The 57,671-nt window shown below is 38.2% G+C and carries 40 protein-coding genes (1 of these 40 running past the window's edge); 36 read left to right on the top strand and 4 right to left on the bottom strand.

The window, feature by feature from the left end; genetic code table 11:
• The 10 genes from H1R81_RS25005 to H1R81_RS24960 form a co-directional block, all read left to right on the top strand.
• A protein-coding gene (locus H1R81_RS25005) for an efflux RND transporter permease subunit (protein WP_181843490.1) crosses the window boundary here: on the top strand, positions 1–996 show its 3' end. 2,220 nt of this gene lie to the left of the window's left edge; only the last 996 of its 3,216 coding nucleotides appear in the window; its start codon lies off the left edge, out of view; the stop codon is at positions 994–996.
• Positions 997–1,044: 48 nt separating this feature from the next.
• Positions 1,045–2,136, top strand: coding sequence for an efflux RND transporter periplasmic adaptor subunit (locus H1R81_RS25000; RefSeq protein ID WP_181843489.1), 1,092 nt, complete (start codon positions 1,045–1,047; stop codon positions 2,134–2,136).
• Complete coding sequence (locus tag H1R81_RS24995) at positions 2,136–3,479, top strand: TolC family protein (RefSeq protein ID WP_181843488.1); 1,344 nt, start codon at positions 2,136–2,138, stop codon at positions 3,477–3,479. Before H1R81_RS25000 ends, H1R81_RS24995 begins: the two co-directional genes overlap by 1 nt.
• A 305-nt stretch (positions 3,480–3,784) precedes the next feature.
• Positions 3,785–6,223, top strand: a complete 2,439-nt coding sequence (locus tag H1R81_RS24990) for a hypothetical protein (protein ID WP_181843487.1) — start codon at positions 3,785–3,787, stop codon at positions 6,221–6,223.
• 18 nt (positions 6,224–6,241) lie between these two features.
• Positions 6,242–7,816, top strand: coding sequence for a hypothetical protein (locus H1R81_RS24985; protein ID WP_181843486.1), 1,575 nt, complete (start codon positions 6,242–6,244; stop codon positions 7,814–7,816).
• A gap of 200 nt (positions 7,817–8,016) precedes the next feature.
• On the top strand, positions 8,017–9,543 hold the full coding sequence (locus tag H1R81_RS24980; protein WP_181843485.1) for a S9 family peptidase: 1,527 nt from the start codon (positions 8,017–8,019) through the stop codon (positions 9,541–9,543).
• A 238-nt stretch (positions 9,544–9,781) separates the two neighbouring features.
• Entirely contained in the window at positions 9,782–11,557 is a 1,776-nt protein-coding gene (locus tag H1R81_RS24975; protein WP_181843484.1) for a PD40 domain-containing protein, read from the top strand.
• Positions 11,558–11,705: 148 nt separating this feature from the next.
• On the top strand, positions 11,706–11,900 hold the full coding sequence (locus H1R81_RS24970) for a hypothetical protein (protein WP_181843483.1): 195 nt from the start codon (positions 11,706–11,708) through the stop codon (positions 11,898–11,900).
• Positions 11,901–12,146: 246 nt separating this feature from the next.
• Complete coding sequence (locus H1R81_RS24965; RefSeq protein ID WP_181843482.1) at positions 12,147–13,283, top strand: DUF2911 domain-containing protein; 1,137 nt, start codon at positions 12,147–12,149, stop codon at positions 13,281–13,283.
• Between the two features lie 239 nt (positions 13,284–13,522).
• On the top strand, positions 13,523–19,459 hold the full coding sequence (locus tag H1R81_RS24960) for an FG-GAP-like repeat-containing protein (RefSeq protein ID WP_181843481.1): 5,937 nt from the start codon (positions 13,523–13,525) through the stop codon (positions 19,457–19,459).
• 156 nt (positions 19,460–19,615) lie between these two features.
• Here H1R81_RS24960 and H1R81_RS24955 read toward each other — a convergent pair whose 3' ends face one another.
• The gene (locus tag H1R81_RS24955) at positions 19,616–20,320 is read right to left on the bottom strand and encodes a FadR/GntR family transcriptional regulator (protein WP_181843480.1); all 705 of its coding nucleotides are present in this window, start codon (positions 20,318–20,320) and stop codon (positions 19,616–19,618) included.
• Between the two features lie 390 nt (positions 20,321–20,710).
• On the opposite strand from H1R81_RS24955, the gene H1R81_RS24950 reads away from it, so the two are divergent.
• From H1R81_RS24950 to H1R81_RS24920, 7 genes are all read left to right on the top strand, one after another.
• On the top strand, positions 20,711–23,983 hold the full coding sequence (locus H1R81_RS24950) for a TonB-dependent receptor (RefSeq protein WP_181843479.1): 3,273 nt from the start codon (positions 20,711–20,713) through the stop codon (positions 23,981–23,983).
• A gap of 21 nt (positions 23,984–24,004) precedes the next feature.
• On the top strand, positions 24,005–25,540 hold the full coding sequence (nanU, locus tag H1R81_RS24945; RefSeq protein ID WP_181843478.1) for a SusD family outer membrane lipoprotein NanU: 1,536 nt from the start codon (positions 24,005–24,007) through the stop codon (positions 25,538–25,540).
• A 78-nt stretch (positions 25,541–25,618) separates the two neighbouring features.
• A complete protein-coding gene (locus H1R81_RS24940) occupies positions 25,619–26,557 on the top strand; it encodes a dihydrodipicolinate synthase family protein (RefSeq protein WP_181843477.1) in 939 nt (312 codons plus the stop codon).
• 29 nt (positions 26,558–26,586) lie between these two features.
• Entirely contained in the window at positions 26,587–29,229 is a 2,643-nt protein-coding gene (locus tag H1R81_RS24935) for a sodium:solute symporter family transporter (protein ID WP_220275308.1), read from the top strand.
• A 27-nt stretch (positions 29,230–29,256) separates the two neighbouring features.
• Entirely contained in the window at positions 29,257–30,444 is a 1,188-nt protein-coding gene (locus H1R81_RS24930) for an AGE family epimerase/isomerase (RefSeq protein WP_181843476.1), read from the top strand.
• Between the two features lie 60 nt (positions 30,445–30,504).
• Entirely contained in the window at positions 30,505–31,671 is a 1,167-nt protein-coding gene (locus H1R81_RS24925) for an exo-alpha-sialidase (RefSeq protein ID WP_181843475.1), read from the top strand.
• Positions 31,662–32,108 (top strand): hypothetical protein, encoded by a 447-nt coding sequence (locus H1R81_RS24920; protein WP_181843474.1) that lies wholly within the window; start codon positions 31,662–31,664, stop codon positions 32,106–32,108. Before H1R81_RS24925 ends, H1R81_RS24920 begins: the two co-directional genes overlap by 10 nt.
• A gap of 358 nt (positions 32,109–32,466) precedes the next feature.
• Here H1R81_RS24920 and H1R81_RS24915 read toward each other — a convergent pair whose 3' ends face one another.
• On the bottom strand, positions 32,467–32,898 hold the full coding sequence (locus H1R81_RS24915; RefSeq protein ID WP_181843473.1) for a lasso peptide biosynthesis B2 protein: 432 nt from the start codon (positions 32,896–32,898) through the stop codon (positions 32,467–32,469).
• A 58-nt stretch (positions 32,899–32,956) separates the two neighbouring features.
• On the bottom strand, positions 32,957–34,498 hold the full coding sequence (locus H1R81_RS24910) for a YifB family Mg chelatase-like AAA ATPase (protein WP_181843472.1): 1,542 nt from the start codon (positions 34,496–34,498) through the stop codon (positions 32,957–32,959).
• A 197-nt stretch (positions 34,499–34,695) separates the two neighbouring features.
• On the opposite strand from H1R81_RS24910, the gene H1R81_RS24905 reads away from it, so the two are divergent.
• Genes H1R81_RS24905 through H1R81_RS24890 form a run of 4 tightly spaced genes read left to right on the top strand, consistent with a single transcriptional unit; the run spans position 34,696 to position 37,502 of the window.
• Positions 34,696–35,583, top strand: a complete 888-nt coding sequence (locus H1R81_RS24905) for an ATP-binding cassette domain-containing protein (protein ID WP_229251219.1) — start codon at positions 34,696–34,698, stop codon at positions 35,581–35,583.
• Between the two features lie 11 nt (positions 35,584–35,594).
• Positions 35,595–36,410 (top strand): hypothetical protein, encoded by an 816-nt coding sequence (locus tag H1R81_RS24900; protein ID WP_181843471.1) that lies wholly within the window; start codon positions 35,595–35,597, stop codon positions 36,408–36,410.
• A gap of 4 nt (positions 36,411–36,414) precedes the next feature.
• The gene (locus H1R81_RS24895) at positions 36,415–36,810 is read left to right on the top strand and encodes a GntR family transcriptional regulator (RefSeq protein ID WP_181843470.1); all 396 of its coding nucleotides are present in this window, start codon (positions 36,415–36,417) and stop codon (positions 36,808–36,810) included.
• The gene (locus tag H1R81_RS24890; RefSeq protein ID WP_181843469.1) at positions 36,807–37,502 is read left to right on the top strand and encodes a GIN domain-containing protein; all 696 of its coding nucleotides are present in this window, start codon (positions 36,807–36,809) and stop codon (positions 37,500–37,502) included. Before H1R81_RS24895 ends, H1R81_RS24890 begins: the two co-directional genes overlap by 4 nt.
• 49 nt (positions 37,503–37,551) lie before the next feature.
• On the opposite strand, the gene H1R81_RS24885 is transcribed toward H1R81_RS24890, so the two are convergent.
• The gene (locus H1R81_RS24885; protein ID WP_181843468.1) at positions 37,552–39,033 is read right to left on the bottom strand and encodes a M28 family peptidase; all 1,482 of its coding nucleotides are present in this window, start codon (positions 39,031–39,033) and stop codon (positions 37,552–37,554) included.
• Positions 39,034–39,355: 322 nt separating this feature from the next.
• On the opposite strand from H1R81_RS24885, the gene H1R81_RS24880 reads away from it, so the two are divergent.
• The 15 genes from H1R81_RS24880 (at position 39,356) to H1R81_RS24810 (ending at position 57,524) form a co-directional block, all read left to right on the top strand.
• The gene (locus H1R81_RS24880; protein WP_229251218.1) at positions 39,356–41,437 is read left to right on the top strand and encodes a S9 family peptidase; all 2,082 of its coding nucleotides are present in this window, start codon (positions 39,356–39,358) and stop codon (positions 41,435–41,437) included.
• Between the two features lie 231 nt (positions 41,438–41,668).
• Positions 41,669–43,381 (top strand): DUF6089 family protein, encoded by a 1,713-nt coding sequence (locus H1R81_RS24875; protein WP_181843467.1) that lies wholly within the window; start codon positions 41,669–41,671, stop codon positions 43,379–43,381.
• Between the two features lie 696 nt (positions 43,382–44,077).
• Positions 44,078–45,055 (top strand): hypothetical protein, encoded by a 978-nt coding sequence (locus H1R81_RS24870; RefSeq protein WP_181843466.1) that lies wholly within the window; start codon positions 44,078–44,080, stop codon positions 45,053–45,055.
• 56 nt (positions 45,056–45,111) lie between these two features.
• Positions 45,112–46,071 (top strand): quinolinate synthase NadA, encoded by a 960-nt coding sequence (nadA, locus tag H1R81_RS24865; RefSeq protein WP_181843465.1) that lies wholly within the window; start codon positions 45,112–45,114, stop codon positions 46,069–46,071.
• A gap of 90 nt (positions 46,072–46,161) precedes the next feature.
• The gene (locus tag H1R81_RS24860; protein ID WP_310588117.1) at positions 46,162–46,623 is read left to right on the top strand and encodes a nucleoside deaminase; all 462 of its coding nucleotides are present in this window, start codon (positions 46,162–46,164) and stop codon (positions 46,621–46,623) included.
• A 78-nt stretch (positions 46,624–46,701) separates the two neighbouring features.
• On the top strand, positions 46,702–47,328 hold the full coding sequence (locus H1R81_RS24855) for a superoxide dismutase (protein ID WP_181843463.1): 627 nt from the start codon (positions 46,702–46,704) through the stop codon (positions 47,326–47,328).
• A gap of 191 nt (positions 47,329–47,519) precedes the next feature.
• Positions 47,520–48,539: a UDP-N-acetylglucosamine 4,6-dehydratase (inverting) gene (gene pseB / locus H1R81_RS24850; RefSeq protein WP_181843462.1), complete on the top strand. Its 1,020-nt coding sequence runs from the start codon at positions 47,520–47,522 to the stop codon at positions 48,537–48,539.
• 5 nt (positions 48,540–48,544) lie between these two features.
• On the top strand, positions 48,545–49,729 hold the full coding sequence (pseC, locus tag H1R81_RS24845) for a UDP-4-amino-4,6-dideoxy-N-acetyl-beta-L-altrosamine transaminase (protein ID WP_181843571.1): 1,185 nt from the start codon (positions 48,545–48,547) through the stop codon (positions 49,727–49,729).
• A gap of 2 nt (positions 49,730–49,731) precedes the next feature.
• Positions 49,732–50,364 carry a pseudaminic acid biosynthesis-associated methylase gene (locus H1R81_RS24840; protein ID WP_181843461.1) on the top strand — a complete coding sequence of 211 codons (633 nt, stop codon included), beginning with the start codon at positions 49,732–49,734 and terminating at the stop codon, positions 50,362–50,364.
• A 7-nt stretch (positions 50,365–50,371) separates the two neighbouring features.
• Positions 50,372–51,058 carry a pseudaminic acid cytidylyltransferase gene (pseF, locus tag H1R81_RS24835; protein ID WP_181843460.1) on the top strand — a complete coding sequence of 229 codons (687 nt, stop codon included), beginning with the start codon at positions 50,372–50,374 and terminating at the stop codon, positions 51,056–51,058.
• Complete coding sequence (locus tag H1R81_RS24830; RefSeq protein WP_181843459.1) at positions 51,055–52,074, top strand: GNAT family N-acetyltransferase; 1,020 nt, start codon at positions 51,055–51,057, stop codon at positions 52,072–52,074. Before pseF ends, H1R81_RS24830 begins: the two co-directional genes overlap by 4 nt.
• Positions 52,071–53,108 carry a pseudaminic acid synthase gene (gene pseI / locus H1R81_RS24825; protein ID WP_181843458.1) on the top strand — a complete coding sequence of 346 codons (1,038 nt, stop codon included), beginning with the start codon at positions 52,071–52,073 and terminating at the stop codon, positions 53,106–53,108. Before H1R81_RS24830 ends, pseI begins: the two co-directional genes overlap by 4 nt.
• A gap of 293 nt (positions 53,109–53,401) precedes the next feature.
• A complete protein-coding gene (rfbA, locus tag H1R81_RS24820; protein ID WP_181843457.1) occupies positions 53,402–54,259 on the top strand; it encodes a glucose-1-phosphate thymidylyltransferase RfbA in 858 nt (285 codons plus the stop codon).
• Positions 54,260–54,366: 107 nt separating this feature from the next.
• Positions 54,367–56,703: an SLBB domain-containing protein gene (locus H1R81_RS24815; RefSeq protein WP_181843456.1), complete on the top strand. Its 2,337-nt coding sequence runs from the start codon at positions 54,367–54,369 to the stop codon at positions 56,701–56,703.
• Between the two features lie 434 nt (positions 56,704–57,137).
• A complete protein-coding gene (locus tag H1R81_RS24810) occupies positions 57,138–57,524 on the top strand; it encodes a transposase (RefSeq protein ID WP_229251217.1) in 387 nt (128 codons plus the stop codon).
• Positions 57,525–57,671 lie beyond the last annotated feature (147 nt).

Below are 57,671 nucleotides of genomic sequence, written 5' to 3'. Positions count from 1 at the left end.
GTTGCCAGTAACTTATTGGTAAACTTATCTTCAAGTGGTTTGTTTGCCCCCTCTTACTTTCTTAATCCTGCCAATAACGTGAATTATGTAGTAGTAGTAAAATCTCCCATGACCAAGATACAGTCAGTAAGTGATTTAATGAATCTCCCGCTCACTACCGGTGCGGCAGCAAGTAATCTGAGTAGTAACTCAACCCCACAACCGCTTGATGTACCAAGGCAAATTGCCCAGACAGTGCGCAATGTATCTGATATAAAACCAAGCGTAATGCCAAGTCAGATTAATCATGAGAATATTCAGAGAGTATTAAATGTTTCGGCTAATGTAGAGGGCCGCGATTTAGGTTCGGTTTCAGCAGATATTGAACGTATCGTAAAAGGTTTGGGGCAACTACCCAAAGGCTTTGGCATTACAGTACGCGGACAAGGGAAAGTAATGAATGAATCCTTTACGAATATGGCTCAGGGGCTGGTCTTGGCTATTTTGTTGGTATATGTCCTTATGGTAGTATTATTCCAGTCATTAAAAGACCCCTTGATTGTTCTGGTAGCTATACCTGGAGCATTAACAGGCATCATTCTGTTTCTATACGCTACTGGCACTACCATCAATGTGGTATCACTCATGGGATCTATCATGGCAGTGGGTATTGCCGCTTCAAATGCCACGCTTCTCGTAAGCTATGCCAATGATCTGCGGCTGGAAGGATACCCAGTACTAAAGGCAGTTATTGAAGCCGGGAAAACCCGCCTTCGTCCTATCCTGATGACAGCCCTCGCAATGGTATTAGGTATGATTCCGATGGCAATTGGTTTAGGAGAAGGGTCCGAACAAAATGCCCCCTTGGCACGGGCTGTAATTGGTGGGCTTATTATTGCTACACTCTTTACCCTCTTTGTCGTTCCTGCTGTATATGCAGGTTTGTATAAAGGTAAAACAAAAGCAAAAGTAAGCTTATTAGAAGACCAGGAAGCAACTACCGATGTAGTAGTATAAACATTATAACCAAAGTAGTATAACAGACATTCAAAACAAATAAATATTATGAAAAATCAACAAAATCTTCGCCGAATCGGATTATTAGCCATAGTCCTGGTAATCGTAGGAGCCGGGATTTTTGTGATAAGCCGGGCCGATTCTGCCGAACCCCCCATTGCACCAAAGAATGATGCACCAACAGTAAGCACTACCACTATCAGCCAGCAGAAATCAGGCAGAACTCTCATGCTTTCTGCCGAAGCCCGCCCTTACCAGTCAGTAACCCTCTATGCCAAAATAAGTGGTTACCTGCAAAAACTATTTGTAGACAAAGGACAGGATGTAAAGGCAGGACAAACCATTGCTATCATTGAGTCGCCTGATCTGGAGCAGGAAAAATTAGCTTTAGAAGCCGACTTAAAACAAAAACAAAGCTATTTACAAAGAGTTGAGTCTTTATTGGCTAAAAAATATGTAACCGATCAGGAAGCAGATAAAGCCCGTGCTGATGTAGAAATGGCAAAAGCGAGAGTAGACGCTCAGAAAGAAAAACTGTCTTATACCACCATCAAAGCTCCGTTTGCCGGAAACGTATCAGCTCGTTATGCCGATGTAGGGGCTCTTTTGCAGGCAGCCACTTCCTCACAAAGCAGTGCCTTGCCTGTAGCTACCATTTCACAGGTAAATCGTTTAAGAATTACCATTTTTGTCGAGCAGGCAGATGCCGGAACCGTGCGCCCGGGTACACCTGTTGATATGCTTGTACCGGGTTCAGCAGATACACTTCATGCCAAAATAACACGCATGACTGGCGAATTAGACGCCCGCACCCGAATGATGCTGGCTGAAATTGAATACAATAACGCCAGTAACCAGATACTGGCAGGTAGTTTTCTGAAAGTACTGATTCATTTACCAGCGCAGGAGTTTATCAGTATTCCGGCACAGGCACTGGTAGTAAAGGGAGATAAATATTTTGCACCTGTTATCAAAGATAATCATATTTATTACCGACCTATTAAGATTGGTGCGGGCGACGGCCTACATTACAGGGTCTATTCAGGCTTGAATGAAGGAGATGTGGTCGCCCTTAATGTAGGCAATTCATTGATTGATAGTTCACTTGTAAAAGTGGCAAATAAACCGATAAATAAATAATGAAAAAGGTTGCGTTACTTTTAAACATACTGTGCTATGGACTAAACGTTTCGGCACAAACCAGAGTATTAAGTTTTCAGGAAACCCTTCAGATGGCTATTCAGCAGAACGTGGGGATCCGCAAAGCGCAAAACAATATTGAATCAGCTAAGTGGGATATTTACGGCAGCAAAAATATGTTTCTCCCTAATGCTACTTTCAACGGAGGTTTCACCTTTCAGTCAGGGAGCAACCTCCTTACTGTGGCAACGCCCTCTTTAGTTGCAAGTACCTTTACTGGTCTTAACTTTCAGGCTAATAGTAATTATGTATTAGCCGATGGAGGAGCCAGAAAAACGCAGGTACTGGTTGCTCAGAAAACAGAAGAAGTAGTTACTTCTCAACTGAAATTCACCCGTCAACAGGTAATCAACGATTTAAGCCTGGCATTCTTACAATTATCCTTAGATAAAAGACTGATAGAAATTGCTACTCAGAACTGGCATCTTTCCCAGGATAGAGATACTATTTTAACCGATTTGGTGAAAGCAGGTTTAAGATTACCCAATGAACTTTATCAACAACAGGCTCAGACACGCATGGATGAGCAGCAGGTAATAACCGCTAAAAATCTCCTGCAAAACCACAAGATTTTTCTAATTCGTCGGCTTAATCTCCCTGCCGGTGAGTACGATTTTCAGGACTTGCCGGAAGAAGCCCTACCCAATTTCACAGCACCCGATTTAGTCGGTTCGGCCTACACCAAACGCTATGACCTGCTGGCACTAAAACAACAAAGAGAAGTTACATCCTTAAGAGCACCAATTATCCAGGCTAATTTAAAACCCCAATTAGTAGCCTCAGGAGGATTCACAACAGCCGGACGACACTTATTTCAGCAGAACATTAATGGAAACGATGTATTAAAAACCATTGAGCAACGAAACATTATCCGGCAATTAGGAAATCAGATTAACGTGTATGCTGGTTTGAATTTAGTCTGGAATATATTTGACCGTAACCAGACCAAAACGGCATTGGCTAAAAACCGCATAGAAGAAGCCAACCGTGAAATGGATATAATAGACAGACAAGACCAGATACGCGCCGAAATAAACCAGGCCTTAACCGACTACGAAACTGCCCAGCAACAATTTACCACCGCACAAGCACAGCTATCTGCTGCACAGGCAGCCTTTGAATTACAGGAAGGCCGCTTCCAGAATGGTTTAGCTCCTTTGATAGACCTGTTTGTGGCACAGAATGCCTTAGCGTCTGCCAAAGTCAATGTGGCCAGAGCAGGTATTCAGATACGTTATCAACAGAAATTAATACAATTCTACGTCGGCGACGGACAGGAATAAGAGATTTTAGAAGGGTAAACTCTTGTTTCCCTTCTTTAACTTTCTCTCTTCTCTTATAAAATAAAAGCAGCAATATTATGGATGTTCCACTAATACTTTTTTAAATCTTCTCATATACTAACTATTTTTCATTCTCACCAATTTTTACAAGAATATGGGTCACTTTTCCTATAAAAGTGCCGGATAATAATTTTTCTTTGTTTTAATGCCATTTATTAGGTTTCTTAGTAAGACTATCCTTTATGGCCGACAAAACAATACTTTGAAAATTTTGTCTGTGCAAATTATTTGAAAATCTTCAACCCATGAGTACTGAAAAAGATACCTCTACAAGTCGTTATCGTCCATTATTCAGAAGATTAAGAGGCTATGCATTTGATCCGAGTTTATCTACTCGTTTAGAAATGGCAGAGGTAAACCTCGTAGTCTTTAAAGTAAAATGGGAAGACTCATTAAAGAAGGGTCCTATCGGAGAATACCTCGAAGTAATAGACATTGACCCCGCAAGTAAGGCTTTTTATGAGCCTGTTGATCTAAACGATGAATATATCTTAGCTCTTGACGGGCTTCCCCCTTCCGAAAGTAATCCGCAGTTTCATCAGCAAATGGTATATGCAGTAGCTATGATAACCATCGAAAACTTTGAGAAGGCATTAGGTCGGAAAGTACTTTGGTCTTCTTTCGATTATAAGAAGGAAGAAGAGAAAAGAAAGTATTATCGCGAAGAATTTGTTCAAAGACTCCGGCTTTATCCGCATGCTATTAGAGAGGCCAACGCTTACTATAGCCCTGATAAAAAAGCAGTACTTTTTGGCTATTTTGTCGCCCGACCTCCCGACGAGACGGCTATTATGCCAGGCACACTTGTTTTTACTTGTCTCTCTCATGATATTATTGCTCATGAAGTAACTCACGCCTTAATAGATGGGCAACATAAACAGTATGTCGTAGCCTTAACAGAAGATACTCTTGCCCTACACGAGGCCTTCTCCGACATTGTTGCGCTCTTTCAGCATTTTACTTTTCCTGAAGTTTTAAAGAATCAGATAGCGCAGACAAGAGGAGAATTAGAAAACTATAATCTTTTGGGAGAACTCGCACAACAATTAGGCCTCGCAATCGGAAACTACGGTTCATTAAGAAATGCGCTGGGAAGTAAAGATAAAGATGGTAAATGGCAACTGACAAAACCAAATCCTTTACTATATAAAACCGTGATGGAAGCTCATGGAAGAGGGGCTATTTTAGTAGCTACAATTTTCAGAGCTTTTCTGAAAATATATAAAGCGAGAGCGAGCGATTTGTTCAGAATTTATACGAACGGAACAGGTGTTTTACCCGAGGGGGCTATTCATCCTGATATGGTAAATAGGTTAGCAAGTGAAGCCTCATTATCTGCCAAGCACGTACTTAGTATGTGTATTCGTGCTTTAGATTATTGCCCGCCTGTAAGAGTAAATTTCGGTGATTTCCTTAGGGCTATTATTACGGCAGACAATGACCTTGTGGCAGATGATGATTATGCTTACAGAGTAGCATTTATTGAATCTTTTAAAGAGTGGGGCATTTATCCTAAAAATATTTTTTCGCTGTCAGAAGAAAGTCTTATCTATAATATTCTTAATAGAAAAGAAATTGAAAGCTACCTGAGAACAGATGCTTCTTTTCAAAGAGTAATAAATGAAATAGAAATATTCAGTAGAAGAATTTTTAAAGAGCAAAACCGGGAAAAGATTTTCGAAATCGGTAATGATTCAAAATTTAGGCTTCATCGGGCTATCAGAAGATTAATGGTTACACTTAATAAAGAGAGGTTCGAAAATAAAGGAAAACGAGAAAAACTAAGTGTGTATGAGCGTACAATAAATGAATTAGAAAAAGAAAGCCGACACATTGATGCCCAGTATGAGTATGATAAAGCCATAAACTCCATTAACAATGAAAAAACTCAGCTTGTGGTACAAACCGACAAGGCCTCTAAACTAAAGATTAAAGAATTAGATAAAGCCATAGAATATGCCAAAGAATTATTTGATCGTAATAGGCAATCTATTGAAAATGAATTTACAGAAAAAGAAGATGCTCAGAAAGAAATTGGCAAGAGATTGCAGATTTTGGAAGAATTATCAGGATTCATTGTACCCCTTCTTAATGAGAATGCTCCGAACGAAGGAATATATTTTGATAAATATACCATTGATGAAATTGAAAAAACAGAAGGATTTCTGTCTGTTTCATCATTATTGAAAGCTGAAAACAAAACTATTTTTGAAGATAACCACATAGTTATAGAAGGAGAAAAATACCAGCCATTTATAAAAATTAACAGGCGCCTTGATAAGCCCAAAAGTGATAAAAATAATAAAAACAACAAACTCGTTTACTATCCCAATTTCCAGGTCTACAATCTACATTATTCATTGAGAGTCGGCCCTGATAGCGTTACTACTAAACAAGTAATTCTTAGCTTATATCAGGATTTATATCTGCTGAAGCGTCAGCCTGATCAGCCAGAATTAAATTTCGATTACATAACCGAAGAATCATTAGTTTTCAGAGGTGGTAGCACGCTTATTATTGAGGCAAGTAAACCTGAGTTAAAATATCGTATCGTAAAAAGAGTAAATGACATAAACGATATTAAAAGTTTTTTAAAATTAGAAAAAACAGGCAACGGCGAAACAAACCCCTTTGTGATGCAATCGCTGCTTGAACCTTTTGCAATGCTCCATCGAGACCACTAAAACGCTTAATAAATCTCTATGTCAAAAAATCAAAAACTTACTTCTGTTAATATAAGAATGTATCGCCAGGGATTTGGCGACTGCTTCCTATTAACTTTCCACTATAAAAACCCTAAGAAATTACGGCATATTATGATTGACTTTGGGGTTTTGATGAGTGTAAAAAAAAATAAAGGTGCAAAAGACAAAGAGCTCCAGAAGCAGGAGAAAATGAAAAACATAGCAAAAAATATTTTAAGCAAAACAAAAGGTAAAGTTGATGTTCTGGCCGTTACGCATCAGCATTGGGATCATTTTTCAGGATTTACGAAAAGCCAGGCCGGGGATATTATTTCTGAATTAGAATTTGAAAAACTTTGGTTAGCCTGGACCGAAGAAGAAAATCAGACTGCCGCCGAACTAAAAAATGTAAAAGTAAAAATTGAAGATAATATAAGGCTTGGCGTTTCTCAGCTAAAGAAAGACTACCAGAAAATTAATGATGATAAGCCCAATCTGAAAAGAAAAGAGGCTTTTAACAAATCGATAGATAACATAAATCAAATTTTAGCATTTGAAGGTACTTCTGAAAACAAGAAATTAACCGATATTCTTTCAAAGGTATGGAAAGGTATTAAATCAAAAACCGTTTTCCATGAATCAGGGAAAATAATCGACTTAGATTGGGGAGGCATACGTATATACGTTCTTGGCCCGCCTAAAGAATGGGATTATCTTCGTAAAAATGAATCAACATTATCAGGAGATCTCTATCTAAGTGATAAAATATTAGAGATGTCTACCGAAGCAAATTTTAATAACCCGAACTCGTTCATGAATTCTTACTTATTTGCTGATGCCGATAAGCAAAAAAAATGGTCAAATAAGGATATTCCGTTTGATGAGCATTGGGCACTTTATAAGTCAAAAGAAACTACAAACGAAATAGAACCATACGAATTAGAAAATCAGGCACTTAGGGAAAGCGAACAAAAGAAAATAATTAAGAATATCATAAAGAGTGAGGTTTTTCAATCTTATATTTCAGATAAGCCGACGAATGAAATACGTCGGATTGATAATGATTATTTATCTTACATTGAGCCGCTGGCTATGAAATTAAATAACCATACTAATAATACAAGCCTGGTTTTAGCTATTGAAATGATTGATTCAGGAAAAGTCCTTCTATTTCCTGGTGATGCTCAATATGGTAACTGGCTTTCATGGTTTGAAAAAAAAATGGAGTGGGATATACTTAAAAATGGTAAAAAAGAGAAGGTTACAGTGGAAGATTTATTGATGCGAACCGTTTTTTACAAAGTAAGCCATCATGGCAGCCACAATGGCACTCCACAAAATAAAGGCCTTGAACTAATGAAAGACAAAAACCTGATTGCTGCCGTACCAGTAAATGAATCTGATGCAAAAGACAATAACTGGGATAAAATTCCCTATAACAATATAATGAAAAGGCTTCAGCAAAAAGCAAAAATAATCAATGGGAGACCCGCAATCTTACGGTCTGATATTGATTTTCCATCTGCTGGCGAGATAAAAGAAGACCAGAGTGAACATAAATTATACTTTGATATTATTATCAAAAACGAGTAAAAATCTCTACCTGATTATAATGATGACCCCTTTATATCAGAGATCAAAAATTCTTCATTTCTAAAAGTTCTATAATTCCTTTGAAGTCTCATGAATAGGAATTAGATTTAATATGTCAATATTACACTTATTTTTTGTTTTTTGAGTTCCACACTTTACAATCTAAGAAAACCAATTCAATCTTAATTATTATTTAACTAATGAGAAAAATCCTTTTTTCGTTGCTATTAGCATCTGCAAATGCTATGGCACAAAATTCGGCCTCTTCCAAAGATGGCTTGCCTCCTCTGGTAACTTACACCGACCAGCAAGACCGTGAAAACATGATGCAACAATTAGGTATCAAAAAATTAAGACCCGGCTATAACAGTAGTGAAACAGCGCAAAACCCTGCGAATTACAACGAGTCAGCCGCTAATCCCTGCCCTGTATTACCTGATGCCCTGACTCTCAAAAATGGCAAAAAAGTAACCACTACCGAGGATTGGTGGAATAAACGCCGACCCGAACTGGCAGAAGAATTTGAAAGAGAATTGTATGGCAGAGTCCCTAAAAATGTACCTAAAGTAACCTGGACGGTAAAAATTACAGATAAAGAAGTGGTTAATAGAATACCCGTTGTAGCCAAACAATTGGTAGGGCATGTTGACAACAGCGAGTACCCATTGATTAATGTTGATATAAATATGATGTTAGTCGTGCCTACCAATGTAAAAGGCCCTGTTCCGGTACTGATGATGTTGGGTAGGCCATCGTTTCCGGCTCCAGCCCAACCCAGCCCCGAACACATGGAGAAACTCAATGTTGCTTTTAAAGATATGATGATTAAGCATGATCCTTCATTAAAAGCGATCTTTGATCAATATCCTGCTTATACCCCTGTTACCCGATTACCCGGCCCTAATTTCTTTGCCCCACCTATCAATGGTGAGTCACCTTCAACCGAGCAATTATTGGCGGCAGGCTGGGGATATGCCACTATTGAACCTGCCAGTATTCAGGCTGATAATGGTGCTGGCTTAACGAGAGGCATCATTGGTTTGGTTAACAAAGGCCAACCCAGAAAACCAGAAGACTGGGGAGCCTTGAGAGCATGGGCCTGGGGAGCCGCACGTGGACTTGATTATCTGGAAACAGATCCTTCAGTAGATGCCCGAAGAGTCGGCATTGAAGGCGTATCACGCTATGGTAAAGCTGCCTTAGTTACGCTTGCATTTGAACCTCGTTTTGCCATAGGTCTGATTGGCTCATCAGGCAAAGGCGGATCTACACTACACCGCAGGATATTCGGAGAGGGAGTTGAAAACCTTACCGGAGGTTTTTATTATTGGATGGGGGGTAATTATATGAAATATGGTACTGAAGAAGCAAGTTTCGGAGCTAAAACAGGTTGTGATTTATCGGTCGATTCTCATGAACTCATAGCCCTTTGTGCACCAAGACCAACCTTTATCAGTTATGGAATTCCTGAAAAAGGTGATGCCAAATGGCTCGACCAACAGGGAAGCTATATGGCAACTGTAGCTGCGGGATCAGTATATAAGTTATTAGGAGCTAAAGACCTTGGTGTTTCTAATGATTATATGACTGAGAAAATGCCCCCAGTCAATACAGATATGTTAAATGGACAGTTAGCCTGGCGTCAACATGATGGCGGGCATACAGACTGGCCCAATATGCAACATTTCATTCCGTGGGCTAACAGGGTTTTAAAATATGAAAAGTAGTACTTCAATTAAAAATTCGGAAGCTCTTGCCGATTCGTGCAAGAGCTTTTTCATTCAGATATTAATGCTGTAAAAAATGACCCTACCTATAGCATTAAAGGAAACCTTCTTTAAAACTATCCCATATCGTATTTAATTCCAATTAATTTAGACGCCAGAGAGTAAATTAAAATCCCATCAATTGGGTTATTAACCTCAATTCAGCATGAGGTAATTTTGTAATAAATGACTTCCAAAAATGAAAAAGCACTTACTTACAATATTTCTCTTAATTACCTTAACTAAAGGCATATCTTATTCTAAACCTACACCTTATTTCGACCTCCCTTCACCGGGCAAAGAAGCGCGCGTTTTTGCCAAAGGTATTGTCAGTACTGATGCGCTCGAGCACAGTGCGCCAGCCATTTCAAAAGAGAATGATCTGATATTATGGTGTTTGTTAGATAGCCCAATGTACATTTTAGAGTCCAGAAAAATCAATGGAAAATGGACAGATCCTTCAAGACCATCATTTTTGTCAGAAGGTTTCGATGATGTTTATCCGAGGTTTTCGCCTGACGGAAAAACCCTGTATTTTTCTTCACGCCGACCCCTACCGAAAGGTTTTCCTCAATTAGAAGATATGTGGATTTGGCAGGTAGAAAAAACCAAAGACGGATGGGGGAAACCCACACCACTTGATACTGCTATTTGCAATGGTGCAACTTATGCTCATTCCATTACGGCTAATGGGCATCTCTACTACTCATTCAGAAAAGAAGCTGGAAAAATTTTTGACATCAGAGCAGTTTCAATTAATAACCCTTCCGCAAATATTGACCTCCCTCCTGATATAAACTCAACTAATTATGAAGATGGCCCTTTTGTTTCGCCCAACGAAGATTTCATCATATTTGAATCGAACAGGCCTGGTGGCTTGGGTAGTAATGATTTGTTTATCTGCTTCAATCAGAATAGCATCTGGACAGAGCCTATTAATATGGGTACAAAAATAAATACAGAAGCTTCAGAGCGATTTGCAGGGCTATCACCTGATGGCAAATACCTCTTCTGGGGCAGCAGTAGAAACAATGATAATAACATCTACTGGATTGATGCCTCAGTAATTGATGAACTTCGGCCAGGCTATATATCAAAAACTATTCCTGCCAAACGTGCCCACCATGAATTGATTTATGATGAGAAAACCAGCAAAGTAATGCTTTTTGGTGGTAGCTCGCCTTTAGAAAGTGGAAAGACCATCCCATTTTTTAACGATGTTTGGTCTTACAATGGGAAGACCTGGAAAAAAATAGGAAATATCGGCGATGAACGCAGTGGTATGAAAATGGCGTACCATACCAAACAGCAAAAAATCTATTCATTTGGCGGCTTTTATAATAATAATTCATTAGCCGACCTTCGGATTTTTGAAAATGAGCGGTGGAGAACTATCAATGAATTACCTGAAATGAAGGCTGCTGAAGCGGGCTTTGTGTACGATAGTAGACGAAACAGATTTGTTTTATTCGGAGGCTCTTCAGGAAGAAACCTCGTAAATAACTCTACCTATGAATGGGATGGGGAAAAATGGCATAAATTTGAAGGCACTTCGCCGGAAGGTCGACAGGGTTTTGCAATGATATATGATGAAAAACGAGGTAAAACAGTATTGTATGGTGGCATAAACGACGGTATCTGGGAGTTTGATGGCAACAGCTGGATAAACGTCAAAACTGAAGGTGAAAATCCGGGAGAAAGATTAGTACCCGGCTATTGCTACGACAGCAAACGAGGTATGATGATACTTTCAGGGGGTATATCAAACGGGCAAAGAATAAACGATACATGGGGGTGGGATGGTACAAAATGGCATAAACTCTCAACAACAGCTCCTCCAAAACGTGTAATGGGTTATATGGTTTATGACAAAAAACGTGATAAAGTGGTCTTATTTGGTGGCCGCATAAGTTGGCCTATCGATGAAAATGACACTTGGGAATGGGATGGTGAAACTTGGAAAAAAGTCTTATAATTTGTCTTTTTATAATCCTAAATGATTAATTAACCCTGACAGATAATCCAACTTAAGTATATACTTTGACGTGGCATAGTTTTTTAAGTTATTCTGATAAGTTAAACCTGTGAATTTTATTACCACATAATTTTTAAAGTATAAACTTATGAACCTCAAAAGAGTCTTTGGAGCAATACTTACCGTTTTGGGTATAGTAGGACTTATTTATTCAGCTATAATATTTGTCAACACCTCTGGTGGTGCAAAAAGTATTAAGTCTCTGATTATTTATGGTATTATAGGCTTTATCTTTTTTTTATCAGGCATCAATCTGATTCGTACCACAAAAGATGAAGCATAGAAAATCAGATAATTCTAAACCGCTGTTGAGAAGAGTACAAAACTCTTCTCAACAGCAATCTATTCTTTCTCCTTTCCGGCTCTCTATATAACCTTCCAATTAATTTTCATTGAGACTTCATTTTCTTCATCTGCCTATCTCTTCCATCATTGCCAACTCACTACTTTTCCCCTACTTTGGGTGATACAACGCACATAGGGTTTATGTATTTTTGAATACATCCTTTTACTTAAAACAAACCCGAAAATGCAAAAATCACCTACGCTCACTTTGCCATTTAAACTGCTGGTTCTTTGTTTATTACAACTATTTTCCACCTCTGTAACAGCCCAGATTCCAAACATTGTACTTGAACCCGATGGAGGAAATAAAAAAGCCTCCGTAACTGAACAGATTGGTATAGTAAAAATTGCGGTCAATTATTCACGACCAGGTGTAAAAGGTCGGGAAGGTAGGATTTGGGGCACTACTGTTGCCCATTATGGATTGCAGGATTTAGGTCATGGTACCAGTTATGCAGTACCCTGGCGTGCGGGAGCTAACGAAAACACAACCATTTCTTTTTCCCATAGGGTAAAAATCGAAGGGAAAGACTTAGAAGCAGGTACATATGGTTTCTTTGTCATTAACGGTCCCGATGAAAGCACATTGATTTTCTCAAAAAATAGCACTTCATGGGGAAGCTTCTATTATGACTCGACAGCTGATGCGCTGCGGGTAAGAGTAAAACATCAGTCACTGGAACAAAGCGTAGAATGGCTCAGATATGAGTTCTTAAACCAGACTGAAAACGCTGCCACTATTGCTCTCAGCTGGGAAAAACGCATAATACCTTTCCGAGTAGAAACTGACCGGTTGAAATTACAGATCGAATCATTTAAAAAAGATTTTCAGACTACCCGTGCGGCAAGTGATCTGATACAAGCTGCTAATTTTTGCCTGGCCAATAATTATGATTTGGAACAGGCACTTATCTGGACCAACAGAGCAGTTAATATGAGGGTAATGGGTGAAAAAAACTTTTCTACATTAAGTACCCATGCTGCTGTCTTGATGGCCCTAAACAAAAAAACAGAAGCTAAGGCAATTATTCTGGAGGCATTGGCTATAGGTAATATGCGTGAAGTGCATTTCTTTGGCCGTACTTTACTCAGTTCTAATCAAATTGATGAAGCTTTTAAAGTATTACAATATAATTACGATAAGCATCCCGATGAATATACGACTAACGTAGGCCTGGGAAGAGTGTATTCAGCCAAAGGAGATTACAAAAAGGCTCTCGAATACATGGGCATAGCCTTACAAAAGGCTCCAGATATTCTTAATAAAAACAATGTAGCAGTTATGATTGAGAAATTAAAAGCAGATAAAGACGTAAATTAGTCAATATCTATCACTGCTATTTCCATACATAAGTTTATTCTTTTCAATACAGGAATTGAAATTTTCATTGGTTTGCTCTACACTAATATATCCCCTCAAGAGGGTATTGAGAAGTGTTTTTTATGTTAATAGATTTGCTTTAAAATCCCTCCTGAGTTCATGCCGCTCAAATCAGTTTTCTCACTTATTTAAGGCTTGGCTGAAAATGGATTTTTAATACCCCAAATCTGATTTCACCCATGAAAAAACTTTTACTTCCACTCATTTCTGTAATAGTATTGTTGTGGACTCCTGTCAAAGCTCATACCTCACCCTCTCGTTCTGCCCATTACCCGAATAACAAGGCTATTCTGGTTGTGCCTCCAGATCCAACCGGGGTTTCTGTAAGTTCAACAGCCATCTGTGCAGGAGAAAGTATTTCATTGTTGGCTAACTGTTCTGCTGGAACTGTGACCTGGTATAACCAACAAACCGGTGGATCAGTACTTGGAACAGGCACTGGACTTTCGCAAAACCCGGTAGTTAATACTACCTATTATGCTTCATGTGTAAATGGTATTGAAGAAAGCGGCAGAGTAGCTACTTCTATTGTAAAGGTTAATATACCTAAAATTACTGCCACAAAAGACCTGCTGACCTACGCAGCAATTGCCGCTTTTGATGGTATAGATGTAGGAAATAGTGCATTCCCTAAATTGATTGATCTCGATGGCGATGGATTACTGGATATGATTATTGGAGAACAGGAAGGTAAACTCGTACATTATAAACAAACAGCGGTCAATACCATGAATTTTACTTTAGTAACAAGTAACTTCAATACTATTGATGTTGGCGATGTCGCAAGTCCGACTTTTACAGACCTCGATGGAGATAACTTATTGGATTTGATTATCGGACGTTTTACCGGTACACTTGCTCATTATGAACAAGCTTCATTAAATAGTCTGACATTTAATCTGGTTACCAATACCTTCAATAGCATAAGTCTGGGAAATGTTGCGCCAAAACCAACTTTTACAGACCTCGATGGAGATGGATTACTCGATTTAATTGTTGGGAAATCTGATAATAATTTAAGTCACTACGAACAGGCCTCAGCCAATAGCCTCATATTCAATCTGGTAACAAGTTCTTTTATTAATACAAGTATCGGGACAAGCCCTAATTTTACAGATTTTGACAATGATGGTTTATTAGATTTAATTACTGCAAAAAATGGTAAAATTATTCACTACCAACAAGCTTCTGCAAACAGTTTAGCATTTAACTTGGTTAGCGATGATTTCAGTGCTATAAGTATCTTTTCCACTTTTTATCCGACTATAGCTGATATTGATGGAGATGGTTTGTTAGAGGTAATTTGTGGCAAAAGCGACGGTACACTCCAGGCTTTTGAACAAATACCTGGAAGTTTCACTAATTATCTTACTACAGTAGGTATACCTACAGCTACGCAATCCATACTGATATGGGGTGGCTCTTGCCTGAGTAGTAATATTACCGTTACAGTGCCAACAGGTTTTGAAGTTTCTTTACATGAGAATAGTGGCTTTGCTAATAGTGTTTCACTTACCCAAAGCGGTGGCTCAGTTTCAAATACAACAGTTTATATAAGATTTAACCCCCAGACTGATGGCACTTTTACAGGTAATCTGGCAATAAGTGCTATCAATGCCAATACTATAAACTACGCTTTGGCTGGTTGCACACCGCCTTCTGCTCCAACAGGCACATCAAATGCAACTGCTTGTGCTGGTAGTTCGGCCACATTATCGGCCACCTGTGCTACCGGAACTATCAAGTGGTACAGCGCACAGTTTGGTACTTTATCAGGTACTGGCTCACCTTTCGTAACGCCACTTTTATCTTCTAATACTACATATAATGTCCGTTGTGAAGGTTGTAATGTAAGCAGTTTTGTGAGTGTTCAGATAACTGTAAGCTCTCCCATTAGCGGAGCGTTTGATCTTTTGTCAAAAACAATTTGTAGTAATTCAAGCACGTCATTGTCTGCTATGTGTTCTTCCGGAACTGTTAAATGGTATGCTTCAGACGAAACGACTTTACTATATACGGGTACTACTTTTGTAACACCTACTTTAACCACAAGTACAACATACAAAGTGGGTTGTGCTGTTGGCTCATGTCTAAGTGAATTTTCTGATGTCGTAGTAAGTGTGCTTACAACTCCCACAGGCACATCCAGCCCAACTATCTGTAACAATACAACTGCTTCACTATCGGCCAATTGTACCGGAGCAACCATTAAATGGTATGATGCCAACGGTACAGCTCTACAAAGTACAGGCTCTCCTTTTGTAACACCAAACTTAACTTCAACTACCGCCTATAAAGTTCGGTGTGAGCTTAGCGGTAGTCCAGGCTGCACAAGTGATTTTGCAGATATTACAGTTACTGTAACACCTGAAGTCAGTAACCCAACTGCCACAGTAAATCCGACAATATGTGGCAATACAAATACATCACTGTCAGCCAGTTGTTCTTATGGAACTATCAAATGGTATAATGCCGGAGGTACAGCCTTACAAGGCACTGGTTCACCTTTTATAACACCTGCGCTGAATTCAGATACTATTTATAAAGTTCGGTGTGAAAGTGGTGGGGTTACTAATTGTGTAAGTGCTTTTGCCGATGTTATTGTTACAGTAAAACCTGATGTTTCACCAACAGGAACAGCAAACCTAACTATCTGTGAAAATACAACTGCATTGTTATCCGCCAGTTGCGGTAGTAGTACTGTTAAATGGTATGACGCAGCAGGAACTACTCTACTGAGCACAGGTTCTTCTTTTGAAACCCCTAACCTAAGTTCAACTACCACCTATAAAGTTCGTTGCGAAAGCGGCGGTGTTCCTGACTGCATTAGTAATTTTGTAGAAATTACCGTCACAACAAGCAATACTATTATTGCGCCAACAGGTATTGCTAATGCAACGATATGTTACAATACAACTGCATCATTATCTGCGAGTTGTACCACAGGTAATGTTAAATGGTATGATGCCAGTGGCTCAACCTTGCAAGGCACAGGCTCACCTTTTATAACCTCTAACCTTACTTCAACTACTATCTATAAAGTCCGTTGTGAAAGTGGTATTGAGTGCATAGGCGATTTTGCAGAGGTAATTGTCACAGTAAATACTTTTGTTGGAATGCCAACAGGTACAGCAACTGTAACCGTATGTAACAATACAACAGCTTCTTTAGCTGCCAGTTGTGCTACCGGAACAATTAAATGGTACAGTGTAGATGGTACTACATTATTATTTTCAGGTTCTCCTTTCGTTACGCCAATACTCAATGCAAATGCCTATTATAAGGTTCGTTGCGAGGCAAATACCTGTCATAGTAATTTTATAGATATCTCGGCTACAATAGTAGCAAATCCAACAAGTATTTCAAATACAGCTGTTTGCAATAATACAAGCGCAACACTATCAGCCAATTGCGCAGCAGCAGCTATTAAATGGTATGATGCATCTGGCACTTCCTTATTATTCACAGGCACACCCTTTATAACATCTAATCTTACTGCAAATACCTATTATAAAGTTCGCTGTGATAATGGTAGTTGTGTAAGTAATTTTGAAACAATTGCTGTAAATATTACCACTCCTAAAATCTCTGCAATTAAAAACCCACAGGTATTTAGTCCGATTACAGCGCTTGATGGTATAGATGTTGGTGTAGGTTCGATTCCTAAATTGATTGATCTCGATGGCGATGGATTACTGGATATGATTATTGGAGAACAGGAAGGTAAACTCGTACATTATAAACAAACAGCGGTCAATACCATGAATTTTACTTTAGTAACAAGTAACTTCAATACTATTGATGTTGGCGATGTCGCAAGTCCGACTTTTACAGACCTCGATGGAGATAACTTATTGGATTTGATTATCGGACGTTTTACCGGTACACTTGCTCATTATGAACAAGCTTCATTAAATAGTCTGACATTTAATCTGGTTACCAATACATTCAATAGCATAAGTCTGGGAAATGTTGCGCCAAAACCAACTTTTACAGACCTTGACGGAGATGGATTACTCGATTTAATTATAGGCAAAAGCGGAGGAGATTTTATTCATTACGAACAGGCTTCAACCAATAGCCTCATATTCAATCTGGTCACAAATTCTTTTCTTGGTACAGATCTTCAAAGCAGCATAAGTCCTGCTTTTACAGATTTCGACAACAATGGTTTATTAGATTTTATTATTGGAAGGAGTTCCACCACTTTTGTCTATTATAAACAAGCAAATCCTAACAGCCTTACTTTTAATCTGGTAACCAATAGTTTTAATAACCTGAATCTTGGTATCTCACAAAACTCAACCTTTAGTGATATTGATGGCGATGGTTTTTTAGATATGGTTATCGGAAAAGGAGATGGCACCCTTAATGCTTTTGAACAAGTCCCCGGCACTTTCGCTGATTTTCTGGGGTCAGTGGGTACTCCCTCTGCCACACAGACCGTACAGGTGTGGGGTGGTTCTTGCCTGAGTAGTAATATTATAATCACAGCCCCTACGGGTTTTCAGGTCTCCCTCAATGCAAATAGTGGATTTAGTAGTAATATTTCAATTACTCCAAACAGTGGCTCGGTTGCAAATACCATTGTTTACGTAAGATTTAATCCTTCGTCAGAAGGTTCTTTTACCGGGAATTTGCAAATAAGTGCATCCAATGTTAGTACCATCAATTTTGCTTTAAATGGCTGTACCCCACCGGCATCTCCCGCAACCTCAGATGTATCTGTCTGCGTTGCTTCATCAGCCACTTTAACCGCCACTTGTACCTCCGGTATTGTCAGGTGGTACTCTTCAAGTACTGGGCATTTAGAGGCCACAGGCTCCCCATTTATTACAAATCCTTTATCCGATAGCAGAATTTATAGCGTTCGTTGTGAAGATTGTAATGTAAGTAGTTTTGTAGATGTTTCGGTTAATGTAACCCCTCCTATTAACGCACCTTTTGATCTTACCCCCAGAACAATTTGCAAAAATACAAGTGCTTCCTTATCAGCTATATGTTCTGCTGGAACTGTTAAATGGTTTGATTCAGATGAAACGACTTTACTCTATACTGGTGCGCCCTTTATAACACCAAATTTAACAACAAATACTACTTACAAAGTTTTTTGCGCTATTGGCTCTTGTCTGAGTGTCTTTAATGAGGTTGATGTAACTATTGTTAGCGTTCCGATTCCGACAGGCACAGCAAATCCGACTATATGTGCTAATACAAGCACTTCTTTATCAGCTAATTGTGCTGAAGGAACTGTCAAATGGTACAACTCAACAGGTACAGGCTTACAAGGTACAGGCTCAGCCTTTGTAACACCTGATCTTAGCACGAATACCACATATAAAGTGCGGTGCGAAAATGACGGAACTCCTGATTGCTCAAGTGATTTTGTAGATGTTATAGTAACTATATCTCCCACCCTCTCAACACCTACCGGGGCTTCTGTGAGTTCAGCCGCCATTTGTTCAGGTACTAATATCACTTTAACAGCCAGTTGTGCCATAGGAATGATCAGATGGTATAACCAACAAACCGCTGGCACCATTATCGGGACTACCTCTCCTCTTATTCAAAGCCCTGTCAGTACAACTACCTATTATGTTTCCTGTGTTAATGGCTTATGTGAGACATCCAGAATGGCAACAAATCAGGTAGTTGTAACTACGCAACCACCTTTGCCAACAGCCATTTCCGTAAGCTCTACAGCCATTTGTTCAGGTTCAAACGTTTCACTATCAGCTACCTGCGCTGCCGGAACAGTTACCTGGTATAATCAGGCAACCGGCGGAACAGTCATCGGAACAGGCACTAACTTCTCTCAAAGTCCGACAGTAAATACTATTTATTATGTATCCTGTAAAAATGGCAATTGTCAAACCAATCGTATAGCCACAAATTTGGTCACTGTAGCGGCTTCATCATCTACACTCAACTTAACAACTAATATTTCATCAGGTGCTACAGCACAAATAGCGATACAAACCATTACAGCCACAAATAAGATTATTTCACCTGCCAGCGTAACTTATAAGGCAGGAAATGCAATTTTGCTGAATGCAGGGTTTGAAGCACAAAATGGAAGTATTTTCAGGGCTTACATAGGTGGTTGTAGTAATTGATAGATATATTCTGTAATAAAATAGGCTGATAAAAATTAAATTTTCAGTATAAAACAGTAATTCAATCATAAAATAGCAAGCAGGCAGTTCTTTCAGACGACTCATCAGCGATATCTTAGTAAATTGCCTGTTTGCTTCATAAGTAATAGATAAAAACTAATTCGTATCAAATAACCTGGCAAAATGATTTTCCAAATGATTCCTCATACCATTCCTGAATAATTCAGGAGAGCCATCCTCTAAAATATCTACCAATCCCTTATGTGAGACAAATTTTCTTTGATGAAGTTGTTTCTTGAGTAAACCACTGTTATGTACATAATCAAAAACCGGAAGAAGCATATTCTGAAACTTTTTTAGGGTTTCATTACCTGTAATAGCATAAAGTTTCCCATGAAAAGCAATTTCGTGTTCAATATTGAATAGATGATGCTCGGTGAGTGGAGGCTCTTTACTGACAATCTCTCTTAATTCTTCTATATCTTCTTTTGTTATCTTCTGAAAAATAAAATCGGCCATTCCTATTTCCAATACCAACCGTATTTCAAACATTTCTCTGAGCGTTTCCTGGCTCAGCACATAAGGATTCATGCTTTTACTTAATGTCCCGAAAATGTCGGGACTGGTAATAACCGATCCCTTCTTTTTTTTCGACTCTATTAAGCCCATTGTTTTTAATCTCGTCAATGCCTCTCTTATTACCGTGCGGCTTACCCCCAAGGCTTCCACTAATTCTATTTCTTTCGGAATCAGGTCTCCAACTTTCAGCTTACGTTGGCGAAGCAACTCGACTAAGTTCAATTCTACTTTGTCTACCAGTGAACTGGTATCGAGTGTAGTGAAAGTATTTTTTATATCCATTAATAGTATTATGTATTATTTAATAAGTAAAATTATAGAAAAATATGAATAACAAAAAACCTTGTCCCCATAAAACTCCTATTTCTGATAAAAAAACAGAAAATTGATTAAATACTGTTGAAAATAACCGAAAAACCACTTCGAAAATAGAGAGAATCATGGCATATATAACCCAAATATTCATAAAAATATAAAAATATGTGAATAATCATAAAAACAATAAATAGTTATAACAAACCTTATGCTTAAACCTTAAAAATGGCTCCAGTGAATTACTTGACAATAAAAAAATCAACTTTTTATAAAAAAAGGGAAAAAATATTTGTAAGAATAAAAAATCACCTTACTTTTGTTATGTAATACATAATACATAAACAAAATTCATTTGTTATGAACTCAACTCTATCGAAATTTCTTTTATTTGTCTCAGTTCTTTTTGTCGGAACAGCCCGGGGCCAAATAAAAAACATCTCTGGAAAAGTAATGGCAGACGATGATCATATCCCACTTCCGGGAGTTAGTATTCTCATAAAAGGCAAAACCATAGGTACTCAGACTAACAATAATGGAGAATTTACTATCTCTGCCGATAGCGGCGACGAGCTTGTATTTACTTATATTGGTTATCTGGCTCAGGAAATAAAAGTAGGTACTTCAAATGTTATTAATGTAAGTATGAAACCTGATATGACTAACCTCGGTGAGGTGGTTGTGGTTGGTTACGGTACTCAATCACGAAAAAATATTACCAGCTCAATCGGAAAAATCGATAATCAGGTATTAGCCAATGCTCCGCGTGCCAACGTGGGCTCAGCCCTGCAAGGCTCGCTTGCAGGCTTACAGGTAATTAACAGAACCGGCTCACCGGGTGGTGTGCCTACCATACTATTAAGAGGTGGTGCTTCTATCAATAGTCCGGGTGCACCGCTTGTAGTAGTTGATGGCGTAATCAGAGCATTAAATGACATATCACCAGATGATATTGCTTCGATAGAATTATTGAAAGATGCCGCCTCAACAGCCATTTATGGTGCACGGGCAAACAATGGGGTAATTCTTATTACTACCAAACAAGGCAAAGCAGGGATGGCTCAAGTATCTTATAAATTTAATGGAGGCTTCAATAAAAACAGAGAAGGCTACCAATATATGAATGCCAGAGACTATATCTATTATAATAGATTAGGCAACCTGAATTCTCAACGGACACTTGCTCAGGTAAATTCTTCAAGAGGGTATGGATTATTAACCAACCCCGCCGACCTTGCATTGTTTGATATCAGAGTTGACAACACCACTAATGCGGGGCTTCTGGCTCAGGGATGGGAGCGCGTTGATGACCCTTATGGTGGTTCTATTTTGTTTAAAGATCATGGCAATGAGATAGAAAATCTTGTTTTTAGAAATACTTATACACAAGACCATTACATTAACCTGATGGGGGGGAACGATAAAGGTAAATACTTTGCCAGTTTTGACTATTACAAGGAAAACGGAGTAATTATCGGATCAGATTATAAAAGATATACCGGAAATATTAATGGCTCTTACAAAATAAAACCAAGACTTGAAGTAAGCACCGGTGCAACGTTCTCCACCTCTTCTCAGATAGGAACGCTCGCTTCAGAAGTAAACACACTTTACAGAAACCTCGCTATCTGGCCTACGATGAATCCTTGGTTAGATTCACTTAAAACTAAACCCAATCCCGGAAATGGGGTAAGCGATGGTAACCCATTATACTGGCTAAGTAAAACTAAAAGAAGTAATGAAGTAAACAGACTCACAGTTAACGCCTCAGCTAAATATGACATTACCTCAGACCTTTACATCAAACTATCTGGTAATGCCTATTTGTTTGAATCACTTGACCGCTCTTTTTCTCTGGCAACACAGACTTATTCTAACCTATATACCAATCCACCTTCTTATAGCAATACTACCCGTAACTCTGTTTCTTATTTTAACAGAGTGATGCAGCAACAATACAATGCTATCATCAACTATTCAAAAAAAATAGGCACACACCATAACATCAATGCGATGCTGGGGATTGAAACGTTCAGACAGAAACGCTATGATATGCAGGTATTCGGACAGAACGCTCCTACTGACGATATTCCAACGGCTAATGCTTCTACCACTTTTGCGGCAGGTAGTAATTATACATCAGAAAGTGAATACCGTATTTTATCCAACTTTGGTCGTTTGAATTATGACTATGATGACCGTTATCTGTTATCGCTTGTTTACAGACAAGATGGCATTTCAAGTCTGGCAAAAGCCAACCGTTATGGATTCTTCCCCGGAATGTCGGCAGGCTGGAATGTACACCGCGAAAAATTCTTTATAAATAGCAAAGTAGCCAGGGTTATTTCTTCACTGAAACCAAGGGTAAGTTATGGTATTAACGGAAATATTGCTGGCATCAGTGAATATGAGGTGCAAGGAGTATATGGCTCGCAAGGAAATTACAATGGTGCGCTGGGCTTTCTGAACACCAGTATCATTAATAATGACCTGAGGTGGGAAAAAAGCAAAACACTTGACATTGGGCTTGACCTTACTGCTTTTAATAATAAGCTAACTTTGATGGTAGATTACTATGACCGCAAAACAAGTGATCTTCTTACAAACCTCACCCTACCGAGCTATGCAGGATTTAGTTCTGTGAGAACCAACCTCGGAACTTTCCAGAACAAAGGATGGGAGTTTACAGCCAATGTTACTATTCTTAGAAATCCGAACGGATTGGTCTGGGAAGCAGGTGGTAATATCTCATTCGTAAAAAACAAGATCCTGCAATTACCGTTCAACGGGAATGAAAATAACCGTCAGGGTGGGTTTCAGATATATGACCCGGCACAGGGAAAGGTAGTGTGGGTTGGAGGTTTACAGGAAGGCCAGCCTTTAGGAGCTATCTATGGATTTAAACAGGTTTCCATTTTTAAAGATAATGAAGAAATTGCCAGAATAGCTGGTAACAGAATAGATGCTATAGCAGGTATTGGTGGCCCAAATGTGGCAGGAATGCCGAATAAAATAACTCCGGGCGATGTGAACTGGCTTGATGTTGATAACAATGGTATCATAGACTCGAGAGACCAGGTATATCTTGGCAATATCAACCCGAAAGCCACTGGAGGATTTTCTACGAGCCTGTCTTATAAAGGCTTCTCTATATTTGCCCGTTTTGATTTCGCTTTAGGCCATACCATTTATAATGACCTTGTAGCCCGGACATTAGGTAATTATCAGGGGACATTCAATTATCTTGAAATGCAAAAAGATGCCTGGTCCCCGACGAACACGGATACTGATATTCCGAAAGTATATTATGCCGACCAGGTAGGAGCTCCTGCCGGAAAGAAGAATTATACAAGAGCCAATAATGCAGGTGCGGTGCTGAATGGTAATAATTCAAGATTCTATGAAAAAGGAGATTACCTGGCTTGCCGGGAGATAACCCTCTCATACGACCTTACCGGTAAAGTAATTCCACAAAAATGGGTTTCGCAGGCAAGAATTTATACCAATCTCAATAACCTATTCTATATAACCCAATTCAGTGGCCCTTCGCCTGAGCCTCCGGCAGGTGGCGTTTATATGGGCACCTACCCTACCCCAAGGTCGGCAGTTATTGGCGTTCAGGTTACATTTTAATTATCAAAAAACAGCATTATCATGAAAAAGACCATAAAAAATATAATCATCTGCACAGGACTCTCATTAGCCGGTGTTTCTTGTTCTTCCGAACTTGACTTATCTCCGGTTAGTAGTATCAGTGATGCAAACTATTGGAAAACGGCTGAGCAGTTTGATGCTTTCGTTTCTGGTATCCATTCTCGCTATAGAAGCCACAACGCCAGTTTCCAGACTCTGGGAGAACTCCGTGCTGATATTTTCGGTACAGAAGAGGGTAATCCCGGAGCATTTACTGGTGAAGCAACCCAGGGACTTGAACGGATGTGGTTACATACCCTTGACCTTGACAATGCAGGTGTAAGTAATTTCGGAGGGTTTTATAGCAATATTGTTCAGATTAACCTACTGATAGATAAACTTAATAAAACAAACATTATTACCCCCGCCAATAAAAGTTATTATCTGGGTATTGCCTACGGCATGAGAGCCAGCTATTATTTTCACTTGTTACGCTCATGGGGAAAAGTGGTAATACAGACAGAGCCTATTACAACGATTGATATTTCTAATCTGGCTAAAGCTGCATCGGAAGAATCGGAAGTAATAAGCCTTATCAAATCGGATATTGAAAACTCTGTGAATAGTTTTGGTACAAATTATACTTTCAGAAATAACAAAGGATTCTGGTCGAAGGCTGCTTCGCTTATGCTGAAAGCGGAAGCGTATTTATGGACGAGCTATCGTGGCGGTGGTTCTAATGATGCCACAACTGCACTGAATGCACTGAAGGATATTCAGACCAATGTTTCAGGTCTCTCTTTATTGCCCAATTTCAGCAGTGTTTTTGAGGCAAACAACAAAGGTAACAGTGAGATAATCTTTGCCATCAGATACCAACTCAATGAGGCCAGCATGAGCTTTGTACAGAGTAATTTTGTTCCGCAGTCAGGTTTGATTGCCAATTTTTATGACCTTAATGGCTCACGTCAGTTTAATGTTACTACAGACAACTGGGGCGGTCTGCTAAGAGCTCCGGTTAAAACTTCAGCTTATAATAAATTTGATGATGCAGACAGTAGAAAACTGGCAAGTATTCAGCCGGCCTATAGTAAATCAGGGTCTGACTTTGTATTAGCAGGGAGTTTTGCTAAAAAATATCAGGGTGAACAAAATGCAGGCGCAAGAGTTTTAACCAACGACTTCCCCGTCTACCGATATGCCGATTTATTGCTCATGATAGCTGAAGCTAAAAATATTCTGGGTCAGAATCCTGCCGAAGAAATTAATCTGGTAAGAAAGAGAGCTTTCAAAGAAAAATATAATGAAAGTTTATATGCTTTTCCTAATCAGCCAGGAGACAACAACATAACAGAAGCTATTCTGAAAGAGCGTTTTTTTGAGTTCATTTTTGAAGGTAAAAGATGGTATGACCTTAGAAGACTCGGCAATCAATATGTTTTTGCAAATACTTCTTTATCAGCAAATGAAAGTTATAAAATCCTTTGGCCAATAGACCGTAATTCCCTCACCAACAACAGGGCATTAGTTCAGACCGAAGGGTATCCTAATTTCTAATTCAATCACGAATGGCAGTATTTTGAAATCTGCCATTTATTTTCAAATTTACATATACTATTCTATACATTCTGATATATGAAAACTGAACATTTAAAGGGTCTTATCGCTGCTCCGTTCACACCCATGCACATCGACGGCTCATTAAACCTGACACTAATACCTCATTATTATCAGATGCTGAAAGATAACGATGTTATGGGGGCATTCATTTGTGGTTCAACAGGCGAGGGCGTTTCTCTTTCGGCCGAAGAAAAAAAAGCAGTAGCCGCAGCATGGGCTGATTGTACGCGAGATGATGAAGCCTTTAAAGTGATGCTATTTCTTGGAGGTACAAGTATTACAGATTGTAAACAACTTGCCAAGTATGCTCGTGAGATTGGTTTATATGCCGTATCATTTACAGCACCATTTTATTTTAAACCTGCCAATGTGGATGTGCTGGCTGAAGCCTGCAAAGAAATTGCGGCAGTAGTACCCGATATGCCCTTTTATTATTATCATATTCCAGTGCTGACGGGTGTAGGATTTTCAATGTTTGATTTGTTGCGAGCCGTTGATGATAAGATACCCAATTTTGCCGGAATAAAATATACCCATGAAGATTTCATGGATTTTCAGTCTTGTCTGGCGTTTAAAAACAACAAGTACGATATGTTATGGGGAAGAGACGAAAATATGTTAGCCGCATTAGCGATTGGCGCAGAGGGTGCAGTAGGTAGTACATTTAATTACGCTGCTCCGCTCTATCATCAATTGATTGAGGCTTTCAATAGAAATGACCTGGATAATGCCAGAGCCTGGCAACTCAAATCTATCGACATGATTCGGTTATTAGGAAAATACGGAGGTATTGCTACCGGAAAAGCTTATATGAAAATGGTTGGCTTAGATTGCGGAGAATTCAGGCTACCCGTAAAAAACATGACTTCGGTTCAGTTTACTGCATTTAAAGAAGATGTGCAGGCACTTGAATTTTCTTCGTTTTGCTCTCAAAAAAATGTTTTGATAGCTTAACAATCTGATAGCTCAACAAAATGACAGCAATGAAAAAAAAAATTTGTATCCTTGTTACTATCATTAACATGCTTTTGTCTTTACATACTTCTGCGCAAAGTGAGCAGAATAAATCAATTGCCTGGTCGGAGTTAGCACCATTGCCTGGGCAAAATCAGATGGGTTTGGCAGGGGCAATAATTGGCTTACATAATGATGCGCTTATGGTAGCAGGCGGGTCTAACTTTAGCGAAGGAATGCCCTGGAAAGGAGGAAAGAAAAAATACTACTCTGAAATTTATGTACTGCTAAAAAACGAAAAGGGAGTAGCAACATGGGCAAAAGAAACATTTAACCTTCCCGCAAATATTGCTTATAGTGCTTCTGTAAGCACACCAGTGGGTGTATTGGCAATAGGAGGAGAAAACGAAAATGGTCTTAGTAAAAAAGTATTTTTATTACAGTGGAATCACGCAAATAAAAAAGTAGCTATAAAGTTGTTCCCCGACCTGCCCGTAGCACTAACGAATGCCTCGGCAACCATTATTGGAAACATGGTATATGTAGCCGGAGGTGAAACATTGGAAAAAACACTTCATACATTTTATAGCCTTGATATAAGTGTTAATGCCACCAGTTGGAAAAAACTACCGGATATTCCGACAGCCGTATCCCATACGGTGGCAGTTACGCAATCAAATGGCGAATACCCATGTATTTATCTGTTGGGTGGAAGAGCCAAAACAGCAACCGGCATCAGCAGTTTATATAGTACTAATTACCGGTTCGATAGTAGAAAAAATCAATGGACAGCCTTAAAAAACATTGGCGACGGGAAATCAGATTTTCCTGCTTTATCGGCGGGTACAGGTGTGGCTATCGGTGCTACTTATATCTTACTCATTGGTGGCGATAAAGGAGATATTTTTAGCCGGATTGAAAAATTCAACCTGAGTATTTCACAGGCAAAAACAGAAGAAGAAAAACAACAACTTATCAAAGAAAAACAAATATTACTTGAGAGTCATAAGGGATTCAGCCATGATATTTGCTTATACAATACTGTTACTGACGTCTGGACAAAAGTAGGAGAAGTTCCCTTTAATACCCCTGTAACGACAACTGCTGTAAAATGGAAAGATGAAATAATTATTCCATCAGGAGAAATTCGACCCGGTATCAGAACAAGCAAAGTTCTGCGAGGAGTTTTAGTCAAAAAGCAATATTTTAGCTGGATTGACTATAGCGTTTTAGCTACTTATCTGCTTCTGATGATAGGAATTGGCCTGATAACCTCACAACACCAGGGTTCTACTGATGATTATTTTCGTGGTGGTCAGAAAATCCCGGGTTGGGCTGCCGGGTTAAGTATTTATGGTACACAGCTTAGTGCCATCACTTTTATGTCTATTCCCGCCAAAACTTATGCAACTAACTGGAACTATTTTATGCTCCAGATGACCATCATTATGGTCATCCCCATCATTACCACTTATTTTATACCCTTCTTCAGAAAACTCGAAATTACTTCGGCCTATGAATACCTCGAAAAAAGGTTCAGCTATCTTGCCCGTGCGTTAGCTTCTTTACTATACATTTTAATGCAAGTAGGGAGATTAGCCATTGTTCTTTTGTTACCCAGTCTGGCTCTTACTTTAGTTACGGGTATCAATGTTAGTTTCTGTATTCTGGCTATGGGTATTATAACCATTTTCTATACAATGAAAGGCGGTATCGAAGCCGTAGTCTGGACAGACGTGATACAGGTAGTTATTTTATTAGGCGGTGCATTGTTATGTCTTATACTGATTCCTTTACAACTGCAAACCAATATATCAACATTATGGGGAGAGCTTCAGAACCATGCAAAATTAGATATTCTCAATACAAAATTAAGTTTTAGCGAATCAACTTTATGGGTGGTACTGATTGGTGGTATAGCCATCAATGTTATTACTTATGGAGCAGACCAAACCGTAGTACAGAAATATCTGACCACCAAAGATGAACAAGCTTCAAAAAAGAGTTTAAAATTAGGGGCGTGGATGGCACTCCCATCGGCACTCATTTTCTTTACGATAGGCTCTATGCTATTTTTGTTTTACAGGGCATTTCCTGAAAAAACAAATTTCAGTATCGAAAGCCAGGATTCTATCTTTCCCTGGTACATCGTGAACCAACTACCTCCCGGTATTGTAGGTCTGTTGATAGCAGCGGTTTTTGCTGCTGCCATGTCTACACTAAGTAGCAGTCTGAATTCTGTAACCACTGCTATCATCATTGACTTTTACAAAAAATATAACCCTTCCGAAAACGAGAAAAAATACCTGAGTCTCGCCAGAATCATCACGCTTATCATGGGTATTATTGCTACTTCTCTGGCCATGTTCATGGTCACTCAGGGAATCTCATCACTTTGGGACGAATTTAATACCATTCTCGGTTTATTCACAGGTGGTTTAGGTGGGTTATTTGTCTTAGGTATTTTTACTGAAAGAGCCACAGCTAAAGGAACAATTCTGGGCTTGATCTGTAGTGGTATTGTTCAATACCTCATTAACAAATTTACTTCCATAAACTTTCTGTTATATGCCTTCACAGGGTTAGTCTGTTGCGTCTTTTTTGGCTATTTGTTTAGTCTGGTATTTAAAGAAAAACAAAAGGATATTACAGGCCTGACTGTTTTCGGGTAAGGATTTCTAAAAATGTAAAAAATTGTAATGATATACTCTAAAGAATCATTAACTATACTAAGAGATTTTTACAAAAATCAACTACTCAACGACACAGTACCATTCTGGTTTCCTCGAAGTATCGACAAGGAATATGGCGGGTATCTGTTAATGAGAGACCAGGATGGAAGCCTGATTGATGATGATAAAGCCGTATGGATACAAGGCCGTGCAGTATGGTTGCTTGCTTCATTGAGCGATACTTTCGGGAAATCGGATATTTGGATGGACGCCGCAAAAAGCGGGATCGGTTTTCTTACCAATCATTGCTTTGATGAGGACGGACGGATGTTCTTTCATGTTACACGAGAGGGAAATCCTGTTCGGAAGCGACGATACTTTTTTTCAGAAACCTTTACTACTATTGCCTATGCCGCGTATGCTAAAGTAGCAGATAATGAAGCCACCGCCGACAAAGCCCGTTTCTTATTCGGTAAGTGCATTGAATATGCTACGAGTCCGGGTTTGCTTCCGGCAAAATTCACAAAAAACAGGCCTTCTAAAGGAATCGGTGTGCCAATGATTATGATTAATACCGCTCAGCAATTGCGTGAAACAATTGGTGACGAACGCTGTGATGAGTGGATTAGCCGATGGATTGAGGAGATTGAAAAAGATTTCGTAAAGGATGATATACATTGCGTGATGGAACAGGTAGCTCCTGACGGAAGCATTATTGACCATATTGACGGCCGGACACTCAACCCGGGGCATGCCATTGAAGGAGCATGGTTTATCTTGCATGAAGCGCAATATCGTAACAATGACCCTCATCTGATTGATCTGGGGTGCAGAATGCTTGATTATATGTGGGAACGAGGCTGGGATAAAGAACATGGCGGGATTTTCTATTTCAGAGATGTATTTCATAAACCAGTTCAGGAATACTGGCAGGATATGAAATTCTGGTGGCCGCACAACGAAACCATCATAGCCACATTATTAGCCTATTTATTAACCGGCAATGAAAAATATGCCCTATGGCACAAAATGGTGCACGACTATGCCTATACCCATTTTTATGACAAAGAGTTTGGCGAATGGTATGGATATTTACACAGAGATGGTCAGGTAGCGCAAACCGCCAAGGGCAATCTTTTTAAAGGGCCATTTCACCTGCCTCGTCAGGAATGGTATTGCTATAAGATACTTGAAAAATACTTAAACACTCATTAGTTCTTTATTCAGCTAACAGAGCGAACTATTTCTGGATTTAAAACTGAAAAATCACTATTCATGAAAAAGATACTCTTAACACTTATTATTTCTATCGGGTTCTATAAAATCAATGCACAGCAAACCGGTGTACCTGTTTTTACTTCAGGAAAAGAAGGCCATAAGTCCTATCGCATTCCGGCCATTATCAGTCTTCCCGATGGTCAACTACTGGCTATTGCAGAAGGAAGGGTGAATGGAAGTGGCGACTTCGGCGATATTAACATTGTGATGAAAACAAGTATAGACCAAGGCAAAACCTGGAGTGACCTCAAGACCATTGTAGATTATGATTCTTTGCAAGCCGGAAACCCCGCTCCTGTTTTTGATAATTCAGACCCTGCTTTTCCGAACGGACGGATTTTCCTGTTTTACAATACAGGTAATAATCATGAAAACGAGGTAAGGAAAGGGAAAGGGCTGCGGGAGGTATGGTATAAGACATCGGTTGATGGGGGGAATACCTGGGGCGATGGCATAAACATCACTTTACAGGTTCATAAACCTAATCAACCTCAGATAAATCCTCTTTACAATTTCAAAGAAGATTGGCGTTCCTATGCCAATACTCCCGGCCATGCATTGCAGATACAAAATGGGAAGTATAAAGGCCGTATCTATGTAGCTGCCAACCATTCAGAAGGAGACTCACAAAAACACGCTGAAGACTATTTTGCTCATGGTTTTTATAGTGATGATCATGGAAAAACATTTAAATTAAGTCAGACTATCAATATTCCGGGAGGGAATGAGGCTACCGCAACCGAAATTTCAGGGAATGGTTTAATACTCAACGCCCGCAATCAGAAAGGCGATAAAAAAGCAAGAATTGTATCTATCAGCAAAGATGGTGGCGAGACCTGGGAAAAAACCTATTTCGATGAAAACCTGCCTGACCCTGTCTGCGAAGGAAGTATCCTATCGCTTGGAACCAAAAAAGGAAAACATATTCTGGCCTTCTCAAACGCAGCGCACCAGACAAAACGCGATAATCTGACGCTCAGAATCAGTTTTGATGAAGGGAAAACATGGAGTATAAACAAAGTAGTCGACAAAAGCTCGAACGAACAATCAAAAGACTATACCGCTTATTCAGATATTGTCAGAATTAATAAAAACACTATAGGTGTTTTGTATGAAAAAGACCGATATAGCCAAATCGTATTTACTACTGTACATTGGAATTAAGAAGTATTATCAGAAAACTCTCTCTTGATGTGCACCCCACCAATAAAAAGATTGTCGGTGAAAGATTATCTCTTCTTGCCCAGACACTTACCTATCATCAGCAGATTGAGTATTCAGGATCTGCTTTTGAAAAGTATGAGCTAAACCTCGGTAAAATACATTTATTTTTCAGTAATGCTCAAGGACTTAAAACAAATGATAATAAAAGCCCCAAAGGCTTTGTTTTATATGGCTATAATCTTCATAGGAATAAAGAAATAATAATTGATGCTGAAAACATAAGTATAGCAGGAAATAAAATCATTATCAGGCTTCCGGCTTTTATCCAGTTGACAAGCATCCGATATGCCTGGGCACCTTACCCAGACTGCAATCTTATTAACAATGATAAACTTCCTGCATCGCCCTTTAAAATTGAACTCAGTGGAAATTTTTAAACCTAAAATTCTTTCATTAAAGGCTATTTAGTTCAGATAAAATCTTTATTAAAACTTGAAGCTCGGCAACTAATAGTAATTTTAACCTTTCTTTTTTAAGGTTATTAGTAAAAGAATAATTATAAAATAAAGGCTATCTTGCTAACAAGGTCTTCGGTGCTTAAAAAAATACTATTAGTTGGGGAGGTTCAGAAATTACACGGATTATAGAGTAATTAACTATCCTTAATGTAGACTCCATCAGAAATGGGCTCAATAAGGATTCAGGATTTTCAATTGAAGAAAGATCAGAATAGATACGAACAATCAGACAATTATTGAAAACACAGAGGAATGTTTTATACATTTAAATCCTCTGCTAAGAAAAACTGGTTTGAATCACATACTCTTCAACTTTGCAAAAACCAGTCATAAACTGTTCATTAACTATTGTCCAGGCGTGTCCTTCAAGTACTCCATCTTCATTTTTTTTAACGCCTATATAGATAGTATATGGTATTTTATTGAAATCGCAAAGCATTTTTGCCTGAAAGGCCTGATGCCGGCAGACATTTTGCCAGGGGCTATACTTACTTACAATTCTGATGGCAAAGCTAATATCTTTAACTAACTCCATATCGACTGATCCTGATTTCACAACAGGTTTGTTCCTCTCTCCAAACTTAGCTTTCTTTTTAAAAAAAAGAAGCATGATATAACTATACAATGAAAGCAGAAACAATACTGATAAAAGAAGTTTCCGTCGGAAGCTCAAACGGACAAAGACCTGTATTTTACTAAATACTTTCATCAGATAATATTTTTTTAGCTTCAATATTGCTAACGCTTTCATTACATCTTAGGGAATCTCACCCCGCCCAGTTTTCTCTATCCAGACTTCTGAACTGTATAGCTTCGGCTAAATGCTCAATCCTGATCTCTTCTGATTCTGCCAGATCAGCTATCGTTCGTGACACCTTCAATATTCTGTCATAAGCTCTGGCTGATAAGCCTAAACGCTCCATCGCTTTTTTTAATAACACTTTACCTCCTTCACCAATATCACAAATCTCTTTTACCATTTCCGGTGGCATCATCGCATTTGAATGAATTTCTGGATAATTCTCAAAACGTTTTGTCTGTATTTCCCGGGCTTTTACTACTCTTTCTCTGATAGTGGCAGAAGATTCGTTCTTTCGGGTAGATGAAATCTGGTCAAAATTGACAGGTGTTACCTCTACATGTAAATCAATTCTATCTAATAATGGCCCTGATATTTTATTCAGATACTTGCCCACAGCACCAGGTGGACAGGTGCAATCCTTCTCAGGATGATTATAATAGCCACACGGGCAAGGGTTCATACTCGCCACCAACATAAAATTTGTTGGGAATTCAACCGCCTGTTTTGTCCTTGAAATTACTACTTTTCTTTCTTCTAAAGGCTGACGCATTACCTCTAAAACCGTTCTTTTAAATTCAGGTAGTTCATCTAAAAACAAAACACCATTATGGGCTAAAGAGATTTCACCCGGTTGGGGGAAACCACCCCCACCAACCAGGGCTGCGTCAGAAATGGTATGATGTGGTGCTCTGAATGGTCTTCGGGCAATTAAAGACGCTTTCACTCCTAACTTCCCCGCTACCGAATGTATCTTGGTTGTTTCTAAGGCTTCATGCAATGTCAAGGGTGGTAAGATAGAAGGCAGCCGTTTAGCAAGCATAGTTTTACCAGCACCCGGTGGGCCAATCATAATTACATTGTGCCCACCTGCGGCTGCTATCTCCATAGCCCGCTTGATATTCTCCTGCCCTTGTACATGCGAGAAATCAGCCTCATATTCACTGATAGCATTATAAAAAATATCTCTTGTATCGGTTATCAATGGTTCAATTTCCCTGACACCTATCAGAAAATCAATAGCATCTTTCAGGGTTTCTACGCCTATTACATCTAAATTATTTACAATAGATGCCTCCATTGCATTTTCAACCGGAAGAATAAAACCTTTCAGCTTATTCTTTCGGGCCTCAATGGCAATAGGCAAAACACCTTTGATCGGCCGAAGCATACCATCTAAGGCCAATTCACCTAAAATCACATATTCTTCCAGATTCTTAGCAGGTTTTATATGCTCTCCGGCAGTCAATATCCCTATTGCCATTGGTAAATCATAGGCCGACCCCTCTTTCCGAATATCAGCCGGGGCTAAATTAATCACTGTCTTTTGTCGGGAAACCTGGTAATTCCCATGTTTAAGTGCAGCGTCTATTCTTTGTTGGCTTTCTTTCACAGCTCCATCGGGTAATCCTACAATCGACATCCCCACACCTTGCATCACACTTACTTCGACAGTTATCAAGGTGGCATTTACACCATACACAGCAGCACCAAAGGTTTTTGATAACATATAATATTCTATTTGTTCTACTAAGTTAAAACTTCCAATCAGTATTTTACAAAACTACAATATTTCTTCTGAAACTATTGCGCTATGGCAATGCTAAAAAAATCTACAAAATGCTTGTTTAATAAAAATCTATAAGCTTATTTTGTAGTGCACTATTTAACTAATACACTATACAAATCTAAATATTCATTGATAAAATGGCTGTCACTTTAAATAACTCTTTTATGCTTACTATTCAGAACCTTAGCTTTGGCTATAACCGACGAAAACCGCTCTTTGATAATCTTTCGCTAACACTCAAGCAAGGAAACATTTATGGTTTACTCGGTCGGAATGGTGCCGGGAAATCATCTTTTCTGCGACTAATGGCAGGTTTGCTATTCCCCAAAGAAGGCACCTGCCAGTTTAATGGTATTGACACCTGTAAACGAAGTATAGCCACCCTTGAAAACCTGTACTTTCTACCTGAAGAATTTCACACACCTGCTATCAGCATATCCGAATTTGTGAACATCAATAGTCCGTTTTATGCTAAATTCAATCACGAGCAGTTTGAAAATTATTTAAAAGAATTTCAGTTATCTAAATCAGATAAACTTTCTAAACTCTCGTATGGGCAAAAGAAAAAAGTATTAATAGGCTTTGGCCTGGCAACTAATGTGCAACTACTGATATTAGACGAGCCTACAAATGGCCTGGATATTCCTTCTAAAAGACAGTTTCGTAAATTGATTGCCTCAACTATATCTGACGAACAAGCTATCATTGTTTCTACACACCATGTAAAAGACCTTGATGGATTGATTGACAATATCATTATTTTAGAAGAAAATACGATTGTATTACAACAATCAATCGAACATATAAGCGAACGTCTCAGCTTTAAGGCTACAGCGAATACCGAAAATCTACAGACAGCTTTCTACACCGAACAAACAATTATGGGCTTAATGAAAGTTATGCCTAACCTGACACACGAACATACCAAGGTCGATTTAGAATTACTCTTTAATGCTGTATTACATAAAAAAGACCTGTTACAACAAATGTTCGATAATAATCTGATCAACAACTACCACGCTTAAATTTCAAGAACATGACTCATTTCAGTACTAAAAGACTTTTTCTATTAATCAAAAAAACCTGGATAGAAAATTATAGAATCTGGGCAATTGCATTGGGCGTGCTTATATCTCTATATTGTTTATTTCATTTTCTGACTACCGATAGAACTCATATTATTGCTTACCTTTCTCGTCAGACAATCTACAGTATTGGACTTTTGATTTCTGGGACACTATTTGCCAATTTTCTATGGAAAGATTTTTCAAACAAAGGCCAGAATATCAATTTTCTACTTTTACCTGCCACAGCTTTTGAGAAATTGCTGGCAGCAATCTTCTATGCCTCACTTATATTCCCTATAGTGTACATTGTACTGTTTTTTACATTAGACGCTATCTATGTCCATACCATTCAATCAGTTGTTACTGTAAAAATAGATACTTGGGATTTAAACCCGTTAAGTTTCAGAGACCCACATTCTTTTATATTGTCAATAACCCTTCTTTTTTTGGTATTACAACCCATTGCATTATTGAGCAGCCTGTTATTTGAAAAACATTCTTATATAAAAACTGCCTTGCTGGTTTTTATATTCTTCTTTTCACTAATCTATCTATTTACTATAATCAAAAGAAATATTCTTGCAGATACTATTGGAAATAAAGACTTTGGTGGAAGTATATTCACCCCAACAGAGATTTATTTCCTAAGCACTGATGAAAATGTGGCTGATACAATAAGTATTCCTTCTCCTACAAGTTATATTATCAACCTGACTTTAACTTTAGGAACAGCTCTGTTTTTTATATTTATTACCTTTTTGAAACTCAAGGAAAAAGAAATTTAAGCTCATGGAATTCAGAAACAATCAGGCCATTTATCTGCAGATTGCCGAGATGGTTTGCGAAAATATATTGTTAGTCCAATGGCGTGAGGGTGAGAAAATTCCGTCTGTTCGAGAATTAGCCGTAAGCTTGGAAGTGAATCCTAATACAGTAGCTCGTACTTATGAGTTTCTGACCCAGAAAGAAATCATCTTTACCAAACGTGGTATGGGATACTTTGTTACGGAAGATGGCAAAAGCAAAGCCTTAGCTTTCAGGAAAGAAGATTTTCTGAAAAATGACCTGCCGCTTTTCTTCCGGAATATTGACCTCCTGAATATTGATTTTGACGAATTAAGAAATCGATTTGAAATTTTTAAGAAAGAGAAAACCGAAACCTTTTCCATTGATACAAAAATATGAAAACAAGCAATAAACTCTTATTAGCCTTTTTAGGACTATTAATTTCTGCAATGGTTTTTACGGCGTTCCAATTAAAGGCAGAATACAAGAAGATTAACATGAAAGACAAATTTCGTAATGCTGACCGCGTAGCATTGAAACCCATAAGGTTCTTAATCATTCAAGGGAGCGATCGCAATAAAGGAGATGCCATTAATGAATTTTCAGTAAGTTGTATTCCTGGCAATGAAAGGGCATTAATTTTACCAAGAAATACCTTTTTCAGAAAATACGTTACCTATTCACAGTCAGGCGATACACTTATTATCCACAGCACACTCCCCTATTCGTATGGCTTAGATATTTTTCTCTCAGGTATAAATCCAGAAAAAATAGAAGCTAATGCTGGCAGGATATATCTCAACAGACTTTCTCTTAATCAGCTGCACACAAGCATTGAAAGAAATGCAGAAATAACCATTACAAACACAGAAATTAAAGATTTAGATGTCAATACGACTGATGTGGCAAAAGTAAGACTTATCAAAAACTGTGTTGTTGATAGGCTCGATATAAATCTCCAAAAACAGTCTGAAATTGAATTGGGAGAAGTCAAACTCAATAAAGTATCTCTGAAAATAAGTCCCTCAGCTAAGATAAATGCTACAAAAGAACATCTGCTCTTATTACAGAAATCAGGTCTTTTGCAATAAAAAATGCCCTCATCAGTATGAGGGCATTTTTTATAATACTTTAAAATTCTTATTGCTCCCAACGCCAGTCTTTACCTATAATCAATTCATTTTTGAGATTTTGTTTAATCAAAAACTCCTTGGTATCATTATCATTCATTTTCTTCACTGGCAGCGCATCAGCATTAGCTAAAGCATATAACATCATAGCTGTAAAACGTACATTATTGTTAATTTGCTTTTTGTCAATCAAATCAAAACGGTCACAATTGGCATGGTAACAGTTATACGCTTTTACCGGAAAACTTCCTGATGGCGAACAAACCGGAACGCCCTGAATCATGAATGGCTGATGGTCAGAATGCAAACCTGCTGAATTAGGATTGGTATTGGTAAAGGTTGAGTCTACTGCCTTTATTTTTTTACCTGTTTCATCAAAGAAGGCACGTAGTTCAGGACGTCCCATTGCATTAAACCCTCTGGCATTATTAACCATATCAAGATTCATCATCAGTTGAATCTGATCTAATTTTCCTTCATCCTTATACTTCTTCACCAGAGCTTTAGAGCCTAACAAACCTTGCTCCTCGCCCATAAACATCACAAACTCTATAGTACGTTTAGGTTTCAGTTTTAAAGACTGAAAAACCCTGGCTACATCTAATACCGTAAAAGAGCCAATGCCATTATCCATTGCTCCTGTAGCCAAATCCCACGAATCCAGGTGGCCCCCAATCACAATTTTATCCTTTGCATATTTTTTAGAACTACCTGGTAGCGTGGCTATCACATTTCTGGCTCTGATAGGTCGGCTGAAATTCTGCATATCAATTACCGCCCAGATACTCTTCTCATCATTCATCCATTTACGGATAGCCTTACCACTCTCTACCGATACACACACCGCCGGAATCGGAATCAAAGCCCCTGTAACCGAAGCGGTTCCAGTCAATAACACTCCTCCTTCTACTGCGTTAGCAATAATTACTCCGGCAGCACCATATTTAATAGCTAAAGCCGTTTTTTCAGAACGATGCAGGTTTTTCTTACCCTTATTCTCAGGTGCTTGAAGATTGATATTGAACAAGGCTATTTTACCTTTTACCTCATCTTTTACTTTTTCAAAATCAGCCTCAATACCATCTCCACAATCAACAATCGGGCCTTTGATATGTGAAGAAACCGGAGAATGTGCCAGCGCCACTACTTCTACCTCACGAAAATTATCACTCCCTTTAGGCACAATAGACAGGCTAACGGTATCTCTCGCCCACGACTCCACCTCAAAAGGCATATACTTTACATCGGCAAACCCATATTCTTTCAATAGTTTATAGGCAAAATCTTCCGCTTTTTTTCCGTTCGGACTTCCCGTCAGCCGATGACCTATTGAAGACGTAGCCTCTCCTAATGTTTCATAGGCCCGGCCGCGATTCAAAACGTCATCATTAATCTTTGCAAAAAGTGCTTCAAGTTCATCAGCTGGGTTTATAAACGCCGAAAATAACGTAACACTAACAGTAAGCGTTAAAAATAAAATTTTCTTTCTCATCTACCTGTAATTTAAGTGTTTAGGTCAATTTAGTTTGGTGTGTAATATTAGTGTAAAAATCGTTATTTTTTTCATTTTAACAAAAACCTACTTTACTTTGGTTATTCTTGCCACTATTAACCGTTTAATTACGCAAAAAATAACACAATAACCTGATACATTTTGCCTGTTTCTCTCGTCTGTTAATAATAAATTAATTTTTGATTTCAACCACCACTTTCAACAATATTGGCAAAAAAACAGTTTATTTGTTGCCCCACCCTATATCGGATAGGCTCCTTAAAAAAGGTTTCGGAAGATTTGAATTATCATATAAATGAGTATGGGACAATTAATGAAGCATGACGGTATTACCACACCGATAGCAAAAATACAGACCAAAGAGTTATCAATTCACGGGCATACCCGGATTGACAATTATTACTGGCTTAATGAAAGAGAAAATCCGGAAGTACTGGCTTATCTGAATGCCGAAAACGATTACTTAGCCCAGGTAATGGCTCCTGTAAAGCCCTTTGAAGAAAAGCTTTTTCAGGAAATGAAGAGCCGTATTAAAGAACAGGATGAATCTGTACCAGTAAAAGATGGCAACTACTACTATTATGTCCGATTCATTGAAGGAGGCGAATACCCCGTTTATTGCCGCAAAAATAAAAGCCCTGACGCACCTGAAGAGATTTTATTAGATGGTAACAAACTGGGCAAAAACAAATCTTATTTTAACATAGGCGGCTACGAAATAACCGACAATGAAGAGATATTAGCCTATGGAATTGATACTGTTAGTCGCCGGAATTATACAGTAAGATTTAAAAACCTGCAAACAGGCAAACTATACAAAGATCAGATAAAAAATACCGAAGGCGGTAACTATGCCTGGGCCAGCGATAACAAGACATTTTTCTATATCAGAAGAGATCAGCAAACACTCTTGGGGTATCAGGTATGGCGGCATATTTTAGATACCGATGTAAAAAGTGATGTATTGGTATATGAAGAAAAAGACAATCAGTTCTATATGGGACTGTATCGGATGAAGTCAAAAAAATACATTGCTATCGGTTGTGATCATAATGGAGTTTCTACCGAATACCGCTTGTTAGATGCCGCAAAACCAATGGGTGAGTTTAAGGTTTTTTCAGAAAGAGTACGCGGACATGAATATAATATTGAACATTTTGGAGATAAGTTTTATATCAAGACCAATCAGGACGAAGCCATTAACTTCAAGTTAATGGAAGTAAAAGAAAAACAGGTGGCTGATAAGACCAGATGGAAAGACGTAATACCCCATAGAAAAGAAGTATTGCTTGAGTCGATAGAGGTTTTTGAAAATCACCTCGTGTTGCAGGAAAGAAACGAGGGTCTGATTCACCTGAGAGTTATTAATCAACACACCAAAGAAGAACATTATGTAGATTTTGGCGAACCAACCTATGATGCCTATATAGGAGCTAATCATGAATTTAATACGAATATTTTACGCTTTATTTATACCTCACTTACTACCCCTGCTTCTACTTTTGATTATAATTTAGATACCCGGTTCAAAGACCTGAAAAAAGAACAGGCCGTAATTGGTGAATTTAATAAAAACAATTATGTGTCCGAAAGAGTTTTTGTTATTGCAAGAGATGGAGCGAGAGTTCCACTCTCGATAGTATATAAGAAAGGCACACAACTTAACGGCAAAGCACCGCTCCTTCAGTATTCGTATGGTTCATATGGATACTCTACAGATGCCACCTTCAGCTCTGTTCGTTTAAGCCTGCTCGACAGGGGATTTATCTATGCTATTGCCCACATCAGAGGTGGTCAGGAAATGGGTCGAGAATGGTATGATAATGGTAAAATGTTTAAAAAAATCAACACCTTCAACGACTTCATTGATTGCTCTGAATTTCTAATTGCTAATCAGTATTGCAGCCCGGCCAAACTATTTGCAATGGGTGGCAGCGCTGGTGGTTTACTAATGGGAGCTATTGCTAACATGAGGCCTGACTTATACAAAGGAATAGTAGCCTCTGTGCCCTTTGTAGATGTGGTAACAACCATGTTAGACGAAAGCATTCCTTTAACAACGGGTGAGTTTGAAGAGTGGGGAAACCCTAAAAACAGAGACTCGTATGAATACATGCTTTCGTATTCTCCTTACGATAATGTCAATAAAAAAGATTATCCTAATCTACTGGTAACTACTGGTTTACACGACTCACAAGTGCAATACTTTGAGCCTGCCAAGTGGGTTGCCAGGTTACGTACGTTAAAAACCGACAGCAATTTATTATTGATATATATAGACATGGAAGCTGGTCATGGTGGCGCATCAGGAAGGTTCGCTTCCTTAAAACTGATTGCAAAAGAATACGCGTTTATTTTAGATTTGGCCGATATTTTGGGTTAAAACATTTCTGCACTTTTGTTAGTTTATATTTTTGGCTATTAAAAACACACTGTTGAGGTAACAATTTTACCGATTAATCATATTCGCAAAAAAAATGAACCTTTTTTTTAGAAATTTATAACATTTTGTTTTTTCTTTGCCAAATATTCCGAGCAGATTGTGACCCAAAATACTTTATTTAGTCCAATTTTTTACATTGTTTTATTTGATATAACATAAAAATTCCCCAACATGAAGAAGGCAATACTATTATTTGCGGCGTTGTTAACATTCTCGCTGGCGTCGCAAGCCCAAGACACCTGTAGCGTTTGTAAACCATATAAGTGGGAGGTTGGTCTTTTACTTGGTGCTAACCAATATTTCGGTGATATGCACTGTAGTAAAGCATATCTTTCACAAAATCGCCCAATGTTCGGCTCATTTGTGCGTAGACATTTCGGCAACTATTTTGCATTAAGAGGTCAGGTAATGGTAGGAGCTTTAGCCGGAAATGATTTGGATCAACCTGATGGAAGATGGGATTACCGTCGTCTGAAATTTACTTCTCCATTAACAGAAGTAGCATTATTAGGTGAGTTGTATCCGTTTGGGGAGCGTTTTTATTATTGTGACGGGACATTTAAGAAAACAGTAAAACCTTATATATTTGGCGGTATAGGGGGTGTATTTACTAATCCGACTTTTGAGGTGCAACCTGGTGGCGCTTTCCCTCCATTGCAAAGATTAATGGATGAAGACAGAGCTAATCTGAAAAAAGCAGCTTTTATGTTACCATTCGGATTGGGAGTAAAATGGAACCTGGCAGAAAGATGGACACTTGGTTTGGAAGCTGGATACCGTTATGTATTCTCTGACTACCTTGATGGTACACATGCCTCTACTACAAGTTTAGAAACTAATGTACCTAAGAAGGATGGGTATGCAGTAGTTAATCTATTAGGCTCATATCGCTTCGGCGATAAAGATACAGATAAAGATGGGGTGGTTGACCGTTGCGATGCCTGTATCAACGAAAAAGGATTACGTAAATTCCAGGGCTGTCCTGATACTGACGGTGATGGTATTCCTGATAAAGATGATGCCTGCCCGACTCAGGCCGGACCAATGGCATTACAAGGTTGCCCTGATACTGATGGTGATGGTATTGCCGATAAAGATGATGCTTGTCCTACAGTAGTAGGTCCTGCTTCATTGAATGGCTGTCCTGATAAAGATAAAGATGGTGTAGCTGATAAAGACGATGCTTGCCCGGATGTACCTGGTTTGAAAGCATTGAAAGGTTGCCCTGATACTGACGGTGATGGCATTACTGATAAAGACGATGCTTGTCCGAACGAGCCTGGTCCTGCTTCATTGAATGGCTGTCCTGATTCAGATGGCGATGGTATTGCAGATAAAGATGATGCTTGCCCGAACTTGGCAGGTGTGGCCTCTGCAAAAGGTTGTCCGGATCGTGATGGAGACGGTGTAGCTGACGATAAAGATAAATGCCCTGATTTAGCAGGCTTACAAACAAACGATGGTTGTCCTGAAGGATGGGTAAACGGCATGGCTCCGGGTTACAGAACATTGAGCGGTTGTATGATTTCTAAAACAGAATTAGACGAATTAAGCTTTGCTGCACAAGGTATTGAGTTCTATAACGGAACAAACAAATTGAAACCAACTTCTTATAAGAAATTAGATCGTGTTTGTGCATTGTTACAAAGATGCCCTGATAGTATTCTTAATATCGTAGCATACAACGATGGTTCAAGCACTTCTGCTAATCTGCGTTCGGCTAAATTACGTTCATGTGCTATTTACGCTTATTTCTTGAAGAAGAAGTGTATCAGCAAAGCACGTATGACTTACGAAGGCAAAGGAGATGAAGACCCATCAACGCCTTATACAACGCCTGACGGTAAGAAAGCTAACACACGTATTGAGTTCCAATTGAAATAATTATCAGATTTGAATTATAACACAAGAGCAGGACTTTAAGGTTCTGCTCTTTTTTTTCACCAGATAACAGTGCTGTTAAAGTTTAAGTATATTTCATTAATATGAGCAATGCTTAATACCTGATAGATATAGTAAAAGGTTGTGTTATGGACAAAACGTTTAGCTACCAACAAAGTAATTAAAGTTTTGTTCAGTTCTTAAGATACAGTTAAAACTCATAACAAAACAATAGATTTATGCCCGTTTCCTGAAAATTAATGGTAATAACTTCTGGTTTTCAGTATTGCAAGAAATTTTTAACAGTTGTATTAACATGGACAAAACCTTTATACATCAGCAAAACCCTATAGCTTGTTCAGATAAGAATTTGATACGAAATCCTATTTTCAGCTTTTCGGTTTTCACCGCACAGCAAGAATGAACGGCCCGCCAATTTATACATATATAGCAGAATTAGGTCAGGCCATATAAGCAAAAATTCTTGTTAAATAGTGAAACAATTACAACGGTATCCGATTTCATTTGCAGACACACTTTTAGCATGAATTTTGTCTGTTGAATCATTGATAATCATTATAAACTTTGCCATTAAATAAAAACAAGTGTAGGATTTTTCAGGAAATGTGTAATTTTATGCTAAAAATTTCCACACTTATGTTGTATCAATCCATTTCTCATATTTATTTCATCAAAAGCATGAAACTAAATCTTAAACATACGCTCGTTTATCTTTGTCTCGGAACACTCTTACTAACAACCTCTTCTTGTTCTTTTGCTCAATTAGACACTGTTACTCCAAGTAATATTATTTCCGCGGGTAATTGCCTTGAAACCAGGTTTACTTTTTCGAGACAAGGGAGAATTGAACAGTCATTTGTTAAAAACTACGATTCACAAGGTAGGCTTTTGAGCGAAACTAAAAATTATTCGAGCCAGTTTTCTGGTAATTATAAAGAGTCATACACCTATGAGTATGATGCAAAAGGCAATAATACCAAGATAACTTACAGCCATAATGATGTAGTGAAAAAGGTAACTACAAAAGAGTACAGCCTTCTTGGGAAACTGACACAGGAGGTAATTTCGGCGGATGGGGTTTCTAATGCCATTCAAAAAACGTTATTTACTGAATCAGGTTCGGTACAAATCTTCTATGATAAAGATGGAGTTACCGAGACCATCAGAGAGATAATAGGGTTAGACCCGAATGGACAAGTTATTACTAAAGAAGTAGTAAGTTCTAATGGAGTAGTAGCATTTTCTGATAAATATACTTATGCCCTATTGGGAAAAGTAGGCCGTTGGGTACACTATGATGCTGCCGATAAAGTAACAACAATTACAAATTATGAATATAACCCGGCTGGAAACCTGACTAAAGAAACTACCACCCGCAACGATGTTCTCTATGCCTCGACCATAAACACTTATAATGCGAATGGAAAATTAGAAAAGTCAACCCGTCTGAACGGAAAAAATCAAGTTGATTACTATTTCACTTACGAACATAATAGTAAAGGATTAATGGTTAAAGAGAACTATTTTTATAATAATCAGATTTTAAGTACAAGAGGCTTTGAGTACGATGCAAAAGGCAATACAGTAAAAGAATTATTCTCTGATGCAAAGGGGGTAACTACTTCTCTGAAAGAATGGGAATACTTTTGTAAATAAATCCGGCAATTATAATACCTCGCATTTTTTGACAGTTATTTAGAAAATTAACCAAAATGGTAAAAGAAGATATTGATCTGGTAGCTGAAATAGCTCGCTTGAAAAAAGAGAAGAACGCTGTTATTTTAGCACATTATTATCAGGTTGCTGAAATTCAGGATATTGCCGATTATATAGGCGATAGCCTCGGCCTTTCACAGCAAGCGGCCAAAACCGATGCCGACATGATTGTTTTTGCAGGAGTAAGGTTCATGGCCGAAACTGCAAAGATATTGTCTCCACAGAAGAAAGTGGTTTTGCCTGATATGAACGCAGGTTGTTCCTTGGAAGAGTCAGCCCCTGCTGATGAATTTGCTGCTTTTAAAGCACAACACCCCGATCATATCGTAATTTCTTATGTAAACTGCTCAGCTGCCCTGAAAACACTGACAGATGTAGTATGTACCAGCAGCAATGCAGTAAAAATTGTAGAAAGTTTCCCGAAAGAACAAAAGATTATTTTTGCTCCTGATAAAAATCTGGGTGGCTATATCAATCGTGTGACAGGCCGGGATATGGTTTTGTGGGATGGTGCCTGTATGGTACATGAGACTTTCTCTGGCAAAATGATTCAGGATTTGAAGGATAAGCACCCTGAAGCTAAAGTAGTGGCTCACCCTGAGAGCGAACAACCTGTATTGAAATTAGCTGATTATATCGGCTCTACCACAGGATTACTAAAGCATGTAATCAATAGCCCGGATAAAGAGTTTATCGTAGCCACAGAGTCGGGCATTTTGCACCAGATGAGAAAGGCCGCTCCCGATAAAAAATTCATTGTAGCTCCTACCTCACGCAATGGCCATGCCTGCAAGGCTTGTTCTGACTGCCCGCACATGAAACTCAACACAATGGAAAAACTCTATTTGTGTTTAAGAGACGAAACACCGGAGATTAAGCTTCCGATGGATGTAATCGAAGCTGCCAGAAAGCCCATCGAAAGAATGTTGGAACTATCGGCAAAATTTGGTTTGTAATAGCTGAATTTTATAAATTCATAACAGAAGGTTCGCTTAACAGGAGAACCTTTTTTTTCTGAAAAACATTCTGTTAATAAACCATTTACAATCTTGGCTCTCTCCTACCCCCTTTACTCTCACGAATATTTCATGGCAAAAGCACTTGACCTGGCAATACAATCAGGAGAAGCAGGAGAAATTCCTGTCGGAGCTATTGTTGTGGCTGGGGGAAGTAAAATTATTGGAAAAGGGACAAACCAGACCGAGCAACTCAATGATGTGACGGCTCATGCCGAAATCATTGCTATTACCGCAGCTTCACAATTTCTGGGTGCCAAATATCTGAAAGACTGCACTTTATATGTAACCCTTGAACCCTGCGTAATGTGTGCTGGTGCCTTGAACTGGTCGCAGATCGACCGGATTGTGTACGGAACTTCTGATCCTAAACGGGGTTTTGCAAGGGTTTCTCCTAATATTCTTCACCCCAGAACTACTGTTGTGAAAGGCATTCTGGAGAAGGATTGCGAAATAATTATAAAGAATTTTTTCAGGAATTTGCGAACATAATTTTCGTCGTTAGCGTTAAGCCTATAGGCTGTAATAACGGGCACTATTATATTCAACATTTAAAACTTACTTTAAGATATGGCATACACACTCGATCCGCTCCCTTACGCAAGTGACGCACTGGAGCCTCATTTTGACAAGGCAACTATGGAAATCCACCATGACCGTCATCACCAGGCATATGTAACCAATCTGAACAACGCCATTGCAGGTACAGATATGGAAGGCTTATCGTTGAAAGAATTATTAGCCAATATCAGCAAATATCCAGCACCTGTAAGAAACAACGGTGGCGGACATTTCAACCACGATTTATTCTGGAATATTCTTTCACCTAATGGTGGCGGGACACCATCAAGTACTTTGAGCAAAGCGATTGATGATGCCTTCGGTTCATTTGATGCTTTCAAAGATGAGTTCAAAAAAGCAGCCATAGGGCGTTTTGGTTCAGGTTGGGCATGGTTATGTGTTGACGACCAGGAAAAACTTTTCATCACTTCTACTCCTAATCAGGATAATCCATTGATGGATGTAGCTGATAAAAAAGGTATTCCGGTATTGGGCTTAGACGTATGGGAACACGCCTATTACCTGAAATTCCAAAACAAACGTCCTGACTATATAGATACTTTCTGGAACGTAATTGACTGGGAAGCCGTACAAAAACGTTTCTCAAATGCCAAGAGAGTTATTCCGAATGAATAAGTAATATCTGGCTTGATTATATAATGAGAGATGCCGTTGGGCATCTCTTTTTGTTTAAAGGATACCGTTTGCCTTATAGACAGATAAGTAGTTCGACGTTATATTCTTTTTTAAAGCAATCTTAACTACTTTTGCATTAAAACTCCGCAATAATTATAAAAGGAGTACTTAAAAATCATTTTTCTTTTGATATGTCATTTACTTTTCAAGATAAAACCATATTGATTACCGGTGGTACAGGCTCTTTAGGGAAAGCCCTTACCAGGCATATTCTATCGAAGCACCCAGAAATAAAAAAACTCATTATTTTCTCCCGTGACGAGCAGAAGCAATTTGAAATGGCACATGAGTATCCTGATAGTAAATACCCGCAAATGAGGTATTTTATTGGAGATGTGCGGGACTTTGAACGGTTGAAAAGAGCTTTGAAAGGAGTTGATTTTGTCATTCATGCAGCTGCCATGAAACACGTTCCGATTGCAGAGTATAACCCGATGGAATGTGTAAAAACCAATGTATTAGGCGCAGAAAACGTCATTAATGCTTGTCTTGAAACAGATGTAGAGCGTGTAGTAGCCTTATCGACTGATAAAGCCTGTGCACCTATCAATTTGTATGGAGCTACCAAACTGGCATCTGATAAATTGTTTGTGGCAGCTAATAACATCAAAGGCTGGAATCCCATCAGGTTTTCTGTGGTGAGGTATGGCAATGTAATGGGTTCAAATGGCTCTGTTATTCCTTTCTTCATGAAGAAAAAGAAAGAAGGAGTTATTCCGATTACAGAACCAACTATGACCCGCTTTAATATTTCTCTGCAGGGGGGGGTTGATATGGTTATGCACGCTTTGGAACACGCCTGGGGTGGAGAAATATTTATTCCTAAAATTCCTTCATATCATATCCTTGATGTAGCTAAAGCCATAGCACCAGAAGCTGAAATAAAAATTGTAGGTATCAGACCCGGTGAAAAGGTACATGAAGAAATGATCACTGAATCTGATTCTTTCCTGACCTACGACTTAGGTAAGTATTATACTATTCTACCCTCTACTCACAAATGGAGAATAGAAGATTTTATGACTGAGTTTAATGCTATCAAAGTACCAGTAGGGTTCAAGTACACCTCAAACCAGAACACAGAATGGGAAACTGTAGAAGATTTGAGAATATTAATTAAAGAACATGTTGACCCAACCTTTGAAGTTTAATGCAAATGAATAACATTCCTTATGGAAAACAGCATATCACTGACGAAGATATTGCGATTGTAGTAGAAACCCTTAAAAGTCCTTTTTTGACACAAGGACCTAAAATAAAAGAGTTTGAAGACGATTTTGCAAAATATATAGGGGCAAAATATGCTGTTGCCGTAGCAAACGGAACAGCCGCTTTGCATTTATGTACTTTAGCATTAGGAGTAAAAGAAGGAGATAAGGTAATTACAACTCCCATCACCTTTGCTGCATCGGCTAACTGCGTTCGCTATTGTGACGGAGAAGTAGTGTTTGCTGACATTGACCCGGACACTTATCTGATAGACATTAATAAGGTCAGAAATATATTGGAGAGCTCCCCTGAAGGTACTTATACCGGAATTATCCCTGTTGATTTTGCCGGAAGAGCCGTCAATCTGGAAGAATTCCGAAAATTAGCAGAAGAATACAATCTCTGGATTATTGAAGATGCCTGCCATGCACCCGGTGGCTATTTCATCGATTCAAATGGCGAGCAACAATGGTGTGGGAATGGCAAATTTGCTGACCTGGCTATTTTCTCCTTCCACCCGGTAAAACACATTGCCAGTGGTGAAGGCGGTATGATAACTACCAATAATGAGGCTCTTTACCAGAGTTTGTTGCAACTAAGGACTCACGGTATTACACGGTCAGAGAATCAATATACAAATAGCATTGCATTGGCCGGAGGGATAGACAAATATCCGGGTTGGTACATGGAGATGCAGACATTGGGCTTTAATTACAGAATAACCGATTTTCAGGCAGCATTAGGAAGCAGTCAGCTCAAGAGGGCAGATGAAGGCTTAGTCAGAAGAAGGGTAATAGCTGCTCGCTACAACCAAGCTTTTAAAAATATACCTGCCATTAAAGGCCAGTCAGGGGAAGTAGAAGGGCACGCCTACCACCTATATGTGATAGAAGCAGAAAACAGACTGGGACTATACAATTATTTAAGAGAGCATAAGATTTTTGCACAAATCCATTATATTCCTACTCATTTAATGCCCTATTATCAACAATTAGGTTCAAAAGAGGGCGACCAGCCGATGGCAGAAGAATATTACAGACATTGTATCAGCTTACCAATGTACCCTACATTGACTGACGAAGAGCAAAACTATGTCATTGAGACCGTAATTAATTTTTTAAAATCTGAATAACCTTGGAAGAGAAAAAATATAGCACACCGCAAGAGGAGTTCTGGGCAGGAGATTTTGGCAATGAATACATCAATCGTAATCAAAGTGCTGAATACCTTGCTTCTAACCTCAATTTCTTTGTTAAAGCTCTAAATCAAGCCGGAAGACCGCAATCATTAATAGAGTTTGGGGCTAATATTGGCATGAATCTAAAGGCTATTAAAGCACTTTTTCCTGAAATTAAGTTAGGTGGTATTGAAATCAATGCGGAAGCGGCCAAGGAATTAGGCAATATAATAGGTGAAGACAATGTCTTTCATGGTTCTATTTTTGATTATGAAAGTGCCGAGAAATTTGAAGTATCTTTAATAAAGGGCGTGCTGATTCATATAAATCCTGATATGCTGCCTCTTATTTATCAGAAATTGTATGACGCTTCCAGTAAGTATATATTGGTTTGTGAATATTATAATCCTTCTCCGGTTACTATCAACTACAGAGGGCATAGCGACCGGTTATTCAAACGTGATTTTGCCGGAGAAATATTGGAGAAATATCCTGGCTTAAAGCTAATCGATTACGGCTTTGTCTATAAAAGAGACCCGGCATTCTCACAGGATGACATTACATGGTTTTTAATGCAAAAAATCGGGTAGTTTAACTATGAGCAAAATAGCTATCATTCCGGCACGTGGAGGCAGCAAGCGGATTCCCCGAAAAAATATCAAAGATTTTTGCGGGCAACCCATCATTGCTTATTCAATCAAAGCCGCACTTGATAGCCAATTGTTTGATGAGGTAATGGTGTCAACTGACGACGGAGAAATAGCAGAGTTAAGTACGCAATATGGTGCAAGTGTACCTTTCTTTCGGTCGGCAGATAACTCGAATGATTTCGCCACAACAGCATCTGTCTTGCATGAGGTTTTAGACAATTATACCCTACTAAATAAAAATTTCCAATATGGTTGTTGCATCTACCCTACTGCGCCGTTTGTTACAGCACAGAAATTGAAAGATGCCTCTCAGTTATTAGTTGACAAGAACTTTGATACGGTTTTACCTATACAGTCTTTTTCTTTTCCCATTCAAAGAGCTTTCTATAAAGAGAATGATAAGATCAGGTGGGTAGAACCCAATCATGCACTAACCCGGTCACAGGATTTACCCAAGACTTTTCATGATGTGGGGCAATTCTACTTTTTTAACATCTATACATTCCTGCAAACCAAACAATTACTGACAGCCAATTCGGGAGGAATAGAAATCAGTGAATTAGAAGCGCAGGATATTGATAACGAAACTGACTGGAAACTGGCTGAACTGAAATTTAGATTAATGAATCCATGAGAAAATACCCCTGTTTACACACACAAATATTCAGTTCGGATAAATATAGCATTGTTCCTCTACGCGATGAAGACAAGTATGCAATTATGCAATGGCGTAATGAACAAATCTATCATTTACGTCAGAATGAACCTCTTACAACCGAAAAACAGGAATGGTATTTCAGTAATGTAGTCGCAAATTTATTCGAGCAAACAAAACCAACACAGATACTTTTCTCTTACCTCGAAAACGATATTTGTATCGGCTATGGTGGTCTCGTTCATATCAACTGGGTTGACAAAAACGCAGAGATTTCATTCATTATTAATACTGCGCTTGAAAAGGATTTCTTTGAATTTCATTGGACAACCTACCTGAGTCTCATAGAAAAAGTTGCCTTTGAAGAGCTGAATCTGCACAAAATCTATACTTACTCTTTTAATTTAAGACCCCACTTATATCCAATCCTTCAAAATAACAATTATCAACAAGAAGCCATGCTTCACAATCATTGTTTGTTTGAAGGTAAATTTAAAGATGTTTTCTTTCATGCAAAATTCAATCCTATTAATATCAGAGAAGCCAGAGAAGATGATTTGATGCTGTATTTTGAGTGGACTAACGACGAGGAAGTAAGAAAACAATCATTTAATAGTGGGTTTATTGCCTTAGAGAATCATGAGCAATGGTTTCAGAAAAAAATAGCCGACCCGAATTGCCTGATGCTTGTTTTTGAAGATGCACAACAAGTACCTATTGGACAAGTAAGGTTTGAAAGCAACGAAGAACAAAAAATTAGTGTTATAGGAGTATCCTTGGATAAAAACTTTAGAGGGAAAGGCTTAGCAGGTAAAATACTATCCTTAGCTTCTACCTGGTTTTTTAAAGAAAAACCTGATTATACCATACAAGCCTTTATAAAAACTGAGAATATAGGCTCTGTTAATGCTTTTACTAAAGCAGGCTTTTCTTTTGAAAAAAGTTTAGACTATCAAGGGATAGCATCAGTATTATATACAAAACATAATCAATGAAGATAGGGAATTATCAGATAGGGCTCAATCATAAACCTTTTATTATAGCCGAAATGAGTGGTAATCATAATCACTCATTGGAAAGGGCTTTAAAAATTATTGAAACAGCTGCTAAATGTGGCGCGGATGCCCTTAAATTACAAACCTATACGGCCGATACCATCACTATCAATCAACGAGGAGGTCTTTTTGATATAAAAGATAATACCTCTTTATGGAAAAACAGAAACCTTTATGAATTATATCAGGAAGCACATACCCCCTGGGAATGGCATGAAGCCATGTTCAAATGTGCTGCGGATAATAACATTATTTGTTTTTCTACTCCTTTTGATGATACAGCAGTAGATTTTCTGGAAAGTCTGGGTACGCCTGCACATAAAATAGCTTCTTTTGAAAATAACCACTTTCCTCTATTAAAGAAAGTTGCTAAAACGGGCAAACCTGTTATTATATCTACAGGAGCGAGCACATTGGCGAATTTAGATGAGGCAGTAAGCGTGTTAAGAGAAAATGGTTGCAAAGATTTAGTCTTGTTAAAATGCACAAGCAATTATCCGGCAAGCCCTGAAAATTCAAATGTTCGCACCATTCCCCATATGCGGGAGTTATTCCAATGCGAAATCGGATTAAGTGACCATACTATGGGTATTGGTGTGCCATGTGCGGCAGTTACTTTAGGAGCTACCGTAATAGAGAAACATTTTTGTCTGAGCCGGGCAGAAGGTGGTGTAGATTCAGCTTTTTCTTTAGAGCCAGATGAACTTAAATCATTAGTGATTGAGACTGAGCGTGCATGGCAATCACTGGGTCAGGTTCAGTATGGTGTACAGGAGTCTGAGAAAAAAAGTCTTTTATTCAAACGTTCTGTTTATGTGGTGAAAGATATAAAAGCAGGTGAAACTTTTACAGAAGAAAATATACGGGTAATACGCCCAGGCGATGGTATGCCTCCTAAATACTATGAAGATTTATTAGGGAAAATAACCAATATAGATTTAAAAGAAGGCACACCATTAAACCAATTCTTTTAAGTAAGGATATAGGATCTATAAATTAATGGGATATGTTTGAAAAGTATTTGCTTTTCTCCATTTTCCGTTTATTAAAATAGTACAATTTGCCGATAGATAAAGAATTTGTAAATTTTATTAGTATTTGTTACAACATTCAGGGTAAATGATATAACTTGCATAAAAAAACACGATTTTTATTGAAATACTTTTTATATGAAGAGTATAGTTTAGTCGCTAACTCTATATGATTATGTCGATTATTCAATATTTGCCATTAAAATATTTATTACTTCGTTTTCTTTTTTAATATAATGAAAGGAATTATTCTTGCTGGAGGCTCTGGTACTCGTTTGCACCCACTTACCCTTGCTGTTAGTAAACAACTGATGCCTGTGTATGATAAACCAATGATTTATTATCCGCTTTCTATCTTAATGCTGGCCGGGATTAAAGAAGTGTTGATTATATCGACTCCCCATGATTTACCTCATTTCAAAAAACTTTTAGGAGATGGCAGTAGAATAGGTTGTGAGTTTACATATGCCGAACAACCCAGCCCTGATGGTTTAGCCCAAGCCTTTATTATCGGAGCAGATTTCATTGGGAATGATAGAGTAGCATTAGTTTTAGGTGATAATATTTTTTACGGAAGTGGGCTAAGTAAATTGCTTCAAAATAGTACAAATCCCGACGGGGGCATCGTATTTGCCTATCAGGTTCACGACCCCGAAAGATATGGAGTGGTAGAATTTGATGAAAATAAGAAAGTGATTTCAATTGAAGAGAAACCTAAAAATCCTAAATCTAATTTTGCCGTTCCGGGATTATATTTTTATGATAATGATGTAGTAGAAATTGCTAAAAACATTCAGCCATCCCCTCGGGGTGAGTTAGAAATAACTGATATTAACCGACAGTATCTTGAAAATGGTAAACTTCGTGTAGGAATCATGAACAGAGGTACTGCCTGGTTGGATACCGGCACTTTTGCTTCATTGATGCAAGCCGCTCAATTTGTGCAGGTCATAGAAGAACGGCAAGGACTTAAAATAGGTTGCATTGAAGAAGTAGCGTATAGAATGGGTTTTATCGATGATAAGCAATTAGGAAAAATTGCAGAACCTCTGGTGAAAAGTGGCTATGGTCAATATCTTTTAAATCTTATCTAAAACTATAAGCCTTTTCGTTTGTCGAAACTTAGATTTCGATTTGTCTCTTTAATAAGATTTAATTAAATTTGCAGACGTTTGTTCAAATAGTGTTTTAAAACTTAGTCATGACCTCCTCTAAATTTTTTTATAAAGTTATCATATTATTAGTGCTTGGTTTTTTTGAAGCAGCCTATTCACAGACTCCAACTAATCTTCCTTCAAGTGTTGATAATTTATCGGATAAACAAATTGAGACTTTTTTAAAAGAGGCCGAGTCAAGAGGGCTTAGTGAAGCCCAGATTGAAGCCGCTGCTTTAGCCAATGGTTATTCAGCACAAGATATTGCCAAAGTAAGAGAAAGAATTAATCGATTAAAAACTGGCACATCAGAAGTAAAAGCAAATGCTCCAGGTACCGCTAAACTCGAAAATGTTACCCGTGAACAAATTGGTGAAGTAGCACAGAGAACCTCTGTTGCCGTATCGGATAAACAAGAGGTTGGCAAAAAATTAGAGACATTTGGAAGCCAGTTATTTAATAATAAGAATTTAACTTTTGAGCCGAACCTCCGACTCCCGACTCCAAAAGGTTATATTTTAGGTCCTGACGATGAAATTAAAATTGACATTACAGGCTATGCCTACCAACATTATGACGCTAAAGTTACGCCTGAAGGAACGATAAAAATTGAAAACCTTGCTCCTATTTATGTAAATGGTAATACTATTGATCAAGCCAAAGCAAAAATTATAGAACGCTTAAAAACTATTTTTGCCGGCTTGAGGGATGGTAGACTAAATGCTGATATTACACTTGGGAATGTCAGAAGTATTAAAGTTACTTTAGTAGGAGAAGTTACTAACCCAGGTACTTATACTATATCTTCTTTAGCATCAGCATTCAATGCTCTCTATCTATCTGGTGGACCAAACATTAACGGTTCTTTTAGGAATATCCAGGTTTTCCGTAACAATGCTTTAATAAAAAAAATAGACATTTATGACTTCCTTTTAAAAGGAACGCTTGAAGATAACATAACTCTTTTTGATCAGGATGTGATATTAGTACCACTCTTTCAGAAAAAAGTAAAAATAGAAGGGGAAGTAAAAAGAAGTGGTATATTTGAATTGAATGAAAACGACGATTTTAGTACTTTATTAAATTATGCTGGAGGCTATACTGAACAAGCTTTTACTTCTACTGTTAATGTCCATAGAAATACAAAAACCGAAAAGAAAATATTGACATTTGACCCTTTGACTGAACCTGGTTTTGCTACGAAAAACGGAGATCAGTTTTATGTAGGTACTATATTAGATCGCTTTGAAAATAAAGTAGAAGTACGTGGTGCGGTATTCAGACCCGGTGAGTTTGCATTAGGCGATAAAATAAAAACAGTTAAGCAATTAATTGAAAATGCTCAAGGCCTAAGAGAAGATGCTTATGCCAACAGAGCTATTTTGGTGAGAGAACAAGATAATCTTGATCTCATGTATATTCCTATCGACTTAAGTAAATTATTAAAAGGAGAAATTCCTGATATAGATTTGAAAAGGCAGGATCAATTACTCGTTAAATCGATTGTCGAAATCAGGCAAGAAAGAAAAATCGATATAGAGGGGGCTGTCAATAATCCTGGTAATTATTCTTATGCTGAAAACATGTCAATAAGAGACGTTATTTTGTTAGCAGGAGGGTTTAGTGATGGGGCAACCTCTAAGAGAATTGAAGTAGGGCGTAGACAATATAATGACGAATCGAGTGAAAAATCTGTAGAAATTATTCAAGTCAATATATCTAAAGATTTAAATCCGGCTGAAGGAGGCCTGAAACTTATGCCTTTTGATAAAATATTTGTTCGTAATCTTCCTAATTACGAAGTACAGCAAACTGTTTTTATTGAAGGTGAAGTGAATTATCCTGGTGCTTATATTATTGAAAGCAAGACAGAGCGATTAAGTGATTTGATTGATAGAGCTGGCGGTCTTCGCTCAGAAGCCTACATTGCGGGGAGTCGTTTATATAGAAATGATAAGCTTATCTTCGTGGATTTTGAAAAAGCATTAAAAAATAAAAAAACCGCATCTAATTTATTGCTTGAAAATGGAGACAGGGTAGAGATATCAAAGGAAAGGCAAACAGTTAGTATTAATGGTCAGGTATTAAATCCTACAAGAGTTGCTTATCAGCCCAATTTTTCTTTTGGCGAATATATTGCTCAAGCTGGTGGTTTTACCGACAGTGCATTTGTTAAAAAGACTTATGTACAATATGCTAATGGAAGTACAGATAGAACCCGCAGTTTTTTTGGAATTAAAGTTTATCCTAAAGTGCAGCAAGGCATGTCTATTTATGTTCCAACAAGAAATAGAATGCGCATGTCTCCTGCCGAAAGAATAGCCATTGGAACAGGCTTTGTTTCTTTATCTGCAGTATTATTGACACTAGTCAGGTTACTGTAAAGTTTCAAGTAATTAATCTGACTCCAATATTCTGGCTTTTCATTATCAAAAAAGCCCAATTCAAATTATTATTTATTTACATTCTGAATGTAATAAAGTTAAAATATGTAGTCCTAAAAAGCTTGATGACTTTTATTTTATTTATATAATATTGCTACCGGATATTTTTAATACAAAGTAGTATGTAATCTTTTTCAAAACATATTGGCTCAGAGAAGTAAAAATTTCAATTTCACTCAAAGAAAATTTAGTCTTTTGCAAATTATATGTTTTGAAAAAGATTACACACTCCTCTTCATATTTTAATTAATAAAGTATAAAGTTTCAAAATTTGATTAGATAATATTATTCTAAGATTTAACAGTATGTTCATGGGTAGTAGCGTAATTAAAAATTGGACACAAAAATAAGTTAACTACTTAACTTTGTGTACTATGACAAAACATCGGAAGAAATGGACTCCAGAGCAGAAACTGGAGATTCTGGATTACAAGAAGACACATGGACTTACGAAGGCTTCACGAGAGTATGAAGTAAGTACAGTAAGCATTCTTAATTGGGAGAAGGTCTATTCAGAACAAGGACCGGAAGGCTTTAAAAAGGGAGCCAAGACCTCACTTGAGAGAGAGCTTCAGCAACTTCGTAGGGAGAATCGGGAGTTAAAGGCTATAGTGGCTGAAAAAGATTTAGCTATTCGGGTAAAGGATTCTTTATTAAAAAAAGCCAGCAACGAAAATAGAGAAGCTGATGGTAGTGGAAGATTTTCAGGAAGAAGGCTTCCCTTTAAGTTGTCTTTTAAAGCTAGCGGGCTTGGCGCGTAGTACTTATTACTATATTTCTAAGGGAATCAAACCAGGTAAAAGATCAAGTTCTTATATAGCTAAATCTGACGGAAGCAGGCATAATATTCAAACGATTAAAGAAGAGATTGAGGCACTCCTTTCAGGTGAGTTTGTGGATTATGGATA

Origin of the sequence: Emticicia sp. BO119 (assembly GCF_013912375.1) — a bacterium.
Classification (GTDB): Bacteria; Bacteroidota; Bacteroidia; order Cytophagales; family Spirosomataceae; genus Emticicia.
The sequence above is the reverse complement of the archived record's forward strand: the minus strand, read 5'-3'. Positions and strand labels throughout refer to the sequence as shown.

Excerpts from the sequence above, each read along its gene's own strand:
- H1R81_RS25000 (WP_181843489.1), top strand. The coding sequence starts at position 1,045 with ATGAAAAATCAACAAAATCTTCGCCGAATCGGATTATTAGCCATAGTC.
- H1R81_RS24995 (WP_181843488.1), top strand. The coding sequence starts at position 2,136 with ATGAAAAAGGTTGCGTTACTTTTAAACATACTGTGCTATGGACTAAAC.
- H1R81_RS24990 (WP_181843487.1), top strand. The coding sequence starts at position 3,785 with ATGAGTACTGAAAAAGATACCTCTACAAGTCGTTATCGTCCATTATTC.
- H1R81_RS24985 (WP_181843486.1), top strand. The coding sequence starts at position 6,242 with ATGTCAAAAAATCAAAAACTTACTTCTGTTAATATAAGAATGTATCGC.
- H1R81_RS24980 (WP_181843485.1), top strand. The coding sequence starts at position 8,017 with ATGAGAAAAATCCTTTTTTCGTTGCTATTAGCATCTGCAAATGCTATG.
- H1R81_RS24975 (WP_181843484.1), top strand. The coding sequence starts at position 9,782 with ATGAAAAAGCACTTACTTACAATATTTCTCTTAATTACCTTAACTAAA.
- H1R81_RS24970 (WP_181843483.1), top strand. The coding sequence starts at position 11,706 with ATGAACCTCAAAAGAGTCTTTGGAGCAATACTTACCGTTTTGGGTATA.
- H1R81_RS24965 (WP_181843482.1), top strand. The coding sequence starts at position 12,147 with ATGCAAAAATCACCTACGCTCACTTTGCCATTTAAACTGCTGGTTCTT.
- H1R81_RS24960 (WP_181843481.1), top strand. The coding sequence starts at position 13,523 with ATGAAAAAACTTTTACTTCCACTCATTTCTGTAATAGTATTGTTGTGG.
- H1R81_RS24955 (WP_181843480.1), bottom strand. The coding sequence starts at position 20,320 with ATGGATATAAAAAATACTTTCACTACACTCGATACCAGTTCACTGGTA.
- H1R81_RS24950 (WP_181843479.1), top strand. The coding sequence starts at position 20,711 with ATGAACTCAACTCTATCGAAATTTCTTTTATTTGTCTCAGTTCTTTTT.
- nanU (WP_181843478.1), top strand. The coding sequence starts at position 24,005 with ATGAAAAAGACCATAAAAAATATAATCATCTGCACAGGACTCTCATTA.
- H1R81_RS24940 (WP_181843477.1), top strand. The coding sequence starts at position 25,619 with ATGAAAACTGAACATTTAAAGGGTCTTATCGCTGCTCCGTTCACACCC.
- H1R81_RS24935 (WP_220275308.1), top strand. The coding sequence starts at position 26,587 with ATGAAAAAAAAAATTTGTATCCTTGTTACTATCATTAACATGCTTTTG.
- H1R81_RS24930 (WP_181843476.1), top strand. The coding sequence starts at position 29,257 with ATGATATACTCTAAAGAATCATTAACTATACTAAGAGATTTTTACAAA.
- H1R81_RS24925 (WP_181843475.1), top strand. The coding sequence starts at position 30,505 with ATGAAAAAGATACTCTTAACACTTATTATTTCTATCGGGTTCTATAAA.
- H1R81_RS24915 (WP_181843473.1), bottom strand. The coding sequence starts at position 32,898 with ATGAAAGTATTTAGTAAAATACAGGTCTTTGTCCGTTTGAGCTTCCGA.
- H1R81_RS24910 (WP_181843472.1), bottom strand. The coding sequence starts at position 34,498 with ATGTTATCAAAAACCTTTGGTGCTGCTGTGTATGGTGTAAATGCCACC.
- H1R81_RS24905 (WP_229251219.1), top strand. The coding sequence starts at position 34,696 with ATGGCTGTCACTTTAAATAACTCTTTTATGCTTACTATTCAGAACCTT.
- H1R81_RS24900 (WP_181843471.1), top strand. The coding sequence starts at position 35,595 with ATGACTCATTTCAGTACTAAAAGACTTTTTCTATTAATCAAAAAAACC.
- H1R81_RS24895 (WP_181843470.1), top strand. The coding sequence starts at position 36,415 with ATGGAATTCAGAAACAATCAGGCCATTTATCTGCAGATTGCCGAGATG.
- H1R81_RS24890 (WP_181843469.1), top strand. The coding sequence starts at position 36,807 with ATGAAAACAAGCAATAAACTCTTATTAGCCTTTTTAGGACTATTAATT.
- H1R81_RS24885 (WP_181843468.1), bottom strand. The coding sequence starts at position 39,033 with ATGAGAAAGAAAATTTTATTTTTAACGCTTACTGTTAGTGTTACGTTA.
- H1R81_RS24880 (WP_229251218.1), top strand. The coding sequence starts at position 39,356 with ATGGGACAATTAATGAAGCATGACGGTATTACCACACCGATAGCAAAA.
- H1R81_RS24875 (WP_181843467.1), top strand. The coding sequence starts at position 41,669 with ATGAAGAAGGCAATACTATTATTTGCGGCGTTGTTAACATTCTCGCTG.
- H1R81_RS24870 (WP_181843466.1), top strand. The coding sequence starts at position 44,078 with ATGAAACTAAATCTTAAACATACGCTCGTTTATCTTTGTCTCGGAACA.
- nadA (WP_181843465.1), top strand. The coding sequence starts at position 45,112 with ATGGTAAAAGAAGATATTGATCTGGTAGCTGAAATAGCTCGCTTGAAA.
- H1R81_RS24855 (WP_181843463.1), top strand. The coding sequence starts at position 46,702 with ATGGCATACACACTCGATCCGCTCCCTTACGCAAGTGACGCACTGGAG.
- pseB (WP_181843462.1), top strand. The coding sequence starts at position 47,520 with ATGTCATTTACTTTTCAAGATAAAACCATATTGATTACCGGTGGTACA.
- pseC (WP_181843571.1), top strand. The coding sequence starts at position 48,545 with ATGAATAACATTCCTTATGGAAAACAGCATATCACTGACGAAGATATT.
- pseF (WP_181843460.1), top strand. The coding sequence starts at position 50,372 with ATGAGCAAAATAGCTATCATTCCGGCACGTGGAGGCAGCAAGCGGATT.
- H1R81_RS24830 (WP_181843459.1), top strand. The coding sequence starts at position 51,055 with ATGAGAAAATACCCCTGTTTACACACACAAATATTCAGTTCGGATAAA.
- pseI (WP_181843458.1), top strand. The coding sequence starts at position 52,071 with ATGAAGATAGGGAATTATCAGATAGGGCTCAATCATAAACCTTTTATT.
- rfbA (WP_181843457.1), top strand. The coding sequence starts at position 53,402 with ATGAAAGGAATTATTCTTGCTGGAGGCTCTGGTACTCGTTTGCACCCA.
- H1R81_RS24815 (WP_181843456.1), top strand. The coding sequence starts at position 54,367 with ATGACCTCCTCTAAATTTTTTTATAAAGTTATCATATTATTAGTGCTT.
- H1R81_RS24810 (WP_229251217.1), top strand. The coding sequence starts at position 57,138 with ATGACAAAACATCGGAAGAAATGGACTCCAGAGCAGAAACTGGAGATT.